The following is a 57,203-nucleotide window of genomic DNA, read 5'->3' as shown; positions in this document are numbered from 1 at the left end:
CTTGCTCCAATCATGCTTTTGATCTTTAGCCTTTACCAAGCTTTGCCTGCTGTCCCGGCCGGACGCAGAGTGGTAACAGCCAGCCTGGGCCCGGAAGTTCCCGCATGTGAAAGGTTTTTTTGGTGTGTTTCTTTATAAACATTAAACGCCCTCAACTATTGAGCTGAAGGCGTTTAATGTTTTTACCAATTCCTTTAGTTAACTAAGTATCTGGAAAGTTATGAATGCCATTATATAAGCCAGCCCGCTCATATATAGTAGCTGTGCCAATGGCCACATCCAGCTTTTGGTCTCGCGGCGAACTATAGCCAGTGTACTTATACACTGCATTGCAAACAAGTAGAAGATCATAAGCGAGAAGGAACGGGCTGGTGTGAAGTATGGATTACCATCTTTGTCCTTCTCCATCATTAGTTTACTTTTAATTGTGCTTACATTTTCTTCTTCGCCTATACTATAAATAGTAGACATGGTGCCAACAAATACTTCGCGGGCGGCAAAAGATGTAAGCAATGCTATACCTATTTTCCAGTTGTAGCCAAGAGGCGCAATGGCAGGCTCTATTGTTCGGCCTATCACACCTGCATAAGAAGCTTCTAACTGGTGAGAGTTGATCAGGTTTTGTAGCTCTACCTGTGACAAACTTTGTTGCTTGGCTTCAACTATAGCTTTTTGCTCAGCTACTTCAAAACTGTTGCCAGGCCCGTACGATGCCAGCACCCAAAGTATAACCGAGATGGCAACAATCACTTTACCTGCTTCAAACACAAAGGCTTTCGATTTCTCAACTATAGTTATACCTACGTTTTTCCAGCGGGGCATTTTATACACCGGGAACTCCATAATGAAATAGCTGCGTTCGCGGGCTTTCAGTATGGTCTTTAATAATAGAGCTGAGAAAATGGCAGCCAGAAAACCGATCAGGTATAAAGCCATCAGTACCAGGCCCTGCAGGTTCAGGAAACCGAAGTAATATTTTTCAGGAACTACCAGCGCGATCAGTACGGTGTAAACCGGAATACGGGCCGAGCAGCTCATAAGCGGTGTTACAAAGATGGTAATCATCCTGTCTTTCCAGTTCTCTATAGTACGGGCCGACATAACAGCAGGAACCGCACAGGCTACACCAGATATCAAAGGCACAACGCTTTTACCATTCAGGCCAAACTTACGCATGATCTTATCCATCATAAACGTAACCCGCGCCATGTAGCCAGTTTCTTCCAGTATAGCAATAAAGGCAAAGAGTATAGCAATCTGTGGCACAAACACCAGCACACCACCCAATCCGGCAATTATTCCTTCTGTTATCAGGTTTACCAGCGGGCCACTAAAGTTGTCCTGTATCACACCATTCAGGCTGGCAAAACCCTGATCTATCAGATCCATGGGGTAGCTGGCCCAAGTAAAGATGGCCTGGAACACCAGGAAAAGTATAGCCAGGAAGATCAGGTAGCCAAATACTTTATGAGTAAGTACCTGATCCAGACGGTTACTGAACTTTTCATCCTTCTCTACACGCTCTACCCGAACCACATCCAGCAGCAACTCATTTATATAAGTATAGCGGGCTATAGTTTCATCGGCTTGTGCAGCATTAGACTTAAACTCATGTGTCTGCACCAGGGCCTCTATCCAGCCTGCTTCTTCGGCGGTTAGGAATTTAAGGCTTTTATACTGATGTGCGTAATGCAGCGCCAGGTAATCATTCGCAAGACCAAAGCGGGCTTTTATACTTTCTGTTACCGGCTTAACCTCCTGCGGTATAGAATAAAACTGCACCGGCGTAGCTTCCAGTTGCTGCGACATCAGTATTTTAAGTGCAGCTACACCTATCCCTTTGCGGGCATTCATAGGTATAACCGGCACGCCTAAACCTTTATGCAGCGCTGGTATGTCAATCTTTACACCTTCCTTCTCTGCTACATCTACCATGTTAAGGGCAAGTATAGCTGGTATTTTCAGGTCGGCGAGTTGGGTAAACAACAGCAGGTTACGCTTCAGGTTAGAAGCATCCGCGGTAACTATAACAAGGTCTGGGTAATGTTGCGAAGCCGGATCGTAAAGCAGATCGATGATAACGCGCTCATCCAGTGACTTAGGGTATAGACTATAAGTACCCGGCAGGTCGATGATCTGTACTTTCTGGTGCGCACTGATCTGGCAGGTACCGGTTTTTTTATCAACTGTAACTCCCGGAAAATTACCTACCTTTTGGTTAAGGCCTGTAAGCTGATTAAATAGAGATGTTTTGCCTGAGTTAGGATTACCAACCAACGCTACCTTAGCAACAGCAGGCTTGGCTGCAACTGGTGGTGTTTCAATTATCTCAGGCTGGGCTACTACAGTCATGTAAAAGGTTGCTACTTCAGCATTATAGTTTCAGCTTCGTCCAGGCGCAGCGACAGAGTATAGTCATTCACGATAATTGTGATCGGATCTCCGAGAGGGGCACGGCTGTTCAGTTTTACCTGCGTGCCGGGAATACAACCCATTTCCAGGAGCTTAAGACCCATTTCCGGATCTTTGAGGCAGCAAATAACGCCATACTCTCCTATCTTAAGGTCGCGTACACTTTTTCTGTCTTTATGCTCTTCTACCCTTTTCTGCACCGTAAGCTGTTTTTATTTAGACTGTTTATAAACAACCGCAAGTTACAAGGTGTTCAACTTTAAAGCAAAAGTTTTAGCAATTCAAGATGAGAAGATTTGGAGATTTGAAAATTTGGAGATGGTTCGATATGTTACAACTACAGTAAACCATTAACTTTGAAGTTGAGAACTAACTTTACAAAGTGAAAATAACTTATTCTATTATTGCTCTTACTATTACTGGCGTAATCCTATCTATTACTCTCGCTACAGGAGGTATAAATTCAAAGAATTATAGCCGTCAAGAAAAGGAGCCATTTGCAGCTGATACAGTTATTAAAAAAGGGCCTTTGGTTATAGCTACTTTTGTTGTCAATGAAATAGGCAAAGTTGGTTCAATTAATATCAAAAAAGTAGAATGTGATTTCTGTAGCAAGAAAGTAAAAGCTGAATTGTCAGAAGCTGTAATTAAAGCGCTTAAAGAATCGCCAGACTGGCAACCAGGAATACAAAATGGGCAGCCTGTTAAAGTTCTGTATACTCTCCCTATCAGATTTATAGTTGAAGGAGATTCTCTAAAAATGCCTTCACTCAAAAGCAATTAGTTTCTACTCCGAAAAGAAAATGCGTTTTACACGGGAGCTTACGTTTGTGAGCAGTTCATATGGAATAGTACCGATACGACTGGCCATTTCGGTTAGTGTAAGTTTTGATCCGAAAACAATGGCTTCGTCGCCGGCTTTTACATCCAGGCCAGTTACATCTACCATGCACATATCCATGCATACATTTCCGATGATCGGACAGCGCTTGCCGTTGATGATGACCATACCGGCTCCGTTACTGAAGCGGCGGTCGTAACCGTCGGCATAACCGATGGCTATAGTTGCAATTATTTTATCAGAATCAGCAATGCCTTTGCGACTATAGCCTACGGTTTCTCCTTTAACTATAGATTTTACCTGAGAGACAGTGGTTTTTAATGTACTTACCGGCTTCAGGGCTTCCTGCTCTGAGCCAGTTGCTTCTACGCCGTACAAGCCAATGCCTAAACGAACCATATCCAGTTGGTGCTCCGGGAAACGAACGATGCCAGCCGAATTAAGCGCATGCTTTATCACTTTATAACCCAGCCTTACCTCTACTTCTGCAGCCATACTTTTGAAGTTCTGTATCTGCATAAGCGAAAAATCGTTATGCAACGCTTCATCGGCACCGGCCAGATGCGTAAAGGTACTTATTACCTGAATCTGCGGATGTTGCTGCAACAGCGGGAAAAGCGCATCGAAATCTTCAGAAGTAAATCCTAAGCGGTGCATGCCTGTATCCAGTTTCAGGTGGATGCGGTGACGTAATGTGTCAGATGGCAAATCTTTCAGGTATTGCTCCAGTAGCTCAAGCGAATAAATCTCAGGCTCCAGGTTATGCTGGCGCAGTTTGGCAAAGCTGTCCGGAGACGGATTCATGACCATAACCGGCAACGTGATCCCGTTTTCGCGCAGCATTACGCCTTCGTCGGCATAGGCTACGGCCAGGTAATCTACCCTATGGAACTGCAGTAAATTGGCTACCTCGAAACTGCCGCTACCATAAGCAAAGGCTTTTACCATCACCATCAGTTTGGTATCCGGGGCAAGTTTAGAGCGATAATAGTTTAAATTATGCACCAGCGCATCCAGGTTTACTTCCAGCACCGTTCCGTGTACTTTCTGCTGGAACGCGTGTACAATCCGCTCAAACTCAAATACACGTGCACCTTTCACAAGTATAAGTTCATTCCTGAAATCATCAGTTTTAAACTGTGCCAGAAAATCTGCGGTGCTGCTATAGAACACTGCTGCATCAGAAAACTTGGTTTTATGATGACTTATAGTTGGGCCGATACCAATAACTTTCTCTACCCCATGGTTTTTAATAAGTGCAGCCACCTGACCATATAAGGCTTCTTCCGGCAAGCCAGACTCCAACAGATCAGAAAGTATAATGGTGTGCCTTACACGTTGCGGCTGGTTGGCCAACAAATCCAATGCGATAGCCAGACCTGCCAGGTCATTATTATACGTATCGTCGATCAGGTAACAACCGTTAATGGCTTCTTTCATTTCGAGGCGCATGGCTACAGGGTGCAGCCGGTCCAGGCGGTCCTGTATTTCAGCGAAAGGCACATTACGGTAAAGCAGCGCAGCCAGGCAGTGCAGGGCGTTTTCTACAGATGCTTCGTCGGTAAAAGGTATAGCAAGGCGTTGTTTCTCGCCTTTGTAAGTATAAACAACTATGGTTTTATGTCCGGCTGTGGTGGTAGCAGTTACAGTTACATCAGCTTTATGCTGCCGGCTCCAGGTAAAGGTCTTTATAGGTTGTGCCTGTACTTCGTGGTGCAACAGTTCGTGGTCGGTGCAGTAAATAAGTACATCAACCTTAGTAAACAGCTTCAGTTTTTCCTGCACTTTCTGCTGGCGTGAGGTAAAGCCTTCGTCGTGGGCTGTGCCAATGTTGGTAAAAATACCTATAGTTGGCTGGATGATGGGCTGCAATTTTTCCATCTCGCCCGGCAGCGAAATGCCTGCTTCAAAAATTGCCAGTGTATGGTTACTATTAAGCTGCCACACCGACAATGGAACACCCAACTGTGAATTATAGCTGCGCGGGCTTTTAACTACCAACTCGTCAGGACTCAGCAACTGGGCCAGCCACTCTTTAACTATAGTTTTGCCGTTACTGCCGGTAATACCAATAACTGGTATGCTAAACTGTGCTCTGTGCCAGGCAGCCAGTTGCTGCAATGCGCCTAAGCAATCAGTAACCAGTAACAGGTTTGCATCAGGGTAGCACTCGCTATAGGTACGGCCGGTTTCATCCTGCTCTTTCTCAACTATAAACTGCCGCACGCCCTGCCCATACAACGCTGCTATATACTTATGCCCGTCGTTATACTTGCCCCTGATCGCAAAAAATACTGTACCTGCCGGCTGCGACAGCTTGCGGCTATCGGTGAGCAGGTGTATAATAGGAAGAGCCTGCACAAACTGCAGAACCTTACCGTGAGTTACAGAAGCTAGTTGCTGAAAAGTGAGCATAACAAAAATGTATTCGATCCAAAGATAGGAGAAAGAGTGGGAGAGTTAAAAAGTTAAGAAGTTAGAAGGTTAAAAAGTTAGCGAGTTGCTCTTAAAGCAGAGAGTTTACCTTGATGAACGCATAACACTACTATATAATGTTTAGCCAACAAACATTTATGTACCTTTGCACACTTTTTATACTTTACATGAAAACACTTAAAGCAAATCCTTATTACGCTGCAGGTATTGCGGCTTTCGTTATCTGGGGATTTATACCTTTTCCGTTAAAAGCGCTTGCTGATTATCCAAGTGGCCTGATCTTATACTTCCGGGTAGGCTTTTCAGTGAGCCTACTGCTGTTCATCTCGCTTTTCTTCAGAAGAGGCAACATACAGCAAACATTCAGGGTGCTAAAAAAATCGGCTGTTAAAGAAAAGCGGCAGTTTATAGTTTATACTTTGCTGGGCGGCATGCTGCTAACTATAAACTGGCTCACTTTTATCTACGTCATCAACCATATTGATATACAGACAGGCTCTTTCTCATATTTGCTCTGTCCTATACTTACAGCGATGCTGGGCTTTTTACTTTTAAAGGAAGAACTGCGACCTAACCAGTGGCTGGCAATCGGGCTAAGTATAATAAGCTGTGTGCTGATAGGAACCGGCGAATTAACCAGTTTATTATTCAGTTTGATGATTGCATTGAGCTATGCATTTTACCTGATCACACAGCGCATTTTGCGGGCGTATGATAAGATCGTGCTGCTCACGCTGCAGTTGCTGCTGGCTTTTATACTTATCGGGCCGTTCTATACTTACTTTAAAGGAGACTCTACTGTAGCGTTGGATGGAAATTTCTTTTTGAACATAAGTATACTCAGTGCTTTATTTACGGTGTTGCCGCTGTTCCTGAACCTGTATGCATTAAAAGAGCTTACTTCCGGCACTATCGGTATCCTGATGTACATCAACCCCATTATGAACTTTGTGATAGCCTTTGTATACTTTAACGAAGAAACAACACTTGTAAAAGTGCTGGCTTATGTGCTCATCTTTATTTCTGTGATCATCTACAACATAAACCTGAAGAAGCGGCGCAAAACTGCCAGTGGTATGCCTGTACCACCAACTACAGCAGCTACTGTCATAAAATAGAAAAGGCCCTGCAAGTATAGCAGGGCCTTTTCTATTTTATTTATATCTTAATTATGGTCTTGGTTTCTGCTGCTGCTGTTCCTTCTGTCTGTCCAGTTGTTCCAGTGCGCGGGCTGCAGAATCCTGGTTCGGATTCATGTCGCCAAATTGATCGGCCTGGTTAGCATTTACTGATGTATCGCCGATTGGGGCCGGACGCGGTTCGTTCAGGTTTGCGGCAGATGAGTCACCGGCTACAATGGCATCGGCAGTTCCGGTATCGCTTTCGGCTTCTGTTGTAGTTTCCTGGTTGTTGCCGCAACCAAACCCAACTATAGCTGCAAAAGCTACAGCCACACCTGTTTTAAATATAGATAGCTTCGTTTTCATTGTCATTTCCTTTAAAATCCTGACTTTTTTAACGGCTATGCTATCAATAAGTTATCCGGGTATAGTTGCGCTGCATCAGAAACCGAAGCCTATCAGCACTCCGGCACGGGCCTTCTCTCCTTCCTGGAACGATGTTACAAAATCGACCCTGAATACTTTTAAGATATGCTCTACACCTATTCCCAGCTCCAGGTAATTTCTTGATTGCTGCGTGTTCAGGTAATTCAGGCTGATTACTTCCTGCATTTTCAACTTACGGAACAGCGGTATTTTATTGAACAGGAATCCGTTGAAGTGATGTTCGTAGTGGGCTTCCAGGTAATTGTTGTTGGTGCTATACCTGTAGTAATCCAGTAGCTGGAAACCATCGTAGGCGCCTGCAAAAATGGTGCGGTTGCCCTTAAAGTGACGGTAATCCATCAGGGTCATATTTTCCTTGTTCCAGAAAACACCAGCCGCTGCGCTGTAGGTACTGCTACCAAACAACCCGAAACTGATTTCATCATTTATACCTATGGCTGCGGTGCTATACTTTATATCGCCGCCAAAGGCTTTTATACCTGTGCGGTAAGCCAGGCTAAAGGTAGGGTAATTGGAGCCAAGATTTATCTTACGGTCAGGTCGGGTAATGTACTCCTGCCCCGGTTTTATACTTACGCTAAAAGAGGCCATCAATACTTCATGCGGCTCGAAAGATGCATCGGCTAGCTCTGCGTTAACCGGCACGTTAGATGTAAAGCTGGTCCCGCCTTCCGGATCGCTGTCTTTAAAACTGAAGAAGGTTGTATTCTGCATCGGCATGCGGTGTGCGTACTCCAGGTTAGCCGTTAACTGCAGCCCGTTAGTCAATTCCCCGCGGTGCGCCAGGCGTATAAAGTCGCGCTGGTATAGTTTCATGTAGTTTTTTTCGGCCACCAACGTGTAGAGCGAGTTTACAAAAGGAGGAATAGGACTGTTGATGTTGATCTGCTCTACGTAGCGGCCACCCTCCAACTGCACAATGCTGTTGGTAGTGGTGTTGTAAACATAAGCTGTGCGAAGCTTCGCATTAAACTTCTCGTTTGAGAAACCATAGCGCACAGTAGGCTCAATTATGTAGCGGCGGCGGTCGTCGAAGCGGCGGCCATAGGTTACCTTTACATCGGCTACTACACCCTCTACCGTGTTATATTGCAGAATACTGGCATCTGTCGGGCTGATGATCGGGTCGAAGCGCAGGTAATTATCTTCGAAGCTGTTGTTATAAGTATAGCCACTTAAAAACAGGTTGCCAATCGTTGGCTTGTTACGGATGCGGTCCAGCGAGTCCTGGTAAGTTTTAGATTCTTTAATGGCCTCCAGCTTGTCCTTCTTCACATAATCCTTGGATTCTTCTTTGGTCAGCGGCGTCGGCCTGATCTTGTCCCAGTAAAGCGAATCGCGTTTATTGGCTTCTTTTTCTACCACCAATATTTCTTTGCTGAACAACTTGTCAGGGTGAATAGGCTTTTCTTTTGGATCTGCTTTTTCAGGTTCAATAACTTTAAAGCGTGGTTTAGGTGCTGGTTTTGTTTTTTGCGTGGAGGCAACTATAGCTTCTTGGGGTTCAGGTTCAATTTCTTCAATTACAGGTGGTTTTTTGTAAGCTGCCTGTACTTTATAGTTAGAATAAACGCCCGTAACATAGCCTCTGCCTTTAAAGCCAAGACCACCTGCTTCAAAAGTAAACTTCTGCGATACAGGCATCCAGACATGTTCCAGAACAGGGGCATACACCTGCCGCACACGGATAAAATCCACAAACTCAATACCTGCCCGCTTAGTTAGTTTCAGGTCGGTGCTGTGCAGGCGCCAGGCACCATCGCAGATATATATAGTACCTTCAAAAACAGGATCGTTGCGGCGGCGGGGAATTACTTTTATTTTATTGATGGTGCGACCATTCTCTTCAAATGCGCCCAGGTATTGATATCTGTAAAAGAACATGGCATTACTGGCCAGCGGCGACACAAAACCACGTTCGCTTAGTCCTTCTATCTTCAGCAGGTTTTCATAAAAGCTTACATTCATTTCCGAGGCCTGGTTAAAGCTGAAGCCTTTTTTCTGGCCGCTTACCCTGGAGGAAATCAGTTTCTCGTTTACCTTGTTTGGCCTTTTTACGTGCAGCTGCGATACCGACTCCGATAAGTAAACTATACCTGTATCTACATCCACTACACGCACACCCAGCACTTTGCTAGGTACTTTATCCATGCGGGCTACGCTTTTCATGTATACACGGGCGCTCCAGGCAAGGGCTTCGTTCAGGTGGTACTTGCGCAGCCGGATAGCATTGCGCATAATAGGATAAGCCGGATCTTCGTCGGAAGCATGCACTACCACCTCTTTCAGGTTAAGTACTTCGGGCAGCAGTTGCACATTAAGCTCCACAGGATGGCCATTTATCTTTACCACTTCGGTTTTAGACTTGTAGCCCACGTACTTAAATTCTAAAGTATAGGTGCCGGAGTCGAGCTGAAGCTGGTAAAAACCATTCTCGTTAGTGGCAGTACCGCTGCTCGTTTCTTTGATATAAATACTGGCGAAAGGCAGGCCCTGTCCGTTCTCGTCGGTAAGGCGACCGCGCAAGGTACCTCCAAAGCAGAAGAGTGGTATAAACAAAAGCAGAAATAAAAACCAGGTGAAGCGCATGTAGGGTTAGATTAGCTTTTGGCCTTATATGGAATAAATATAGCTAACGTTACATATTATACGCTTCTTTTATACTTTGTCTTGTTTTTATACTCAATTTATTTTTAAACCTGCTCTTGGGTGCCTGTTTTAGCCAGCTTATTTTTATACCTGATGTTCAGAATTACCCCTACCAATACCAGCGCCATACCTGCATAAGAACCAAATGTGAAGCTCTCGCCAAACATGAAAAAGCCCAACAGCAAAGCGTAAAAAATGCCGATATAATTAAGATTGGCTACTTTCGAGAGCTCTTCGGACTGGTACGACATGGTCATGTAATACTGTGCGAGCTGCGTAAAAAAACCTACCAGCAGAAGTATAAGCCAGTCCCAGCCGACAGGTTGAACCCACTCCAGCAAACAGTAAATACCGGAAATAGGCAGGGCTACCATCGGGAAGTAAAACACTATAACCAACGGATGCTCGCGGGTATTGAGTTTGCGAATAATGTTGTAGGAAATACCTGATATAAACGCTCCTGCCACACCTACTGTTAAGTAAAACGGCGAAATACGTACATCCACGCCTTCAATAACCAGTATACCAGCAAACGAAACCAGGAAGAACACCCATTGCCAGGCCTTTACTTTCTCCTTCACTATAAAAACACCGAGTATGGTTGTAAAGATTGGTGCCAGATACTGTATGGTTACGGCAGTGGCAAGTGGTATATTTTGTAAGGTGGTAAAGTATAAAATGAGCGCAATAGCACCCGTTATACCCCTTGTTATCAGTAGCCCTTTGTGCGTGCCCCACACTCTTACCTTTTGTTTTCTCAGCACTGCATAGCTCATCACCATCGAAATAACAGACCGGAAGAAGATGATCTCCCCGGCCGGAATATGCGGCACCAACTTTACGCACACGTTCATCAGCGCAAAAAACAGCGTCGATAGCAACATGTACTGCACTCCCTTCGAAAACATAGGCACGTTATAGTTTACCGCTGTAAAGGTACGCTTTGATTGGTGATTGTAAGTTGTTGATTGTTGAATTGTCAGAATCTAGATTTACAGGATTATAGGATAAACAGGATTCACAAACACCTAAACTCTTTAACTCCGTTAACTTTCTAACTTCTAAACTTTTTAACTTTCTAACTCTAGAGTATGTTTATATGTAAGAAAACGCATCTGTAGTTTGGAGAAGAAAAAACAGAAAACCTATACCCCGAAAGAGGCGCTCATTAAAGCTGCCGCCTACTGTGCCTACCAGGACCGCACCCAACAGGAGGTGCGTGACAAACTCTATAGTTATGGCCTGGAGCATGATGATGTGGAAGAACTGATTGTGAGGCTGAGCCAGGAAAAGATGATTGATGAGGAGCGCTATGCCCAGGCATATGTGCGCGGTAAGTATAGCCTGAAACGCTGGGGCCGTCGCAAAATTATGCAGGGCTTGAAAGCAAAAGGTATCTCTGATTACTGCATTAAGCAAGGCATGAAAGAGATTGACCCGGAAGTATATGAACAGAACCTGCTGCACCTATTGGAGAAAAAGAACTCCACCGAAAAAGAAAAGAACCCCTTTACCCGCCGCCAGAAACTCAACTACTACTTACTCAGCAAAGGTTATGAAAATGACCTTGTGCAGGATGCTATTAAGAGTTTGGAGAAGGAATAATGCAATGATGAACTTACTCGATAATAATTTATACATTAGCTTATTCATCTCTACTATCTATATATGAAAGCACTATTACAATATGCCCTTATCTTTTGCCTAATGTCTTGTTTTCATGCTAATGTAAATGCTCAAGATGCAGACACTTTATGGTATGACAAAAAATGGTAAGAAACTACTATTGTAGAATCAAGACACTTCTATAGGGTAATAAAACCCAATACTCCATCGATTGCGAAATATGAAGTCACTGATTATTACCCTAAAGGAAATGTACAGATGCGTGGTTACTTTTCATCATTGAAACCTGAAATAAGAGATGGAGAGTTTAAATATTATAATGATTCCGGTGCGCTAACTCGAAAGATGATTTGGGTAAACAATATAGTTGCTGAAACTTATGACTACGATGTTACAACAGGCAAACAACTGCAACATGTTATTCATCGTGAATATTTAGCTACTTTAACTAAAAAGGAAAAGTTTGAAAAACACGGCATTAAGGAAATAGATAAAAATCCTGAATTTCCAGGTGGTGATGCAGAGTTTACTAAGTTCTTGACAAAAAATATTATTTATCCTGAACAAGCTAAACAAAACAATATACAGGGATTGGTTATGGTATCGGCCACTATTGATGAGAAGGGAAATCTTAAAGATGTACGGATATCTAAATCTGCACATCCACTCTTAGATGAAGAAGCAATCAGAGTCGCCAAGTTATTACCAAAGAAAAAGTGGATCCCAGCTATGAATGAAGGGAAAAACATATCTGCAGACTTTAGCTTCCCTTTTCGCTTCAGCTTAAAATAAAGTCTTTAAACCCAACCCCATGCTAGAAACAACTTTACTTTTCATTGGCGGTATTGGCCTAATAGAAATGTTACTTATACTACTTATTTTAGGGATACCGGTAGGTTTATGGCTTTGGGCAATTATTGACCTTAACAGAAGCAATTTCGCAGACAGCGTTACCAAAGTGATCTGGTTGATAGTTGTTGCATTTATACCTATACTTGGCACTATACTTTACCTGCTCATCGGCCGTAGACAGAAAGTTAAACCTGTTTGCCGATGAATAAGAAAACGCCAATAGAAAACATCAGCCTTTCTTTTGCATGTGATAAAGATTGGGGTGCCATGCGACCTTGCTCTAGTGGCAGGTACTGCTCAGCTTGTGATAAAACAGTAATTGATTTCACGAGCAAGGGTATGAATGAACTGCATCAGGCACTGGAAAAAGAAGGGCAAGTATGCGGGTGTTTTCTTCCGTCTCAACTGTCTGACACTATAAGCCCAAAGTTTTTTAACTTCAACCGTGTTGCTGCCAGTTTGCTGTTAGCACTCGGGTTTAGTGCTTTTAGCAGAGATTTGCAGGCTCAAGCGGTTGATAACACCAATAGTAACCGCAGCCATGATAAAGCCCAGTCTGAACAGTTATTTGGTATAATACAGGCAACTCATCCTGTGTACAAACATGGAGGTGAACAGGGCATGCTTGACTTCATACAAAAGAATTTACAGTATCCTTTTGAAGAAAGTATAAATGGACTAGTGGTCACTTCTTTTGTTATTGATACAACCGGTACTGTAACCGAACCAAATATAGTGAAAGGCCTTTCGGAGGAAGCAGACAAGGAAGCACTCAGAGTAGTTAAACTCCTGGAGTTTTATCCTAGCATACAGGATGGAAAGAAAGTACCTGTGCGGTTTACTTTGCCTGTCAGGTTCTACGACGACAGAAGAAAGAAGAAATAGCCCCTTTTATCGGCTACAATTTACATCTACTAAGCCCACACAAACTCAACTGCCCTAAGCATTTTAACTTAGCTATAGTTTGCGGGGCATTTCCGGGTTCTGGATGCGGCGTTGCGGTATAAGCACCACGCGCTTACCCGTAATTTCTTCCAGCATCGGTTTCAGAATTTTTTCGGCGTTTACCTGCGTCTGGCGAAGTATACCGGAGTTAAGGGCGGCTCTTTTTACGTTTTGCTCAGCATATTTGTAGCTTTCTTCCACCAGTTCAGCATCCTGGAAATACGTGTTCTCTTTACTGAAAACTTTGGATTGACTATGGTCTACTTTATAGTAGCAAAGCTCGGGCTCGGGTAAGGCAATCTGAACGATAGAGTCGCCTTCAAATACAATATCGCCGGGCTCCAGTTTGGTAAAATCCACGCAGCCTACTGCTTCGCCGGCCACAATCAGTACTACTTTAGAGTTAGGTATATACCGCGACACCTCCTTTTCATACTCCACCACATCCTTAAAATTATAGCGCACCAGCTCCATTTTGCCCAGCTCTTCTACCGACGTAAGTATCGTATTATAGGTCACCGAAATAGCAGGCTCTTCTTCGTCTTTAAAAAGATCTTTAAAGCTGCGCCAGATAAACACACTAGCCACGATCACAAGTACCCAGGGGAGCAGTCGAATCAGAAGTCGGAGTAAGGGCATTGGTGCTTAGGTTAAGTTTTGTTACAAAAGTCTCCTGATGTTGTCATCCCCCTGCCCCCTTCAAAGGGGGACTTTTTCAGATAACGTAAAACTATAGTTTTAGAATTACGCACTGTGAGTGTCCCCCTTTGAAGGGGGCAGGGGGATGATTCACTTTTGAGAAGATTATCTTTCAGGATAAAAACTCTGCAAGTATACTTATAGTTACAAAAACTGTTTCTGGTAATGGCTATACTTTAATTCCTAACCGCTCCGCGAAACCGGCGTTGCCCTGCAAACCACCTGTATGCACGGCTACAATGCGTGTGCCTTTCGGGAAGTAACCTTTTGAGATCAGATCGAATATACCATAAAACATTTTACCGGTATACACCGGCTCCAGCGGAATCTGGTGCTGCTCCTGAAACTCCCGGATAAACTCTAACAATTCCGGCTTAATTTTAGCATAACCACCAAAATGATAATCGGTAATGAGTTGCCAGTTTTGATAATGCTGCCCGCTATAAGTATAAACCAGTTGCTCAATCTCTTCTTTCAGAAATGCGCCACCTTTTAGGGCCGGAAAGCCCAACACCTGCCTCTCTCCTGCCAAGCCTGCAATAATGCCGGCTATAGTTCCGCCCGTACCGCTTGCGCAGCAGATCACATCAAAATCTATAGGTATATCCTCTATAATTTCGGTGCAGCCTTTTACGGCCAGTTGGTTGGTACCACCTTCCGGAACAATGTAAGGCTGGTTATACTTGGTGGCCAGTTCAGTTAAAAATGCAGGTTCGTTCTTTTGGCGGTAAGCTTCGCGGGAAATGTACTGCAGCTCCATTCCTTGTTGTGTGGCAAATTGCAACGTAGGGTTCAGGGGCAAATGCTCTTCGCCCCGAATAATGCCTATGGTTTTAAAACCAAACTCTGCACCTGCGGCGGCTGTGGCTGCAATGTGGTTAGAGTAAGCTCCCCCGAACGTAAGTATAGTTTCTTTGACCTGTGCCTTTGCTTCCTGCAGGTTATACTTCAGCTTTCGCCACTTATTACCCGAAATATGCGGATGCAGCAGGTCTTCGCGCTTCACCCAAAGTGTAAGTTCGTGCTCCTGCAAAAGCGGATGTTGTAGCTGCTGTAAGGGTGCCTGCATAAAGTATAAGTACGCAAAAGCCCCGGCTTTTTTATAGTCGGGGCTTTTATAGTTTTAATATTCTCAAATGTCATTTCGACACAAGGAGAAACCTATTCAGAATTTAAGACAGATCTCTCACTCTGTTTGAGATGACAGCGTCTGAATTAAACTGCTATTGCTTCCTCTCTTTCCTTCTTCTTGAAACCATAGGCAATGGCACCTGCAATTACCAGTAACAGGATAATAGAAGAAACTAGCGAAACAGTGTTACCAATAGTATAAGTCTTTGGCTCGAAGCGGAACTCGATGGTATGTTTACCTGCCGGAACCTGCATGGCACGCAGAATATAGTTTGCACGTAAGTGGTCTACCGGTTTGCCATCTAAATAAGCCTGCCAGCCTGCTTCATAATATATTTCAGAGAATACCACAAAACCTGCATTCGCTGTCTGGTATTCATATTTCAGATAATCAGGCTCGTAAGTGGTAAGCTTTATAGTTGCATTGGCTGCAGTATACTTCTGCTCCTGTACTGGGAACTTAGTTACATCCACTACAGCAGTTGTTCCGGCATCAAAACCTGTTAAAGCTTCCAGTTCGGCATCCGGTGTGCTTACTTTCTGAATTTCCTGAATAAACCAGGCATTGCCAAGAGCTCCCGGCACACGCTGCACAGGCTGTCTTTCGTCACCGGTAATAGCATAGCGGGTGTTCAGCATACGCAGCACTTCCAGGTTATTTTGTGAAATATGACGGTCAATTACATCCTGGTAACGGCGCAGCTTTGCTCCGTGGTAACCACCTACATTTTTATGGAAGTATGATGCTCGTGCGCTGTTAAACGGATTGGTCATATCGATCACACGATAACTTAAACCTCTCTCCGGATTCTTATCTTCCAGAATCAGTTTATCGGCCGGTGTTGGTTTAAAATAGTTTGTAATTACCTGTGGCTTAAAATCATCGCTTTCGAGGTAACGCTTATCAACTGTCCAAAGGTCGACCAGCACTAACACACCTACACCCGCAATGGCTATAGTTGCAGACAATTTGTTTTTAACATAGAAGTATAAAATTGCCAGCGCCAGAAGTATAAATACAAGCGAGCGGAACGCGTCAGACTTCATCATACTTTCTCTGTCAGCACGAATAGCATCAACCGGAAACTGTGCCTGCAGCAGTTGTGCATCAACCGGCGATGAGAAACTGGCCATACCGCCCAGCAACCAAACCAGTAAACAGATACCGCCGGTAATGCCGCCAGCCATCAGTAGTTTTCTATCCAGTTCTTTAATGGTATCGCGGTCGCGGAAAAGTCTCCAAAGGGCCAGCATCGCCAGCAACGGGATGGTTATCTGCGCAATCACCAACGCCGACGAAACCGCCCTGAACTTATTGTAAGCCGGAAAGTAATCGAACATAAAATAGTTGAACGCAGAGAAGTTATGTCCCCAGGCCAGCATCAGCGAAAGTATAGTTCCAGCAACAAGCCAGCTTGTCCAGCGGCGGTCAACTATAAACAGGCCCAGCACAAATAGGAAGCAGATAATTGCACCTACATAAACAGGCCCGCTAACAAGTGGCTGATCGCCCCAGTAAGTTGGTATACCCTGGCCCATAATCTGCTCGGCCTGCACCGGCTGCGCACCCATACCCAAAAAGGCTTTGAATGTCTCGGAATCTTTATCTAAACTTTTATTAGAGCTGCTGCCACCGTAAAAATCAGGTATAAGCAGTGTCATAGTTTCAGAAACACCATAGCTCCAGTTAAAGGCATATTCTCTGTCAAGGCCGCTGCTGGTTTTGTCGCCGCTGTTTGGTACAGTTAATTCTGATTTACCCCGGATGCTATACTTGCTGTATTCGGCTGTGGTAGCTAGTCGGCCAAAGTTTACGCCTACAGCCAGTACAGCGGCCAGCAACAGCACCGAACCACGCTTCAGCAACTCAACTATAGTTCCGTTCTTAACTGCATAAATGATCTCTACTACTGCAAAAACAATCACCAGTAACAACATATAATAGGTCATCTGCAGATGGTTGAAGTGCAGGTTCAGTGTTAGGCCCAATGCAAACAGCGCGGCTCCCAACCACAGATTCTTACGCAAGGCATAGAATAATCCGGCCAAAACCATTGGTATGTAAGCTATAGTCAGGGATTTGGTATTATGGCCTGCCTCCAGGATGATGATATTATAAGACGTGAAGCCAAACGCAATGGCACCAACTATAGCCAGCCACGAGTTCATGCCCAGCACAACTAAAAGTATGTATCCGCAAAGCAGCGTTACAAATATGTTACCCGCCATAGCCGGCAGGTTAAGCGAAAGCACTGTATGAATCACGCCTGAAAGATCGCCGGGATAACGGGTATTGATCAGGTAAGAAGGCATTCCACCGAACATCGAGTTTGTCCAGAGGGCTTCCTCGCCGGTCTTTTCGCGGTGCTGCATTATTTCCTGGGCACCGCCCCTGAACTGCAGGATATCGTGCTGTGCCATGCCTTTGTCTTCGAACACGACCGGGGCAAAATACACTACTGTAAGTAATAAGAAAACAAGAACCGCGATCAGGTGAGGTAATACATCGCGCTTAAAGTTAATAGAAGCTGTCATATCTGTTTAGATGCGTCAATATAGAGCTTGAAAGATATGACATTTATTTTATTTCTGCATTATGAAGTTGTGCAGATGCAGCCTTTAAAACATCTAACTGAAGTATAAAAACAAAAGCGGCAGAAGCATTTATACCTGCTTCTGCCGCTTTTTATAGTTGGTAGTTTATAGTTTACCTCGATCTGCCACCACGGCCGCTGCCAAAGTTTGCCTGCAAGCCAATAGATGGAATAACAGTTATACCTGAGAACTCAAATTGCTTACCTTCCAGGAAATCGTAAGTACCATAGTTCTGGTAATACATGGTTAGCGATGGCAGCACATACACATATTTAAAGCCTATCTTACCATTCACGAAAAAGCCAAACGATGGGAAATTCTTCTTCGCATACACACCTTCTACGGGTACCTTTTCGCCACCAACATCTTTTACAATGCGGCTTGGCTCAAAGCCATACTTTATAAATGTGTGGTTATAAACCGGGCCAAACGAAATGTTACCGATCTCTTCTTCCGGGCCAAACGATTTACTGAACACCAACGGAATAACTATGTCGCGGCGCGTGGCTGAAAATTCGAAAATCGGAATCAGCTTGTTTATGTATAGTTTATCGAAAATATCTGAGCTTTGCCCTGAGTACTGTAAGCCTACACTGCCATACCAATCGCCTACGCCAGGGTTCTCGGGGGTGCCGGTTGGGCCCATAAACTGGTACATGGCATCGAAGACGTGCACACCAGTGGCATATTTATACCCAACATCTACACGCTCGGCCAAGCCATAGCGCAGGTAAAAATCGAACGTAGTACCTACGGGGTCCAGGGAATAAGCCACCAGCGCTTTAGAGGCTACATCAATTTGTTCGCTGTATTCTACTTCTTCGTCGTTGGCAATAGCATCTACAGCGGCTTCGGTAATGTCGTCGAGTTGAGCAATTGGTTCGCTGGCAATGTTACCGCCTATGTTAAATCCGGCTTTAAACTGGCCTTTTGGCGTAACCTTACCCGAATGGATAACAGAACGTGGCGCTGTACAACTTGCTACAGCTCCTGCCATTAAAACAGCAAAGAAATAGAGGTAGAGATGTTTCCGCATAAACTGCTTTTAATTAAGTATAAACTATTATTTCAGAGAAAAAGCAGCTCACAAGTATCGTGCCTGCGAAAACAATTACAAGTATAACTTAAGGCTTATTTTACTTCTTCATAATCTACATACTCACCACCGTTAAAATCTCTACGATCCGGCTGATTCGGTATATAGTCTATTTTGATATCCCCTTTTGCTCTGCCATTGCTGTTACTGTTTGGCTGCGGGCGCTGCTGCTGGTGCATGTTGGTAAAAAACGTACCGTTACGCATGCTCTTTTTAATGAACATCCCTAACAGAATACGGAACAGTACCGGCGCTACCAATCTGATAAACAGGATAACGAGAATGGTGATAATTATGAACTTGATCATTTATTTCTAAGTTATTAGCCTGGCTAACGTAAGGCTGTAAAGTATAGCAACTGTGCATTTATACTACACAACTACCTTACCAAAAGTTTAGCACCTGACAGTTTGCCAGCGATTTTCAGCAAAGGTAAAACATTTGTTTCATAAGGTCCACGACTTAAGCCTGCTGGCTGCACTTTATCTTTTTACCTTCCACATTATTCGTGTAAATAGGCTAATTTTGCAAGTTATTCCGGTAGTGTATAGTCTTACAAAGGCCGCTACCCCACTATCTGCTATTTAAATGTTAACAAGTATAAAAAAGAGCTGGCGGAATGTGCATATAGCACTTGCGATATACCTCGGTTTATCGATGCTGCTTTATACGATAGCCAGAATTTTGTTCTTTGTTTTTAACAGGGCATTGTTTGAAGCCACAAGTATAGCTGACTTTACTTACTTGTTGCTGGCCAGCCTGCGCTTCGACCTGTCAGCTGTGCTGTACACAAACATGCTGTTCATGGCGCTTATGCTGCTGCCGTTCCGGTTCAGGTATAACACTGGTTACCAAAAACTGCTGAAGTATATTTTTATAGTTACCAACAGCATTGCCCTGGCTGCTAACTTAATTGATATTGTTTATTACCGTTTTACGCTGCGCCGCACCACCTGGAGCGTATTACAGGAGTTTGCCAACGAGAATGGCAGTGTGCTGGCTTCCAGTTTTATAGTTGATTTCTGGTACATTCCGTTGCTATGGTTCCTGTTGCTGGGTTTTATGGTCTGGCTCTATAACAAGGTAAAGGTGCAGTCTCCTCCGCGCGTTTCGTCGTGGTTGTATTACCCGGGACATATGGCCCTGATGGGTTTAACTGTTTTTCTGGCTATTGCAGGTATGCGAGGCGGGTTTGCCCACAGTACACGCCCCATTACATTAAGCAATGCCGGCGAATACGTGAAACGGCCTAACGAGATGTACCTGGTGCTCAATACGCCTTTCTCCATGCTCCGAACTATAGGCAAAAACAACTATAGCAAAGTAAATTATTTTACTGAGCAGCAACTGGATGCTATTTATTCACCAATTCATATACCGGCTACAACAACTACCTTTCAAAAGAAGAACGTAGTAATTATAGTGCTGGAGAGCTTTGGCAAGGAAGCAATGGGCAGCTACAACCCAGGCAGGCTGGGCAAAAACGGCTATCAAACGTTCACTCCGTTTCTGGATAAGTTAATGCAGGATAGCAAAGTATACTGGCACTCCTTTGCGAATGGCAAAAAATCTATTGATGCGCTGCCATCTATACTTACCAGTATCCCGAGTATCCAGGAGCCTTTTGTGCTTACGCCCTACGCCAGCAATAATTTACCAAGCTTGCCTCGCACCTTACATGCTGAGGGATATCATACAGCTTTTTTCCATGGTGCCCCAAACGGCTCGATGGGTTTTAAAGCATTTATGAACCTGATAGGCGTGAAGGAATACTACGGCAAAGATGAGTATAACAACGATGCTGATTTTGATGGCATGTGGGGCATCTGGGATGAAGAGTTTCTGCAGTTCACAGCCGAAAAGCTGAACAAGTTTCCGGAACCGTTCATGGGCACTGTTTTTACGCTATCATCACATCACCCTTATAAAGTACCTGAACGCTATAAAGGAAAACTCGCGATAGGTCCGCTGCCATTATTCCAGGGCATTAACTATACGGATATGGCATTGCAGAAATTCTTTGAGAAGGCCAGCAAAATGCCATGGTATAACAACACGCTGTTCGTAATAACCGCCGACCATGCCGGCAGCCCGCGCCATTACCCGGAATATAATACCGATTGGGGTGCCTTTGCTGCTCCTATCCTGTTTTACGCTCCCGGAGATACTGCTTTTAAAGGCAGGGAACAACGCGTAGTGCAGCAACTAGACATTATGCCGACTATACTTAGTTACCTGAATTACAACAAGCCATTTTTCTCTTTCGGTAAAAGTATGCTGGATACCACAGCACAGGATTTTGCTGTAAGCTACAATGCCGGCGTGTACCAATGGATTGAAGGTAACCTGTTACTGCAGTTTGATGGCAACAAAACCATAGCGCTCTACAATTACCAGCAGGACCAAATGCTGAAACAGGATCTGAAAGATAAACTCCCTCAGAAGCGCCAGCAACTGGAAACCCGGGTAAAAGCTTTCATCCAGCAGTACAACAACCGTATGATCGAGAATAAGCTGCAGGTGGAGCGGAATTAGGTTTGAGGTTTGTTGAGGTTTCAGGGTTATTAATCTGATTCAGGATTTTCAGAATTTTTGACCTCATAGCGTGCGCAGCTCCTACGAGCGTCTTGCTACGAAGCGACTGCTAAACCATAGACGCTCCGAGGTGACAAGCACGCTCGGAGGTCTTTTGAGAAGCGGCTATAGGTTCTTTAACTGTTTTAACCCACCCCTTGCCCCTCCCGAGAGGGGACTTTCTGTATCTGTTTATATTTACAAGTATAATTCTATAGTCACCGTTTATCCAACCACCCCTAACCCCTCCTTATCTAAGGTGGGTAGTTTTGTACTACTATACTTAAAGTTGTAGTTTTATAGTTATTGTCTTAACACCCCTGTGAGCTCCGCTCGCAAGTTTCGAACTCCGTTCTCACTTGTCCTCAAGGGGACTCTTTCTTTTTTGCTAGAATTAGATTACAGTGTTATAGTTACACTCTACAGAAAAGGACAGGTCTTGACCTGTCCCTATGTAAATAATGTGTTGAGAAAAGCTAAGAACCTATACTCCTCCTCTAGCTATAAATAAACTATCGAACTAATTTCAGTCTTTGGGTTGAGCGCCTTTGATTTGTTGCGGTGGCGCAGCCAACACGAGCACAGCGAGGGGAGCTTCAAATCAGCAGCGCGATGCCCGAAGACGGGGCCCCGCGGCCGTGAGCGCACCACAGTTGGATATGAAACTATAGGTTTTTAGAGCTCCCAGGATTTCTAGTGGCTATGAAAGTATAGCTTGGTTCACGTAAGTATAAACTGCATCTATAGAACATATAAGATGTCTCGGCTGCGCTCGACATGACAAAAAAGAACTAGATTTCTCGACTACGCTCGAAATGACAGAAAGGAATACAAACGAAAAAGGCCTTTGCTGCAATAGCAAAGGCCTTTTATACTTACTGTACTTCCAGCTTACTTACTTAAGTATAGATTCCTCTCCGAATATACTTTCGTGAAGTAGTCATCCTGCAGGTCTTCAATAAAGTAAATGGCCTCGCCGGTAGATTTCATTTCAGGACCTAGTTCCTTGTTTACTTCCGGGAACTTGCTGTACGAGAACACCGGTACTTTAATTGCATATCCTTCTTTATGTGGGTTAAATGTAAAGTCTTTTACTTTAGCATGACCCAGCATGATTTTGGTTGCATAGTTAATGTACGGCTCACGGTATGCTTTGGCAATGAACGGGAACGTACGCGATGCACGTGGGTTAGCCTCAATAATGTATACCGTTTCATTTTTGATCGCGAACTGGATGTTAATCACACCAACTGTATTCAAAGCAACCGCAATCTTCTTAGTATGCTCTTCGATCTGGCGCATTACGTTTTCGCTCAGGTCAAACGGAGGCAACACAGCATAAGAGTCACCGGAGTGGATACCAGCAGGCTCGATGTGCTCCATCACCCCACAGATATGCACGTCCTCGCCATCACAGATGGCATCGGCTTCCGCTTCAATGGCATTATCCAGGAAGTGGTCTAACAATACTTTGTTACCCGGGTGGTCTTTCAGCAGGTCGATAACATGAGCTTCCAGTTCTTTCTCGTTGATCACGATCTTCATGTTCTGACCACCTAGCACGTAGCTTGGGCGCACCAATAGCGGGAATTTCAGCTCACGACATAGCTCCAATGCTTCTTCGGCAGTCTCAATAACCGCGAAAGGAGGATATGGTATGTTCAGGTCGCGCAGCAGTGAAGAGAACGAACCACGGTCTTCAGCAAGGTCAAGGGCTTTGTAGCTCGTGCCCAACACTTTTATACCATAGCGGTCTAATTTCTCAGCAAGCTTTAAAGCAGTTTGTCCGCCCAACTGAACTATAACACCTTCTGGTTTCTCGTGCAGGATAATGTCGTAAATATGCTCCCAGAAAACGGGTTCAAAATATAACTTATCTGAAATATCGAAGTCAGTACTTACTGTTTCAGGGTTGCAGTTGATCATGATAGTTTCGTAGCCGCACTCTTTGGCAGCCAGCACACCATGCACGCAACTATAGTCGAACTCAATGCCCTGCCCGATACGGTTCGGTCCTGAGCCTAGCACAACTACTTTTTTCTTTTCTGTAACTATACTTTCGTTCTCACCTTCAAAAGTGCTGTAGAAGTATGGTGTTTTTGCTTCGAACTCAGCCGCACAGGTATCTACCATTTTGTACACACGCTTAATTCCGAGTTCGTTGCGCACATTAAATACTTCGCTCTCTTTGCAACGCAGCAGGTGCGCCAGTTGGCGGTCAGCATAGCCTTTAACTTTTGCTTCGCGCAGCAGCTCAACCGGAATAGTGGCAAGTGTATACTTTTCGATTTCTTTCTCCAGTACATCCAGCTCCTCTATCTGTGCCAGGAACCATGGGTCAATTTTAGTCAGTTTCTGGATTGTGTTGGTAGGTATACCGATGCGCATAGCATCTTTTACACTGAACAGGCGGTTCCAGCTTGGGTTCTTCAGGCTGTCGATCAGGTAATTATAGTCGGTCTTTTCTTTACCATCAGCACCCAGCCCGTTACGCTTAATCTCCAAGCTCTGGCAAGCCTTCTGCAAGGCTTCCTGGAATGTGCGGCCGATACCCATTACCTCACCTACCGATTTCATCTGCAAGCCAAGCTTACGGTCAGCACCCGGGAACTTATCGAAATTCCAACGTGGTATTTTAACTATAACGTAGTCCAGGGCTGGCTCGAAGTAAGCCGATGTAGTTTTAGTGATAGCATTTTTCAGCTCATCCAGGTTATAGCCAATGGCCAGCTTAGCAGCAATTTTAGCGATAGGGTAACCGGTTGCTTTTGATGCCAGCGCTGACGAACGGGAAACACGCGGGTTGATCTCGATGGCAATGATCGTATCGTCATCAGGGTTAACAGAGAACTGTACGTTACAGCCACCGGCAAACTGCCCGATACCATTCATCATTTTAATAGCCAGGTCGCGCATACGCTGATACACGGTGTCTGGCAAGGTCATGGCTGGAGCTACAGTTATCGAGTCGCCGGTATGGATACCCATCGGGTCGAAGTTCTCGATAGAGCAGATGATGATGATGTTGCCCAGGTTATCGCGAAGCAATTCCAGCTCGTACTCTTTCCAGCCAAGTATACTTTGCTCTACCAGTACCTCGTGGGTTGGCGAAGCGTGCAGGCCACGGGTAAGAGCAGCATCAAATTCTTCAGGGGTGTTTACAAAGCCGCCTCCTGTACCGCCCAGCGTAAACGACGGACGAATAACCAGCGGGAAACCAATTTCCTGTGCAATCTCCTTGCCTTCCAGGAACGAAGTTGCTGTTTCGCCTTTACAAACATTAACCCCAAGCTCCAGCATTTTCAGGCGGAACTGCTCGCGGTCTTCAGTAGTTTCGATGGCTTTAATATCTACGCCTATAATGCGTACGCCATACTTCTGCCAGATACCGGCTTTCTCACATTCAATAGCTAAGTTTAAAGCAGTCTGGCCGCCCATGGTTGGCAGTACTGCATCAATCTTATGGTTCTTCAGTATCTCAACAATGTATTTCTTCTCCAGTGGCCTTAGATACACGTTATCTGCTGTAACCGGGTCCGTCATAATGGTGGCCGGGTTAGAGTTGATCAGTGTAACTTCTATTCCCTCTTCGCGGAGCGAACGAGCAGCTTGGGAGCCGGAATAATCGAATTCACAGGCCTGGCCAATAACTATAGGACCGGAGCCAATGATAAGAACTGATTTAATACTCGTGTCTTTTGGCATAGTGTGGTAGGTATAAATTGCCCAAAGTTAAGGCAAATTGTTGGGGCTGGCAAAGGAAACCCCGTAAACGTGAATTTTAATTTAAAGAATACTGCAGCCTTTACCTCGCTGTTCTGATTCAAACAAGCACTTAATCTTCATCTTCAAGTATAAAAAGCTCGTTTACGGTAACCCCGAATAAAGCAGACATCTTAAGTGACAGCAATGTGGATGGCAGGTACTTGTTTTTTTCTATAGCGTTAATGGTCTGGCGGCTAACACCAAGTGACTCAGCCAACTGCTCCTGTGTAATATTCTTTTTTGCCCGCTCCACTTTTATGTTATTCTTCATCTGTTTCCAGAGCCTTTCGTGTTATGTGCAGGTTATACTTAAAAGAGGCGTAGGTATACACCAGGAGTAACGTAAGTGCACCAAGCATACCACCAACATCAGGCATTTTTATACTTTTGCTCATCAGCAAAGTATAGATGTTGCTATAAAACGGCAGAAACAGGAGACCTATTGCCAGAAAATATACCCCACTCATAAACGACTTGTATCGCAGGTTCTGCACCATTTCGTCTTCCTGCTTCTCCTCAGAAAAGTTAAGCAATACCAGCCCGATGATAATCGGATAGTATACAATAGGATAATTCCATTCACTGAAGAAAGCCTTGGAATCAGGTATGATACCTGTTGAAATAAGTACGAAGACAATGGCAGCTGCTACCGGGAGCCCTGCAATTAGTACCCATATACCTGCCTTTTTATACTTATTAGGCAGCAACCTGATCTGAAGTATATTATCTTTCATGGTCTTTTCTTTAGCTGTACGTTTAAATTTACTAAAAGTAAAAAATATTATACATATAGTAAACAAATATTTACTTATCTTGAAATTTTTAATGCCCCATTTTACTTCTGATTAAGACTGAGAACAGGGATGTATGAGTTAATGCAGCAAATATTACAAACTATAATAAGCGGTAACGTACCTATAAGTGTACCAAACAACGATTACTATGGAAGCACCAAAAGAAGATGATATCATAACCAATGCCGATGAAAGTAAGCGCCTGCCTGATGAAAACCCCGAACCGGTAGAAGGAGTGAAAAAAGATGAAGTGGAAATTAAGTCTGCTAAAACTGAAGACATACTGGACGCTGAACCGGAAGGCAAAGAAGAAGGAGGCAATGTAGCAGCCAAAGACGAAAAAGATACCCGGGAACTAGACGGTAGCAACGCCAATAACTTACGAACAAAATAAATTTATTAAAGCCCTGCAACCAGCAAATGCCCTGTTGCAGGGCTTTTTTGTTTACCACACTATTACCGCCAGGTTAAATTTGTATTATTCTTTATTAAATCTACCAAAAGCCTTTTATTATCAATTAATTATAATTAATATTATAAAACCTTTAACGCCATGAAACATGGTATACTTCCAGACAGATTACCTTCAGGTAGAACATCACCATACAGGTAATGTACTAATAACCCAATGGTATGGCGGATGCAGCAGCCTGCAGTACAGGCAGGCACTGATCAACGTCATCCGGATTGCGCGGGAACTACAGGTACATTGTGTGGTATTGGACAGGCGTCTGTTAAAACCTGTATCGGAAGATGATCTGCATTGGACCTGCACCATTTATGCTAAGGCGTATGCCAAACTGCCTCTTAAAAAACTTGCTGTTATACATTCCTTCGACAATGAGACCGAGCGCCAGCAGCAGCAGCTCAACGCACACATAGGCACCTATATCGAAACCCGCTCTTTTGATGATCTTACTTCTGCTTACGACTGGGTAATTTCAGTTCCTGTTTAAATCTTTTGATTTCGGCTCACCAACCTGCAGCAACATATAGGCTGCTTCTACTTTCAGGCTACTGTACTTTCCGCAACTCCTCTCTTAAACTGACCACAAGTATACTATATCGTAGTTATCAGATATAAATTATTATCTTGGTCTTTACATTTCATTCCAAAATTCTGATGAAGGGATTACTCGTGTTGTTGATCTGTATGTTAACTGCTACCTCGGTTTTTGCAGGTAAGGCAGATACTGTAAAATTACGACAGCACCTGATTGCCATTACAGGCACATCCCAACCTCGCAACCACCAGCATACAGCAGCCCTCGATGAAGTAGCTACCTACATCAAAAAAGAGTTTGAGAAGTTGCAGGGGCAGGTACAGGAGCAGGTTTATACTGTTGCCGGCAAAGAATACCGCAATATTATACTTTCGATGGGGCCCGCAGATGCTCCAAGGCTGATTGTAGGAGCGCATTATGATGTGTGCGGAGACCAGCCCGGAGCCGACGATAACGCCAGCGGAGTAGCTGGCCTGCTGGAACTGGCAAGACTACTGCACAACCACAGGCTGCCTTTCCGGATTGATCTTGTAGCTTATACTTTAGAAGAACCGCCCTACTTCCGTACCGAGCATATGGGCAGTTATGTGCATGCCCGATCTCTGAAAGAGCAACAGGCAGAGGTAAAAGGTATGATCTCGCTGGAGATGATCGGTAACTTTAAAGATGAGAAAGGGACTCAACGCTACCCACTGGCCCCTATGAAACTGTTTTATGGCAGCCGGGGCAACTACATTGCCGTAGTGCAACGGTTTGGCAACGGGAGCTTTGGCCGGAGTTTCCTGCGCAACTATAAGAACAATGCTAACATACCTGTAAAATCATTAAGAGCACCCGCTTTTGTTACCGGAGTCGATTTTTCAGATCACCTCAACTACTGGCATTTTGGTTTTGATGCACTCATGATCACAGATACTTCTTTCTATCGCAACAGCAACTATCACCAACCAACTGATACGATCTATACTTTAGATTTTAGGCGCATGGCCCGGGTGGTGGATGCAGTTTATACCTCTATTCTGAATTTATAATATCATGCTTTATACTTTCCTGAAACTGCTTTACAAAACAGGACTCTGGTTCTTTTTCCGGAAACTGGAAGTACGCAATGCGCATCGTATGCCTGACGAAGGTCCTTTACTGGTAGTTTCCAATCACCCGAATACATTTATGGACCCGATTGTGGTGGCAGCGCAACTACAACAGCCGGTATTCTTTATTGCGAAGAGCACAGTATTTGGTTCTAAGTTTCAGAACTGGATGCTGCGCCAGATGCACCTGATACCGATACATCGAAAAGAAGATAACCCAAATGCTACTATCAGCAACGACGAAGCTTTTGCTGCCAGCTATAAAGCGCTGCACCAGAACAAGACCATCCTTATTTTCCCGGAAGGTAATAGCTTTAACCAGCGCCGCCTGCGCAAATTAAAAACCGGAACGGCACGCATTGCTTTAGGTGCCGCCTCAGAAAGCAACCAGAATGTACAGATATTACCAGTTGGCTTAAATTACTCCGATCCTACCCGTTTCCGGAGCGATGTATTTGTAAATGTAGGCAAACCTATAGCTGTTTCTGATTACCTGCCCCACTATCAACAGGATGGCCCTGCAGCTGTACTGACCTTAACTGAAGAGATACGGGTAAGGCTGGAGAAGCTCATTATACATACACCAACTGATGAAGAAGACGAACTGGCCCGGCAGGTAGCTGCTATTTACAAAGACCGCCTTGCTCCAACGGCACCGGCCACTGCACTCCCGCACGAACAGGATTTTATACTTACCAAAGGCATCATCAGAAGTATAAGCCACTTCAGCCAAACAGAGCCGGAGCGGGTAGCAACTATAAAGCAGGAGCTCAACAGCTATACAAAACAACTTCAGCGCCTTGGCCTCCAGGACCCTGTTCTGAGCAAAGAACGCCAGGATGTGCTAACGCAAAGTATAATCGGGCTACTATACCTGGTTATCGGTTTTCCGCTGTATTTGTACGGACTAATACACAACTACATCCCTTATATCATTCCTTCTAAAGTGGCACGTGCAGTAACCAAAGAACAAGAATGGTTTGCTCCTATTATGCTAACTACCGGCATCTTTACTTTCCCGATATTTTATGGCCTGGAAGTATGGGCTGCAGCTAAATGGGTAAGTATAGATGGTGTCAAGCTGATCTTATACTTCCTGAGTTTGCCGCTGAGCGGTTTCTTTACGCTGCATTACTGGAATACACTCCAAAGCACACAAAGCCATTGGCTGCTGTTAAGGTTATTTTATAGCCGGCAACACCTGGTAACAAAGCTTCGCCAGCAGCGCCAGCACATTATCAGCCTGCTCGAGAAAGCGCAGCAGGACTACCTGCAAAAGGTTAGTTAAGCTGCTTCCCCTGTTCAGGCTTATACTTTGTTAGCTTACTAAGTGCTTGTACTTACATATTTTAAGTATAACTAACCACATACGTACCTGCGTAAAACGTGAGATAACTTGCCTTCGGGCTGAACTTTAAATTGAGATGCTATGAAAAAGATAAAAATGAATTTGCTGGCTGTTGGTGTTGTAGCTGTAGGCCTCCTTGCTGCTTGTACTTCTGAGAACACAACTGGCGTAGAGGCCGGTGAAACCAATACAGAAAACCAGTCTGATATGTCTGGAGAAACAGGTACTGACATGGGAACTACTGGTACTGATACAGCAACAACCGGCACATCCGGAGACACATCAAACCAAAACCCGCCGACAGATGAAGGTACGGGAAACCAGAATGAGCAATAACAAAAAGCCCCGGCAACGCTGCAGTTGCCGGGGCCTTATTTTTGTAACCCTGTTATTTGGTAGCCTTCACGATGGCTCTTGCGGCCATTGCTGCTGCCAGCCCACCCAGCAAATATAATCCAACGGCCATAGCTTTAGTTTCGGTAGTACGTTCGCTAGGTGCTTCGCCTAGACCTAGTGGGCCAGGTAAAGTAATAGCCCCTATTCCGGCCAGTGCCCCTAGTAAGGTTCCGCGTAACCAGGCATTTTTGCCAGCACCTGCCAGGCTATAGTATAAGCCATTCGAGATTACATCGCCCACCATAGCCCAGTCGTGTAGTGTTTTATCATCGGGTGGTGTAGCCCCGCCTTTCTCCATCAGTTTGGCAATGGCGCGCATTCCCAGCACATCCATTCGCGGTGCTTCGGGCACTACTCTTCTTAAACTTTCGTGGGCAAGGGTTAAAACACAGGCACCTGCCAGGCCACCTGCTAATGCTTCCAGTATTTTCATAGCTTTAGTTTTAATTGTAGGTTGTTTTATACGGCACTTACAAGCTAGGTGCTGCTTAATCTATTTTAATAAGATCAGCGATAACACTGTGTTCTCCTACTTTACGGGCATCTCTGGGGCTGTCGAAAACCACCATCAGGTTACGCTCGTCATATACAGCCAGGCCTTCTGCTTTATCTTTTCCGCTTTCTGCGCCATGTCCGTGCGGCACTTCGCACAGGCGCTCTAAGTCTGCAGTATGCACCATTGATTCGCCTTTCTGTTTTAAAACATTGCGCCAGCGGTACACTGCAATTACTCCATCCAGGTCCATGGTAGGGCCAGCAAGTATATACATATCATTCCCCAGAATGCGCAGTTCGCGTATGCCTTTGCCCTTCAGGTGCAGGAAGTGTTTTTTGTATGGCCGTTCCGGCGTCAGCTGTTTCAGTTTCAGAAATCCTTCTTCAGCTTCTTCCAACTCAAGCTCCAATACTATAGCCCATCCACGCAGCACTGGTCCGCGCAAACCCAGGTATAATTTGTTGCCGCTTGTAGCTAAGCCTTCAATATCAAACCCATTATCCTTACCAGGTATAGTTAAAAACGGTGCGATGTGATCATCTTTCTTCAGCGCTTCCAGCAGATCGCTGCTACTCTCACCACCCTTTAACTGTGCAGCGCGCAATGCCTTCTTCGGGTTATCCGGGTCAGGGCATTCTTTGCAGAGGGTATAATCGCTAGTCTTCTCATCTTTAATAACAGGGATACGTGCCAGCAGGTATCGGTTCTGGTCTGATTTTACCTGTGCCAGCCGTTTCATCTGTTTGGCCACACTGTCGTCCTTTCGGGGCTTTTTGCGTTTTAAACTATGCGACCCTACCAGCCATAGGTAGTTATTCTCCATACCCATTCCCTCAATATCAATTTCGCTGTCGGTACTATCGGGTAGTTGCAGGTAATCAGAAAGGCAAAAAGATTTATGCGTACCAAAGGAGCCATCTTTCTGTTGGGTAAGGCGCTCTATAGTTGTCCGTTCGTCGCAGCTCAACCATAGGTTATCGCCGGTGTGCAGTACCGTAGAGAGGCCGTCACGCACATGTTTCTCTTCCTGGTTCAGGCTTAATTCCGGGTCGAAGTGCAGGGTAACTTTTTTTGCCATTCTGATTCAATTAAAAGTATAAGTCAGTTGCTTAAAGTCTATTAAATCTAAAACTATACTTTATTAAAGTAAACTACTAAACAAAAAGCCCGATGCAGGAGCACCAGGCTTTTTATTTTTAATCTATAGTTACGGTTAAGAAGATGATCTACCGAACTTGTTTGTTCTTGTTGTATTCAGGTTTGATCTGGTTTTGGTTTTGTTGCGCGAATTCATAGCTAACCAACCAGCACCAAGTGCAAGAAGCGAACCTCCAACCACTTTCTGAGTAGTACTTAGGCCATTAACTTTATTCATAGCTTGTGTACCAAGTTCCTGAAGTTTGCTTGTCATAGCGTTCATATCAAGACCGCCCATTTTTGAAGATGAGCTTGAGCTTGAACCAGAACGTGAGCTTTGGCTACCTACACTTGACCCTGTAGTAGAGGATGCAGAAGGCTGGCTGCTCTGAGAGCGACTGCTTTGCGAAGACTGGCTTGCGCTAGGCTGGTTGCTCTGTGATGACTGGTTTGAAAATGATTGATTGCTCTGCGAGCTATTCTGTCTGTTTTCCATGGTTTATTAGGTTTAAATTTCAATTATATATGACGTTTAACCCGGAACCTCAACTTCGTATTCCTTTGCTGTTTCCGGTATTGTCAGACTTATTTTATCGGTTTTCAGAGCATATAGTTACATCAATTGCTACATTTCTCCTTATTCATAATAACATCTCACTAGGTTTACAGGTTATTTTCGGGCTGCCGGCTGGTGTGCTTTCAGTCTTTCTAGTGCCTCTGTGGTCTTTAAATGATCTTCGTCCTGCTCCTGTTCTTTTTTTGGTTTCATGCTTTTATAAAAGCCCAGAATATTTTGCTGCAGCTCAGGTGTAAGGTATTTGTACTTGCTGTTATCCAGCTTTTGCAGCAGCGCTGTATAAGTTTCATCGGTAAGCGCATACTCCCCCGGCTCCGTTTTCTTTCCGGTATCGAGCTGCAGGTTCTCCATCGCAGATTCGCTGTTGCGCAACTGCTGTAACACGGCCGCATACTTACTTACTGTAGTGTTAAAACTTTTATAAAAAAGATGTTCTGCTTCCGGAGTTGGCATAGTAAAGCCCAATGAGCGGAGCGGCCCTACCTTCGGAAGAATTTTGATAACCCAGGCCATAATCCGGGTGAAGAAACCTGGTCGTTCGTAAGTTTCTCCCCAGTTGCTGTTATACTTGGCCCGGCTCATACGGTAAATAAATGTGCGACGGGTGGCACCCGGTTTTGCTGCTTTTATGTCATTCGCTTTTGCTTGCCAGGCAGCTTTGGTAAGGTCTGGCATCAGGTTCTTTATAGTATAGCGGTAGGTACCAACTGCCAGTGGCACATTTACAAATACATCTCCCAGCTCTAGTCCATAGGTTTTTAAAAAGGCCCGCTCCAGTGGCTCCTGGGCTACTTCAAAACCAATAAACTGCTGATACGATTCCGGGGCATAGTTCCCGCGGGCCACCTGCAATACATCAAAGCCAAACTCTGTTTTAACATGTGATACCGGATGATCGGCAAAGGTTACGGTGCTGCCAAACTCCTGCTCCAGTTTTGGATATACCAACGGTACTGCTTTGTTTGTACCCAGCGAGTGACCATAAACATCTGCATTATAATGAGCCAGCGTACCCAAGGCAAAAGCATATTCATTTACATTTTGGGCTTCGTGCAGCAGGTTTTGTACAAAATCACCACTACGCACATAGTGCAACAGGTCTGTAAAAAATTTGCTACCGAACGGAAAGTACCCCATATCCTGAAGTATAGCTCCGCCATAAGCAAAGGCATGTGCTTTTTTAAGTTCTTCTTCAGTGGCGTTGGGGTAACGTTTCTGTAAAAGCGGTTTAAGATCTTTGTCCCAGGAGGCATCAATGATAGCCTGATGCGAGAGCACTCCATATGCTGAAGCAGACTGAGTTGCAAATAACCAACAGGTAAGTATAAGGGCTAAGCCACAAAGGCCGCGTAAGTATTTCAGGTGCATGCATTTGCATACGATTGCGGTTTTAAAAAGTATAGTTAAACTTTAATAATGCTATACTTCTCTTCTTTTCCTTCTATACTGCATTACTTCTTCCAGGCTTACACCTACCAGCATCCAAAGCAGCCCCAGCAACATACCTGCCAGCACATCAGATAAGAAGTGTACACCAAGGTATATTCTACTGAAGCTTACCAGCAAAATAAGTATAGCTGTAGGCCAGGCAATAAGGGTGCGATAGGGGCCTGAGTTGTTGTGCCGGTAAAGGAAGTAAGCCAGCAACCCAAACAGCGCCATAGCTGTAGTAGCATGCCCACTCGGGAAAGAATAATGCTCTACTTCATAATACGCTACATCGGCAGGGCGGGCACGGCTGATAAATGTTTTGGCAAACCTCACCGAAAGCCCTACGCCACCCATAGCCAGCCAGAAAGCAATAATGGCCCAATATCGTTTCCGAAACAGGAAGATGAGTGTTGCTATGCCGCCTATGACAAATACAGCGAGTTGTTCGCCCAACTGGGTTAAGGCAAACATCGTTATGCTCAGCCAATCAGACCGCATACTGTAAAGCAGATCTGTAAATTTTTGGTCAGCTACTACCACCCACTCGGCATCCACTACACTTTCAGTTAGCTCAGAGAGTAGCATTACATTTACCCAGCCAACCAGTAACAGCAATGTAAGGGGCAACCCAACAAACATTCTGGTGCTAAACCTATCGCTTATAAAGTCCGAAACTTTGGGATGCTGAATTTGGAAGCGCTGCACAGCAGGTATACCTGTAAACCAATACCTGAATTGAGTGATGTAGTAAGTCAGCAGGTTTTTCATAGATGATAGCTTGAGCAAGTATACGGAACCTTAAACTTTTGTTTATACCTGCTACCGCACTTAAAAAAGGGGTAAAAGCACAACTATCCTGTTCTATATAAAGTACATAAACTTATGAAGGGCTCGGGAGATTTTGTGGATAAGGCCCTACTCGTGGTAGGCGTGTTGCTGCTTTTGGTATTTATGTGGAGTATACCTATAGATCCGGATCAGAACAAGCACCACTATGCCAGCTATAATACTTCCGGGACATCCGGTTCCTCAGCAACCAGTTGGAGCTATTTACGGCCATCTAAAGGCCTTTCGCCACAGGATGTGGTACAAATCCAGTTAAAAGCACTTCAGCAAAACGATGGCAGCGACAGCGGCATTATCACTGTCTTTAATTTTTCTTCGCCGGTTAGTAAGATAAGTATGGGGCCGATAGAACATTTCAGGCTGATGGTGCGCGACCCTGTTTATAAGCCAATGCTAAACTTTAAATCTTACAAAAAAGGCAACATGGTTATAACAGGCAAATCGGCTTACCAGCTGGTGGTGCTCACATCGCAGGACGATGAAAGAGCCACTTACCTGTTTATGCTAGCCCGCCAGACCAAAGGCTACTACAAAGGCTGCTGGATGACTGTAGGTGTGGTACGCGTTGAAGATAACAGGCCAGTTTATAGTACTTAATACCTATAGCTCGATCTCCATTTTTATATCGGCCCGCTCGTAAATGCTTGGTGGCATTGGTACTTCTACAAAACCTAATCGTTTGTATAAATTAAGGGCTGTTTCGAGTCTGCGGTTTGATACCAGGTATACTTTTAATGCGCCCGCTGCTCTTGCTTTTTTTATAGCGGCTTCGCCTAGTAGTTTACCAATCTTCAAACCCTGCGCTTTGGGAGTAACAGCCATTTTAGCAAGTTCATAGATACCATTACCATCGTTAATAAGGGCACAGGTTCCTACAATCTCGTTGTTATACTTTGCCATTAGAATATAGCCACCTTTATCCAGGATATAACCTTGCGGATCGCCCAATGATTTATGGTCAGCTTCTTCCATTACAAAGTAATGTGTTATCCATTCTTCGTTCAGCTCCCTGAATTTAGCAGCATGCTCGGGTTCAAAATCAAGTATGGTTACAGCAGCAGTTTCTGAGGTTTGCATAAAGTATAAGTATAAACTACAGGTGCAAATGTACATGCTTCGGTTATACTTAAAAAGAAAGGCTTTCCTCTTTTCAGAAGAAGGCCTTTTTGCTGTGGTAGAGTTTTATTAATCCTCTAACAGGTTACCGCGCAGCTCACCAGTAGGATAAGTTGTGCTGTGGATGTTGATGTACCAAAGCCCGGCTTTTAAATCTGCTTCCTGCTGTGCTGTAAGCGGTTCTGTTGAGTCTGTGAATGAACCTGTACTTTCAGTCGTAAAACCTTCTATGGGTTCCTGCACACCAGCACTTTCTGTTGGATCAGCGGGACCGTGAAAGTGCATACCTACTACTTCATCATCAGGATTGCCAAGTTCCCAGGTTACAGTATAAGTAAGCACGTTGGTTGCGTCATCGTACGTTCCATTAAAAGTACCTGTTCCATCACTTTCTACTTGTGGCACCTCGTTGTCACCACTTAGTTCAAGATCATCAAATTCCAGGTCATCCTGTACAGGAAGATTATCGTCGTCATCTTCGTCGCAGGCGACAGTAAAGGCAAGTAGCGATCCGCAGACAGCTAACATGCGTAACATTTGAATAGCGGTTCTCTTCATAGCTTTCTGATTTATATTTAAACATCATATATTCTACTAACCGCTTTTTTGTATAGTTGTAACGGGAACCTGTTATTCCGTGAGCATTATAACAGATGGTGTAGATGCATAAAACTATTATACAAATATACCCCTATGCTACATTAGTATTTTACAGGCTTTTATAGTTGCGCTATCGTTGCATCCGGCACTTTTACCTTATCGTTTTTAGACAGTCCTGATACAATTTCGATGTTGATGCCATCGGATATACCGGTTTTAACATTACGCTTTTCAAACTGCTGCGGGGCAGTCTCTACCTCTACGTACGGCTGGTCTTTCTCAAACTTCAGCATGCTTTCTTTTATGGCCAGTACCTTAGCGCGTTTGTCCAGTACAATATCGGCGTTGGCACTATAGCCGGCTCTTATAAAGTCTTTATCATCCAGCAACACTTTGGCACGTATCGGAAATTTGATGGCGCCTTCTTCCAGCAAACCTTTCGGGGCGATGTACTCCAACTTGGCATTAAAAACGCGGCCTTCTATAGCGCCAATGGTCAGCAGCAGATCCATGTTCTCTTTCAGTTTACCCACTTCCGATTCATCTATCTTGCCTTCGAACACCAGGCTCCGCATATCGGCAACGGCAGCTATAGTTGTACCTTCGTTAAAGTTGTTGCGCTCTATAATTGATGTTCCCACTTTTACAGGCACATCCAGCAGCATGCCATCTATAGTTGAGTACACCTGGTTTGAGGATACACCGCTTCTGCGCGAAGCACCTTCACGTACCAGTTGCAGGTTATTTTCAGCAGCTTGTAAGGCTTCGCGTTTCAGGTTATAGTCGGCTTTATACTTTCTGAACTCCTGCTCGGCTATCACTTTCTGGGCGTATAGTTGCTCGTAGCGTTTTAACTCCTGCTTTGCTTCATCAAAGTTAAGCTTGGCGGTTTGCAGTTGGGTTTGGGCATCGTTTACGCTTACCATGTTCGGCACAATCCTGATCTTGGCCAGCAGTTGCCCTTTCTTCACAATTTGCCCGGCCTCTACATAAAGCTCTTCCACAATACCCGACACCTGCGATTTTACCTGCACTTCTTTGCGTGGAACTATAGAACCTGTAGCTACCGTCTTCTTCACAATTTCTGTCTCGAAAGGTGCTTCTGTTTTATACACCACCGGATCCGTGTTCGACTTTTTGTAGAAGTAGTAGCCCAGCCAACCCGACAGGCCTAGGAAAACCACGATAAACAAGCCCAATAATACCTTTTTCATAATTCAGTTATATAGATAGGTTTCGTTAATTACTATGTAAATTATTCGTCGCGTAGCGCTACCACCGGGCTAACACGGGCAGCTTTGGTGGCAGGAATAAGGCCGGCCATAGCACCTGTAAAAACAAGCAGTATAGTTGCCGAAAGCGCAATACCTACATTCACTTCGGGTGCCCCGAAATAGCCAGCCTGCACATCAAACTTATTCATCAGGTACTCTATTAAAGCCACTAAGCCAGTGCCTGCCAGCAAACCAGTGTAGCCTGCCAGACCTGTAATAACTATAGCTTCCTGAATGATCAGGCTGATGATTGACCAGGGTGTTGCACCTAATGCTTTGCGAACACCAATCTCTTTAGTGCGCTCTTTTACTACTATCAGCATAATATTACTAACCCCAATAATACCCGCCAGAATGGTGCCTATACTTACCAGCCAACTGAAACCGGCTATACCCGTAAATAAGCCCTGCACATCCTGGAACTCCTTCTCCACGTTGGCCGATCCAAACGCTTTTACATCTGTGGGTGCTACATTATGGCGCTTCATCAGCAGGGTTTTTACTTTCTCTTCTATTACTTCGGCAGGCACACCGGGCTTTGGAGTGAGCGCAAAAAAACCGACCTGGTTTGGCTGATTGAAGGTTTGCTGCAGCGTGGTATTCGGTATAAATATCACGTTGGAGTCTTCCACAATATCTTCTCCGTTACCAATTGGCTCAAACGTACCCACTATTAAAAAGTAGCTTCCTTTTATGCTGATATACTTCCCAATTGGGCTTTCATCTTTCGCGAAAAGCTGCTCCAGTACTCGTGGCCCTACGACGGCTATTTTGCGGCGTTCTTCCAGGTCTTTCTGGTTTATAAAGCGGCCTTTCATTATTTTGGTTGGCTGCACGTGCAGCATATCAGGAGTTTCGCCATTCACGGTAAACGATGAGCTTTTGGTTTTATAGTTTACTGTAAAGTCGCCCTGTAACTGGTTACTGGGTGCAATTACTTCTACTTCGGGTACATTGGCGCGTATGGCAGCTACATCGTCGCTGGTCATTTGTATAAAGCGGCCCGCTTTCAAACCCATGTAAGGCACACTGGTGCGCTGCGTCCAGATAAACACTGCATTTTTGGCTACATCAAAATCCTTCATGATACCGTTTTCCAGACCTTTGCCGGCACCCAGTAGCACCACCAGCATAAATATGCCCCAGAACACGCCAAATGCCGTTAGCCCCGTACGAAGCTTGTGCTTCTTTACAGTATTATAGATCTCGGTCCATTTATCGATGTCAATCATGCCTTATTTAATTTTGAATAACTGAATTTTGAATGAGTGAATTAATTGCTGAATGGCTTAATTGGTGAGCTCATTTACAAACCAGCTGTATTCACACAATCACTCATTCGCTCATTCAGAATTTACACTTTAATCTGCCCTCAGGGCTTCTATGGGTTTAATGTTGGCGGCTTTCAGGGCGGGCATTAAGCCGGCTATGGCACCGCTTATTACCAAAACTATAGTTGCCGATAGAGCCACACTAAGGTCAACTTCGGGGTTGGCAAAAAAAGGCATCTCCGCTCCCGACGATACCATAGCATATTCCAGCAAAGCGAGCAATCCGGTGCCAGCCAGCAAACCCATGTATCCTGAAAAAGCCGTTATTACCACCGACTCCTGAAGTATCAGACTGACAATAGAAAATGGCGTTGCGCCCAATGCTTTTCGTACTCCAATCTCCCGGGTCCGCTCTTTTACAATGATGAGCATGATGTTACTTACACCAACTATACCTGCTATTAGCGTACCGATACCCACAATCCATACAAATGCCCGGATGCCACTAAATAAGCCCATTACTTTTTGGAATTCTGCTTCGGTATTTTCCACGCCTATAGCCATTTCGTCGTCGGCGGCAAATTTGTGCCGCTGGCCCAGCAACGATTTTAACTTATCTTCCACCTCTTTGGCGGGTACACCATTCTGCGCAGTCAGTACCATCATCTGCACCTGGTTCGGCTGGTTAAATGTACTTTGCAGTGTAGAGAAAGGAATGTAAGCCCGTTCTTCGCGACGAGCACCGTTGTTACCGCCCATTTTAAAAGTCCCTACCACTTTAAAGTACATGCCCCTGATGTTCACATACTCCCCGATCGGGTTCTGTTCTCCAAACAAAACTGTGGCTGCCTGCTCTCCAATTACCACTACTTTGCGCTTTTCCTTTTCGTCCAGTTCATTCAGCAAACGGCCGCGGTGGGCGCGCTCACCGTTCATTTCCATAAAAGCGGGTTCAGCGCCAAAAACCTGGTAAGAGCCGTTCTGCTTTTTATAGTTGATGGTGTACTCGCCCATCACGCGGTTGCGCGGAGCTATTTTATTAAGATTTGAGACTTCGTGGTTTATGGCGTTCAGATCTTCGTTGGTGAGTTTTATTTCGCGGCCGGGCTTCATGCCTTTGTGCGCTACGGCTGTTTTACCGCTCCACACAAAAATGCTGTTCTTGGCGCCACTCCCGAAACGGTTATACACCCCATTCTCCAGACCTTTGCCTGCACCCAATAGCAACACCAGCATAAATATGCCCCAGAATACCCCAAAAGCGGTCAGGAACGTGCGCAGTTTATTTTTCTGCATCGTGCCCAGTATCTCCTGCCATTTATCCAGATCGAACATCTTCAGAATTGCTGATTGTTATATTGCTAAATTGTTAATTCCTGAGCTATACTTATCCGGCAACTATAGTTGTGCCGGCGTCGGAAGGTTGGTGCAGGCTATAGTTCTCGTCTACTATAAGTCCGTCTTTTAGTCGTATTACGCGATGAGTCTGGTCGGCTATGTCGTTTTCATGGGTCACGATCACCACGGTCATTCCTTTACGATTCACGTCTTTAAAAATGTCCATCACTTCGTAGGATGTCTGCGTGTCGAGGGCTCCGGTTGGTTCGTCGGCAAGTATAAGTTTGGGCTGTGAAATAAGTGCCCGTGCAATTGCCACCCGCTGCCGTTGCCCACCCGACATTTCGTTTGGGGAGTGTTCTGCCCAGTCTTTCAGGCCCACCATATCCAGGTACTCCAGGGCCAGTTTGTTGCGTTGCTTTCGGCCCACTTTCTGGTAATAAAGCGGCAGAGCCACGTTTTCCATCGCATTTTTAAACGACAGCAGGTTAAACGATTGAAAAACAAAGCCCAGAAACTTGTTGCGGTAATAGGCAGCTTTTGTAGCCGAAAGATTTTTAATGGAAGTGCCCGCCAGCATATATTCACCGGCATCGTAATCATCCAGAATACCCAGAATATTAAGCAGCGTTGATTTGCCCGAACCCGACGAACCCATGATCGAAACAAGTTCGCCTTCCTGCACATGCATATCAATGCCTTTTAACACATGCAGTTTGTTGTGCCCGACAGCGTAATATTTATGGATGTTCTGTAAGCGTATCATAGTTTCAGGTATTAGGTCGTGGCATTCATTACTTTGCAATACAAGGTACTATATAAATCAATAAATCCAAAAGCTTATACTTATTTACCTTAAACTTCTACTTAGATAAACGATGCATTTACTAAAGTTGGGTCAATCGCGCATAAAATATTAAGTATAAAACCTTTATGGGAGTATAAAGCAAAGATGCGGACAGGATAGTTTAGGTTGCCTGAAGTACAGATTATACTTCCCGATATCCTGAAATACTAACAACAACGCAGCCCGTAAGTATAGCTATGCCTATCTTAAACTCAACACTTCAGCCTGCCATAGCCAATGCCGATCTGCCTGCACCTGTACTTTTCCATCCGCTAAAACACCATTTGGGATATATTAGAACATTTATCAGTAACCATGTTCGTAACCGGCAACAGGAGATTGCACCGGCGCTGCAAAGTATAGGCAGATCGCAGCTTGATTTTTATACCGGCCACCTGAGCCCTGCCAGCATCGCTTCAGAAGTTATTTTATACTTAGACCGGCATCAGTTGCTGCAACCTGATGCTTACCTGAGTTATTTGTCCGGAAGAGATAATCATTACCAAACCATTACTTTATCTGATGGCACGGATTGGGTTTTGCGCTGGGGCGTAATAACTGACAGATACGTACACCTGCACCCTGCCCGGTACGCCAGCCAAACTATAAGAGTAAAAGCTGTATCGCTTAAAACTGCCATTGCAGCAACTATAGCCGCACAGCAACTAAACACATCTATAGATCTGCAACTTGTAAACCACGTACGGGCACAGTGGCTATACTTACCGCCACTTACTGTATTAACGCCAACCGAAGGCGCCGGTAAACTAATAGTTTTACTTAACCAGCCTGAAAACAAAAACGCCACATAAAGTATGTGGCATTTTTAGCGTGTAAAAAGCTAAAGCTTCTTATTTACTTTTCTGCTGCAAATCCGACAGATCAACAGAGCGGTTACCTAGTTTGGTATACTTAAAGTCTGTGCTGCCATTAAAGCGGGTGCCTTTCAGATTGGCTGCGTCAGAGAACTCGGTATATTTAAAGTTTGCCAATCCGTTAAAAGTTGCCTGCTGCAGGTCTATACCTTTTTCAAACTTGGCATATTTAAAATCGGCATTTTCGTTAAACTGTGCTCCTTTAAAGTTTGGTACCACTGGGAATGTAACATATTTAAAGTTGGCCGCATCTCTGAATTCGGCTTTGCTAAAGTCGGCAGATTTCTCAAACTCGGTATACTTAAAAAGGGCCTCTTCGTCAAAACTGCTGCCTGCAAACGACACCTTTTCTTCAAACTCGCTATATTTAAAAGCGGTAGCTTCTTCAAAAGTGCAATTCTCAAAACGTACTTCCTTCTCGAAATTGGTATTGTATACTTCGTTGGTCTGGTTCACTATATTTATGCCGCTGTCCGGATTAAAATAAGCCAGCACATCGCCTTTAAAAGTACAGTTCTCGAAAGTGATCGGTGCAGTTACCGTACTGATATATTCTTTGGAGTCTTCATTGCCTTTCTCTTTTTTAAGCTTCATGTTTTTTAGCTTTGTCATGTCCAGATCGCCGGTAATTTCCGCGTTTTTATAGTTTACAGCTTCGCCGCGGTTTATTTTGGCAATGATCTCGGATGCATCTACTTTAGTTTGCGCCATAGTTAGCAATGGCAGCATGAAGAATGCCAACAGGAAGTATACTTTCTTTCTCATAGTTGTTTAGGTTAAATAGTTTTTGTCTGACTTTGACCTAATAGATGGAGGAAGTATAGCCGGGGTTGCCTGAAGGATAAAAATAATTCGGAATTAAATAAAAGCGCCACTCTTTGCAGAGTGGCGCTTTTATACTTTATACTTCTATACTTGCTTAAATGTGCAGCGCACGGTTTTCGGTAGCTGCTAAGCAGGCCTCTTTCATGGCTTCGGTATAAGTTGGGTGCGCGTGGCTCATGCGCGAGATATCCTCTGCCGAAGCACGGAACTCCATTGCCACAACCGCTTCTGCGATCATATCCGCAGCACGTGGCCCGATCATGTGCACGCCCAGAATCTCATCTGTATTTTCATCAGCCAATACCTTCACGAAACCGTCGGTATCCATAGACGCTTTGGCACGGCCAGACGCTTTGAACGGGAATGAACCAGCTTTGTAAGCGCGGCCCTGCTCCTTCAGCTGCTCTTCTGTGTAACCAACACCTGCCACTTCCGGCCAGGTATAAACTACACCCGGTATCAGATTATAGTTGATGTGCGGCTTCTGACCTACGATCTGCTCTGCTACCAACACGCCTTCTTCTTCAGCTTTGTGAGCAAGCATAGCGCCACGCACCACGTCACCAATTGCATAAATGCCCGGCACGTTAGTTTCCAGGTGGTCGTTTACGGTAATCATGCCGCGCTCGCCCATCTGCACACCAGCATTCTCTAAGCCTAAGCCTTCTGTGTATGGCTTACGACCAACAGATACCAGCACGTAGTCACCTTCAAAAGTAACTGTTTCGCCTTTAGGGTTCTCGGCAGTTACTTTTACAATTTCACCTTCGTTGGTAGCTCCAGTTACTTTGTGGTTAAAGAAGAACTCGAAGCCAAGTGTTTTCTTCAGTACACGCTGCAGTTCTTTACCTAAGGCACGGTCCATCGTCGGGATAATGGCATCCATATATTCCACCACGGTTACCTTAGCACCCAGACGTGCATATACAGAACCCAGCTCCAAGCCAATTACACCACCACCTATCACGATCATGTGCTTCGGAACTTCAGTAAGTGTTAAGGCTTCAGTAGAGGTAATAATACGCTTCTTGTCTAGTGGCAGGAACGGCAACGCCACCGGCTTAGAACCAGTTGCGATGATCGTTTTATCTGTCTCAATCTGCTGCTCGTTACCATCTATACCTGCAATCTTGATCGTGTTCTTGTTCACGAAAGAGCCCAGGCCATAGTAAGTATCGATCTTGTTTTTCTTCATCAGGAAAGCAATACCGTCGTTGTTTGACTTTACCACCTCGCCCTTACGCTTGATCATCTGCTGCATGTTCACCTGCAGGTTCTCTAAATCGATACCATGCGTTTTGAACGTGTGCGCCGCGTTATGGAAGTGCTCAGATGAGTCGAGCAATGCTTTTGAAGGGATACAACCTACGTTAAGGCAAGTGCCACCCAGCACATTATATTTCTCTATGATAGCAGTTTTCAGGCCCAGCTGCGCGCAACGGATCGCTGCCACATACCCACCAGGACCAGAACCGATAACAGTAACATCGTATTTCATCTTTTATACTTTAGGGAGAGCTTTGCCCTCATTTTTGTATTTGATTTTAAGCAAAAAAAGGAGGAGCAAACTACTTCGCTTACCCCTCCCTCCTTATCTAAAGAAATTATACACCAAGAAGCAATCTCATCGGATCTTCCAGCAGCTCCTTCACGCGTACCAGGAAGCTAACCGACTCACGGCCATCGATGATGCGGTGGTCGTAAGAAAGTGCCAGGTACATCATTGGGCGGATCTCAACCTGACCATTAATGGCAACCGGGCGCTGCACGATGTTGTGCATACCAAGTATAGCCGACTGCGGCGCGTTGATGATCGGAGTAGACATCATAGAACCAAACACACCACCATTTGTGATTGTGAATGTACCGCCAGTCATCTCCTCAATGCTCAACTTGTTCTCACGCGCTTTCTTAGCCAGACGGATAACTTCTTTCTCAATGCCATCCAGCGATAATTGCTCAGCATTACGAATTACCGGAACTACAAGACCTTTAGGTGCTGATACAGCGATAGAGATGTCGCAGAAGTCGTTGTACACGATCTCGTTTCCATCGATCTGGGCGTTAACCGCAGGCCACTCTTGTAAAGCAACTGTTACAGCCTTCGTGAAGAAGGACATAAAGCCTAAGCCTACTTCGTGCTTCTCCTTAAACTTATCTTTATACTTGGCGCGGATGTCCATGATCGGCTTCATATCCACCTCGTTGAAGGTAGTAAGCATAGCCGTTTCATTTTTAACCTGAACAAGGCGACGGGCAACTGTTTTGCGCAGGTTGCTCATCTTCTCACGACGCGAGTTACGCTCACCTGTTGCGGCAGGGGCTGCAGCTTCTTGCTTGGCAGCCGGAGCCGCTGGCTGAGCAGCAGGTCTTGCCTGAGCACCCATTGCATCTTCTTTGGTAATACGGCCATCACGACCTGTACCCTGTACATCGGCAGCATTGATACCGCGTTCTGCCAGAATTTTACCTGCAGCCGGAGATGGCGTACCTGATGCATAGGTTTGAGCACCTGACGGCGCAGCAGCAGCCTGTGCGGCTACCTGTTGTGTAGCAGCTTCCTGCTTGGCATTAGCTGCAGCATTTGCCTGTACATTACCAGTTGCACCTGGCGTAATAATGCAAAGCAAACCACCAATTTCTACTGAGTCGCCTTGCTGTGCTACAATTTGTAAAGTACCTGTAGCTTCTGCCGGTAATTCAAACGTTGCCTTATCCGACTCAAGCTCAGCAATAACTTCGTCCATTTGCACAAAGTCACCATCTTTCTTCAGCCAGTTAGCTATCGTTACTTCGGTAATTGATTCGCCTACGGTTGGTACTTTCATCTCTACTGCTTGTCCGGCAACTTCTGTAGCCGGTGCAGCTTGTTGTACTGGTGAAGCGGCTTGTGCCGGAGCGGCAGCTTCTTTTACAGGAGCAGGAGCTGATGCAGCAGCACCATCCTGCTCAATATTGCAGATAACGCCACCAACTTCAATAGTATCGCCTTCCTGTGCAACTATGCGTAAAATGCCTGCGGCTTCGGCTGGCAGTTCGAATGTAGCTTTGTCAGATTCCAGCTCCGCAATCACTTCATCCATCTCCACACGGTCACCGTCATTTTTCAGCCACTTGGCTATGGTTACCTCAGTGATCGACTCACCTACGGCAGGCACTTTAACTTCTAAGCTCATATTTTTATCAATTATGAATTACGAATTTTGAATTACGAATGAAGTATAACTAACGGCTCAAATCAAATTAACTATTTCGTTCCGTTAGCTATACTTCTGATATTAAATTGAGAATGCTCTTGCGATCAGATCCTGCTGCTCTTTGGCATGAACTTTCAGGTAACCGGTTGCCGGAGATGCACTTGGTTTACGAGCCACTACATCTGCTACACTGTTACGCATAATACGCAGGATGTACGTCCAGGCACCCATGTTCTCAGGCTCTTCCTGTACCCAGTATACTTTCGCATTTTTATACTTGCTAAGCTCAGCCTCCAACTGCACTTTCGGGAACGGTGCCAGCTGCTCCATACGGATAATGGCAACATCATTTCTACCATTCTTCTGCTGCTCTTCCAGCAGGTCGAAGTATACTTTACCCCAGCAAAGCAGCACTTTCTTCACTGATTTAGGCGCAGCAAAGTTATCACCGATCACTTCTCTGAAACCACCTGATGTAAACTCTTCGATTGGAGAAACTACAGCCGGATGACGCAGCAACGATTTAGGCGACATGTTTACAGCTGGCTTACGGAACGGCAATGCCAACTGGCGACGCATAAAGTGGAACAGGTTAGCAGGAGTTGTAATGTAAGTAACAAACATGTTGTTCTCAGCTGCCAGCTGCAGGAATCTTTCAGGGCGAGCATTTGAGTGCTCTGGTCCCTGGCCTTCGTAACCGTGCGGCAACAACATTACCAAGCCGTTCATACGCTGCCACTTCGATTCAGTAGAAGAGATGAACTGGTCGATCATTACCTGTGCACCGTTAGCAAAGTCACCGAACTGGGCTTCCCAGATTACCAGTGCATTCGGGTTAGCCATCGCATAACCGAACTCAAAACCTAACACACCATACTCTGAAAGCAGCGAGTTATAGATCTCAAACGATGCCTGATTATCCGCAATGTAGTTCAGGTTGTTGTAAGGTGCGCTTGTTACGGCATCGTGCAATACGGCATGGCGGTGCGAGAACGTACCACGCTGCACATCCTGGCCAGAGAAACGAACTACCTTACCATCTAAAAGTATAGAGCCATACGCTAGCAACTCACCAGCAGCCCAGTTAAGCTGTCTGGTCTCAAAGAACATGTCTTTACGCTCTTTTATAAGCTTCTCGATCTGCTTCAGTGGCTTAAAACCTTGTGGCAGGTTTGTCAGCGCTTTACCAACTGCTTCAATAGCTTCTACAGAAATACCTGTCACCGGAGACTGATTGAAATCTTCTGGCTTAGAACGACGCAGTTCCTGCCACTCTTTCTCCATTACCTGGTAGTTGTATGGCAACGGCTTCTGCTTTACCATATCCAGGCGATCTTGTAGCAGCTGGCGGAATTCTTTATCCATGTTCTGCGCCAGTTCCGCATCTACCTCACCACGACCTATCAGCATCTTGTTGTATACTTCGCGTGGGTTAGCATGCTTCGAGATAAGGTTGTATAGTTGCGGCTGCGTGAACTTAGGTTCATCAGACTCGTTGTGGCCATGACGACGGTAGCACACCATATCAATAAAGATATCATTGTTCACCTTCTGGCGATATTCCATTGCAAAACGCATGGCAAATACCACCGCTTCCGGGTCGTCGCCGTTTACATGCAGCACCGGCGCATCTATAATCTTGGCAACATCTGTTGAGTAGATCGCTGAGCGGGCATCTTCGAAATCAGTTGTGAAACCTACCTGGTTGTTGATCACGAAATGGATAGTACCACCTGTGTTGTAACCCGCCAGGTTTGCCATCTGCGTTACTTCATAAACTATACCTTGACCTGCCACAGCGGCATCACCATGTATAAGTATAGGTAAGATCTTATCCGCGTCTTTGCCATACAGCGAGTCGATCTTGGCACGCACAAAGCCTTCTACTACCGGGTTCACCGCCTCTAAGTGCGATGGGTTTGGTGCCAGCTTCAGGTTTACCTTGTTACCAGACGGAGTTACCACTTCAGATGAGTATCCCATGTGGTATTTCACGTCACCGTCACCCATTGTCAGGTCCGGAACGGCTGTACCTTCAAACTCAGAGAAGATCTGCTCATAGGTTTTGCCCATGATGTTTGCTAGCACATTCAGTCGGCCACGGTGCGCCATACCTATTACCACTTCCTGTACGCCAAGCTCAGAAGCCTTATCAATTACAGCATCAAGGGCAGGTATAGTTGTTTCGCCACCCTCCAGAGAGAAGCGTTTCTGGCCTAAGAACTTCGTGTGCAGGAAGTTCTCGAACACCACCGCCTCATTCAGCTTAGAAAGGATGCGCTTTTTATAGTTGATTCCCGGGTTAAAGTTCAGGAACTCACGCTCTACCTTCTGCTTGAACCACTCCAGTACTTCCGGATCGCGGATGTACATGTACTCAAAGCCGATAGAACCTTCATATATTTTCTTCAGGGCAGCTTCAATGTCGCGAAGTGTAGCCGGACCAATACCGATGATTTCACCAACTTTAAAAACCGTATCCAAGTCTTTTTCAGACAGGCCAAAGTCAGCTAAATCAAGGTGTGCTCTGCGGTCTTTGCGCGGACGAACCGGGTTTGTTTTAGCACGCAGGTGCCCACGTGTGCGGTAAGCATGTATCAGGTTACGAACAGCTACTTCTTTTTCAGACTCGCCGGCAACAACAGCACCTTTAACAGGCGCAGCTACTGTACCTTCTGCAGTTTCGTGTCCGTTTTCTGTATAAGTAGATGAGAACTCAAAACCCTCAAAAAATTTGCGCCATCCAAAATCAACCGACTCAGGATCTTGCTGATAAGCTTTGTACAGCTCATCTATGTAATCGCCGTGCGCATTAGCGATGTAAGTATATTTATCCATAGGAATTACTGCTTTGTATAAAGGCAAAGTTATAAGTATTATTCAGAAATCAAATTACGTATACTCGCATAAGCAAATACTTCTATTACACAGCCACATACAGAAATACTATACTTGCTAATATTGGACATTTACCAACAGGTATTACCTGTTTACTTGTAATGAAGTTTAAGCAGTGCCAGCAAAGCATAATTTTTACTTTATAGTTAAAACTACTTTATACTTCCTGTACAGCTCCTGCCAGAACCTCCTAAGGGCTTATAGTTAGCATTTTATGCACTACAGGTTGTTAAATGCATTTACACTTAGCAATTGATAGCAAAATGTTACTTTCTGCTATTTTTTATCACAGATCAAATCAGCCTATTCCTTTTTAATGCACCCTTTCAGCAAGATATAACTATAAAATAGCCACAGAAACAGGTGTTACTTTTTGAGGTTATGTTTCCTGTTAGTTAGTAAATAGTATAGGTAGCTTTATTCAAGTACTTTAAGAAAATACTTATCTGTAAGTGTATTCTAAATGATATCAGCCATGAACAATATTATGCTTGAAGAAGTATCGAAAGCAATCGGGGCAAGGCTGTTTGTGCAGTTTGTTTATAGCGGCCAGACTTATCTGGTAGAGCCTCACTTGATAGGCCAGAACCAGAGAAAACAAGATTGCTTGTGCGGTTGGAGTGCTGACAAAAAAGACCTGCCCGAGTATAGGGTGGGGTGGCATTGCTTCTTACTGGACGATATAAAAGATCTGAAAGTAACGGATAAAAGATTCTTTAAAACACGCCCTGAGTACGATCCATATGATAGTAACATGAGCCGCATTTACTACAGAGCTTAATTATACTTTATACTTACAGCCCTTTTCAGTTCATACAACTACACTAAATATCCTCAATCAGTCAGATACAGAGAGATATTTCATTGCCATAAGATTCAATTCACCTTAATCATTATGTACAATGGAAACCGAATTGGTACCCCACACTTCCGATGAGCAGAAAATTTCTTCGAAAAGAAATGCTGATGTCAGAACATTAATTGGCCTTACAATATTAATCTGCCTCATGCTCTTGTATTCACAGCTATGCAGCGCACAGGTAATCAGGTCTGCAGCTTCCGGACCATGGAATAGTGCATCAACCTGGGCAGGCGGCACAATACCACAGGCAAGTAGTTCGGTGCAGTTATTAGATGGCCATGTGGTAACTATATCTAATTCTGTAAGCTGTAACAGCATCGAAGTGGTTCCGCCACCCAATAACGACAAGAACTTTACTAAAACAGAGCTTGTACTGGCAAGTGGTGCATCGTTAACTGCTTCAACACTGCACCTTAACTCAAAAAACGACCGCCGCTACACCAGCCTAATAAACAATGGAGCTACAATAACGGTGACTTCGCTAACTATAGGTAATGGTAGTGTAGTAGAAAATATAGCCGGCAAAATTGCCGTAACAGGTAATACAACAAATGATGGCAATTTAGTATTCAATACCTCAGTGCTTGAAATTGGTGGCACCTACAGTGGCACAGGCATATTCACGAAAGGTACTGGTACCGTTAAATACACAGGCTCTACTGTAAGCGGGCAAAGTATAGCTCCGCTTGCTTACCATCATTTACAGTTAGCTGGTAATAACACAAAAACCGCTGCAGGGGCCTTTACAGTTTCCGGTAACCTGCAAGTAGAGCCAAATACAACTCTAAGAGCAGGCCTCTACAACCATAGTATAACAGGAGATATACTTAATAATGGAACACTTGCTTCTGAAACTGCACAGGCTACAAGTATAACTATAGGGGGCGATATGGTTAACACCGGAACAACATCTGCTGGTGCTGCTACATACTACGTTTCAGGCGACTGGGCCAATGCAGGCACTTTGCAGGCAGGTACTTCAACTATAGTTTTACAAGGTAATACACTGCAGCAGATTTCCGGGAACAATACGTTTTATAACCTGCAGTTTACAGGAACAGCGCAGGCACAAATGCTGCAGGATATAACTATAACAAACGGAATCAGTGTTACTCAGAGCCATTTAGTTACTGGCACAAACACTTTATGGCTCGGCAACAATGCTGCGTTAGTTACTCCTGAAACAGATGCTGCCCATATTATAGGCACCGTGCAAACCAGCCGCACACTGGCCCCGGCAATAACCGAAGATTTTGGTAAAATTGGCTTAACCTTATCAAGAAACAACGTGGATCCAGGTGTAATAACTGTAGAGCGCCTTACAGGTGTAACTACCACAATTACCGATGGTACTGAAAGCGTGACACGCCAGTATAATATCAGCAGATCAGATACAAATGACATAACCGCCCTTGCTATGAATATGGAGATGACATTTTTGCCTAATGAACTCAAATCAAAGCCATTGAATGAGTACAAACTATACAATAAAGGGCAGAACCAGGAAGCGATGCCAGTACAGAGTACGGCAGTAAGCACAAATACCATGCGCCATACGAACTCTAACAGGTTTGGTACTTTTACACTTGCCCCACCTATAATGCCGATGCCTGTTGAGCTGGTATGGTTTAAAGCCCACCGTCAGGACCGCGTTATAACTTTACAATGGAAGACAGCATCGGAACAAGACAATAAAGGATTTGAAGTACAGGTATCGGCAGATGGCTATACTTACAACACCATAGGTTTTGTGCCCAGCAAATCTCCAGACAGTAAAGTAGCCCAGGGTTATTCTTTTACTCACAATAACCCTATTAGTAATCGCATAAACTACTACCGCCTGAAACAGCTGGATTACTCAGGTGAGGTCAGCTATTCCAGAACTAATATGGTAGATGCCGCTTCTGCTACTTTTACATTTCAGGTATCACCGAATCCGTTTAAAGATTATGTACTGTTTGCATCAGATGCCACAACTGTACAAGTAACCATGACTGATTTAAATGGCAAGCCCGTTTTAAGTCAAAATTTATCAGTGCAGGATATTACAGCTGAAGGTTATTTTAAACTTAATACCGGTAATTTGGCAACAAGCGGTTTATACTTCCTAACTATACAAACTCCTGAGCAGGTATACAGAACAAAGCTGCTGAAACAGTAATTTATAGTATAGCTGCACCATCTGTATTAAACGGTTGCACCTAATTTACCTTACACCGTACAAATGGTCAGGCTATAGTTTATACTATATAGCCTGACCTTTTTTTTAGAAACAACACATCGCTATACTATGAGAAACACAATCATTATGGCTATACTTCTGGGAGGTTTAGCTTTTAGTTGCAATGAGAATGCCCGCCAGGTTGCCGAAGATGAATCAGCAGAAACAGCTGCCGTTTCAGATACTACCCATCTTGCTACTGCCCTTAAAAGTATAAACACCACCGACATCCTGAACCATACAAAAGTGCTGGCCTCAGATGCTTTTGAAGGACGGGGTCCGGGCACTGCAGGCGAAGATTCTACGGTAAATTACCTGACCCGGCAGTTCAAGAAAATGGGTCTTAAACCAGGTAATCCTAATGGCTCTTATGTGCAGCAAGTACCAATGTTTGGCTTTACAGCCCAACCTACTGCTTCCTTCACTGCTGGTTCTAAAAAGATCAGCCTGAACTTCCCGAACGATTATGTTGCCGTATCGCGCAGGTTTGTGCCAACTATAGATGTTAAAAACTCTGATATGGTGTTTGTGGGCTATGGTATAGTTGCTCCTGAGTACGGATGGGATGACTACAAAGGTCTGGATGTAAAAGGCAAAACTATAGTCATGCTAATAAATGATCCGCCTGTACCTTCTGCCGCAGATGCTACTAAACTAGACAGTACCATGTTTGGGGGCAAAGCCATGACCTACTATGGCCGCTGGACCTATAAGTATGAGATTGCTGCAGAAAAAGGAGCTGCAGCCGCTATTATCATTCACGAAACCGATCCGGCTGGATACCCTTATGAAGTAGTATCGGGAAGTTGGAGCCGTGAGAACTTTGACATTAGCAGTAAAAATAAAAATATGGACAAAGCTGCTGTAGAAGCCTGGATAACTACCGATAAAGCGAAAGAGCTTTTTTCGGCCACCGGTAAAAATTTTGAGCAACTTAAAGCAGCTGCTGTTAAAAAAGACTTCAGGCCTGTAGCTCTTGGTGCCAAAGCTAATTTTAATATCAAGAATAAGCTCCGCGAGATAAAATCCAATAATGTGGTAGCAAAGCTGGAAGGCAGCGATCCAAAATTGAAGAACGAATACATTGTGTATTCTGCTCATTGGGACCACCTAGGGAAAGACCCTAACTTAAAAGGCGATCAGATTTATAATGGTGCTTTGGATAACGCGACAGGCACAGCTGGTCTATTAGAACTTGCCGAAGCCTATAGCAAGCTTCAGAACAAACCTAAACGATCTGTACTTTTCTTGGCTGTAACCGCAGAAGAGAAAGGTTTATTAGGTTCTAAATACTACGCTGAGCATCCGTTATACCCGCTCAATACAACACTGGCAAATATTAATATGGACGTACTGAATGCTTATGGCCCTACAGAAGATGTAATAGTTGTTGGATATGGTAACTCTGAACTAGAAGATATACTTGCCCAGGAAGCAAAAGCACAGAACCGCCAGATCGTACCTGAAACAAGTCCTGAAAAAGGCTCTTACTATAGATCCGATCATTTTGAGTTTGCAAAGCAGGGAGTACCTGCACTGTATGCTAAATCAGGAGTGAAAGCAGAAGGACAGCCAACAGATTATGTGCAGAAATGGCAGGATAAGTATACAGCCGAAGATTACCACAAATTAACGGATGAGGTCCGAAACAACTGGAACCTGAATGGTGCGGTAGAAGATCTTCAGTTGTTTTTTAGAGTAGGCTACAGGATTGCTAACGGAACAGATTATCCAGAATGGAAGCAGGGATCTGAGTTTAAAGAACGGCGTGATAAAATGATTTCTCAACCGCAGGATACTTCCAGAGCACAGGCTGTCGAAATGTAACTTAATTAAATGTAGGCTCTTGAAAAGAAGTATAAATAATCAGGAATTAATTTTAAACCTTAAAATATGGTGCCTTACTAATAATATATAGCCATTTACGAGATTATTTTACCGCTGTCATTAAAATATGGTTGTTTACTTATGATTTAAGCCTATTGCCTTTAAAAAAGGCAATTTCACATAGCAATTAGGGTTACTTCTTGAGCACTTCCGTATAAATATGTACAAAATTGGTTGTTTAACTAATAATGTTATTTATGAAAAAGATATGGAAATCAGCCTTTGTTGTTTTTGCTCTTGCAGCTTTTACAGCATGTGGCGGCGGTGAAAATACAACAGAAACAGAAACTACTGAGCAAGTTGAATCCGATATGGAAACTGAAACTGAAACGGAAATGGAAACTGACACCACTACCGTTCAGGATACAACTGTTAATGATGGTGTAGCAGATGATATGCAGGAAGAACAACCTCCTGTTCAGTAATAATTATTTTATAATCTTAATTTCCAAAAGTCTCTGTCTTTAATAGGCAGAGACTTTTGTTTTATCAAAAATTGAGAATATCTATACAGAAATCCTATTAAAACATTCCCTTTTTGTGGTGCACAAAGTATAATACTTGTTAAATTTAGGGAATGGAATTCACGACCTTATCAAATAATAACATTACAATTAAACTGGTTAGCACTACAGACGAGTTGCGGAATGCAGTCTCTGATTTGAGCGCAAGCCAGGAACTAGCTCTTGACCTGGAGTTTGATCAGAATCGTTTTACTTATGGATTTAATCTGTGCCTGATACAAGTTACAGCAGGCAACGGAGTTTGTTATATCATTGATCCTTTTGAAATACCTGACCTGCAACCTTTCTTCAGTTTAATGGAGAACGAAGCTATCGTTAAGATCATACATCACTCCAATAACGATATCCTTCTTCTTGATAAAATGGGTTGCCGGATCCGGAATGTAATGGATACAGATGTTGCTGCTAAAATATTGAACTATGAGCGCTCATCGCTGGCAACGGTGTTGAAAGAAGAGTTTGAAATTGAAATTGATAAATCACAGCAGTCCAGTAACTGGAATAAAAGGCCTTTAACAGAGCAGCAACTACAATATGCAGCTATAGATGTGGTTTACCTACATCAGGTAAAAGATAAATTGTTAGCTGAGATTGAACGTGTAGGCCGTATGCATTGGCTTGCAGAAGAAAATGCACTTTTAGAAAACTTACGATACACCGAATCTGAGAATCCTCACTTAAGGCTTCGTAATGCATCAAGGCTTACTTTTTACGACCAGTTTATACTTAAGGCTCTTTATCAGTTTCGTGAAAATCTGGGCAAAAATTTAAACAAACCGGCGCCTTACATTATACCCAACGATGCATTGGTAGAACTTGCGTCGCAGCCTGATGTAGATATACACGAGTGGCTGAATCATACGAAAGGTATACATGGCAGGTTAAAAAGTCCGAAGTATGAGAGCAAATTGTCAGAGGCTATTGTGAAGGTAAAGAAAGCTGCAGTAGAGCAACAAATTTCTCATGATTATCCTACTAATCAGTTTAGACGCCCTTACAGAACTCCTGAAACGGAAAGCCGCAAGGAAGAGCTAACTAAGGTACAGGCTGAGATTGTGAAGCAGTATGGCGAGTTTGCCGGCCGCCTCATTATAAATCAAAGTCTTATTAATGAATACAGTTATACAGGCAAGTTGCGCTGCACCAAGAAATATGCAACAACTATAGTTCTAGAAACAGCAGCATCTTTAGGTATAGCATTACCACAGCCTGAAACCGGAGGTTCAGCGGCTTGATCTTTATAAGTAAGTATAATATTGATACAACACATAATGAGTACTTTTAGAAAAGAACATGATTTCTTAGGTGAAAAAGATATACCAAACGAAGTATATTATGGTATTCAAACTTTAAGAGCCCTAGAAAATTTTAATATTACTGGTATTCCTATTTCAAAAGAGCCTCTGCTTATCCAGGCTTTTGGATATGTAAAAAAGGCCGCTGCTATGGCAAACAAGGAGTGTGGTGTATTAGCGCCTAACATTGCTGATGCTATATGCCAGGCAAGTGATAAGCTTATACTTGGGGAGTACATAGATCAGTTTGTGACAGACATGATCCAGGGCGGTGCAGGTACTTCAGTGAACATGAATGTAAATGAAGTAATTGCTAACATTGGGCTTGAGCTGTTAGGTCATAAAAAAGGTGATTATGACTATTTACACCCCAACAACCACGTAAACTTCTCACAATCAACTAACGATGCCTATCCTACAGCTTTTAGATTAGCACTTTATATTAAGATAGGTATTTTCATTGAAGCTCTTAATAAGCTTCAGCTGGCATTTGCACAAAAAGCCGAAGAGTTCAAGGATGTTCTTAAGATGGGTAGAACCCAATTACAAGATGCTGTTCCGATGACATTAGGGGCAGAGTTCCATGGATTCTCTACCACTATAAAGGAAGACATCCTTCGATTAGAAGAAGCCCGGTTATTAATTTGTGAGATAAACATGGGGGCTACTGCAATAGGTACTTCTATTAACGCACCAGAAGGATATCCTGAAATTGTAACTAAGCACCTTCGTGATATTACAGGTATACCAGTTGTTCTTGCTGAAGACCTTATTGAAGCAACTTGCGATACTGGTGCTTATGTTCAGATTTCAGGGGTACTTAAAAGATGTGCTGTAAAGATTTCCAAGATATGCAATGACCTTCGTCTTCTATCATCAGGCCCTAGAGCAGGTTTAAATGAAATCAATTTACCTAGATTACAACCTGGGTCTTCTATTATGCCTGGTAAAGTTAATCCTGTTATACCTGAAGTAGTAAACCAGACAGCTTATTATGTAATAGGTTCAGACATAACTATAACAATGGCAGCCGAAGCAGGTCAGTTACAATTAAATGTAATGGAGCCGGTAATAGCATTTAGCTTGTTTACTTCCTTAGCTTATATAACCAATGCTTGCCATACACTTACAGATAAGTGTATAGTTGGTATAACAGCTAATGAGGAGATATGCAAAAATATGGTAATGAACAGCATTGGTATAGTTACCTCACTTAATCCTATACTTGGTTATGAAACTGTTTCTTCTATTGCTAAAGAAGCTCTACTGACCGGTAAATCCGTTCATCAGATTACGGTGCAGGAGCGGGGGCTGATTGCGCAGTCTAAATGGGACGAGGTGTTCTCGATCGAGAACCTGCTGCACCCTAAGTTCATCAGCAATTAGAGCTTGTGATGGTTCGGAGGGGTCTTTATGGATTTATTTGTTCCTAATAATAAGCCTAAGCCGTTGTGATAATAAAAGGACATGTGACTTATTAAGCTAAAAGCCCCACCTGTTTTGGCAGGTGGGGCTTTTTTTAACTATTATAAAGTAACATTTATGAATCCTCTGTATCTTATCACTACTTCTGGTTACGGTTTTAGTAAACCTCCCACTCCCCAGCCATGCCTTCCCATCTGTCCATCTTTCTTCGTCTTTAAAATCTTTCTAGCTGATCATCACGACAGCTACCTATCGTCTATAAGCATATACCCGCTATGATCGGTGCCGCCCCATCCTCTCGCTACCACTGGCCGCCCTGGAGCCGAGAGTGAACAGGCTTTAAACGCAAAACACCCCGCTCTATTGCTAAAGCGGGGTGTTGCAAGATAGGGTTGGCGGCCACCTACTCTCCCGGGTGTGACCCCAGTACCATCGGCGC

49 protein-coding genes are annotated in these 57,203 nt (G+C 44.3%); 20 read left to right on the top strand and 29 right to left on the bottom strand.

The features are described from left to right. Positions 1–198: 198 nt before the first annotated feature. Both feoB and MJ612_RS18250 read right to left on the bottom strand, forming a co-directional pair. Complete coding sequence (feoB, locus tag MJ612_RS18255; RefSeq protein WP_187034061.1) at positions 199–2,352, bottom strand: ferrous iron transport protein B; 2,154 nt, start codon at positions 2,350–2,352, stop codon at positions 199–201. Between the two features lie 11 nt (positions 2,353–2,363). Beyond that, the gene (locus tag MJ612_RS18250) at positions 2,364–2,612 is read right to left on the bottom strand and encodes a FeoA family protein (protein WP_187034062.1); all 249 of its coding nucleotides are present in this window, start codon (positions 2,610–2,612) and stop codon (positions 2,364–2,366) included. Between the two features lie 182 nt (positions 2,613–2,794). Between MJ612_RS18250 and MJ612_RS18430 the strand changes: the two genes are divergently transcribed. Further along, positions 2,795–3,196: an energy transducer TonB gene (locus MJ612_RS18430; protein WP_187034063.1), complete on the top strand. Its 402-nt coding sequence runs from the start codon at positions 2,795–2,797 to the stop codon at positions 3,194–3,196. 3 nt (positions 3,197–3,199) lie between these two features. On the opposite strand, the gene MJ612_RS18240 is transcribed toward MJ612_RS18430, so the two are convergent. Further along, positions 3,200–5,668: a bifunctional UDP-N-acetylmuramoyl-tripeptide:D-alanyl-D-alanine ligase/alanine racemase gene (locus MJ612_RS18240; protein WP_187034064.1), complete on the bottom strand. Its 2,469-nt coding sequence runs from the start codon at positions 5,666–5,668 to the stop codon at positions 3,200–3,202. A gap of 188 nt (positions 5,669–5,856) precedes the next feature. Between MJ612_RS18240 and MJ612_RS18235 the strand changes: the two genes are divergently transcribed. Further along, complete coding sequence (locus MJ612_RS18235) at positions 5,857–6,807, top strand: EamA family transporter (protein ID WP_187034065.1); 951 nt, start codon at positions 5,857–5,859, stop codon at positions 6,805–6,807. A 51-nt stretch (positions 6,808–6,858) separates the two neighbouring features. Here MJ612_RS18235 and MJ612_RS18230 read toward each other — a convergent pair whose 3' ends face one another. The 3 genes from MJ612_RS18230 to MJ612_RS18220 form a co-directional block, all read right to left on the bottom strand. Further along, entirely contained in the window at positions 6,859–7,176 is a 318-nt protein-coding gene (locus MJ612_RS18230) for a hypothetical protein (protein ID WP_187034066.1), read from the bottom strand. Between the two features lie 75 nt (positions 7,177–7,251). After that, positions 7,252–9,846, bottom strand: a complete 2,595-nt coding sequence (locus tag MJ612_RS18225; RefSeq protein ID WP_187034067.1) for a DUF5686 and carboxypeptidase regulatory-like domain-containing protein — start codon at positions 9,844–9,846, stop codon at positions 7,252–7,254. Between the two features lie 104 nt (positions 9,847–9,950). Then, the gene (locus MJ612_RS18220) at positions 9,951–10,814 is read right to left on the bottom strand and encodes a DMT family transporter (RefSeq protein WP_187034068.1); all 864 of its coding nucleotides are present in this window, start codon (positions 10,812–10,814) and stop codon (positions 9,951–9,953) included. Positions 10,815–11,028: 214 nt separating this feature from the next. Between MJ612_RS18220 and MJ612_RS18215 the strand changes: the two genes are divergently transcribed. From MJ612_RS18215 to MJ612_RS18200, 4 genes are all read left to right on the top strand, one after another. After that, on the top strand, positions 11,029–11,511 hold the full coding sequence (locus MJ612_RS18215; protein ID WP_187034069.1) for a regulatory protein RecX: 483 nt from the start codon (positions 11,029–11,031) through the stop codon (positions 11,509–11,511). A gap of 300 nt (positions 11,512–11,811) precedes the next feature. Then, complete coding sequence (locus MJ612_RS18210; protein ID WP_187034070.1) at positions 11,812–12,324, top strand: energy transducer TonB; 513 nt, start codon at positions 11,812–11,814, stop codon at positions 12,322–12,324. A gap of 19 nt (positions 12,325–12,343) precedes the next feature. After that, positions 12,344–12,589: a PLD nuclease N-terminal domain-containing protein gene (locus MJ612_RS18205; RefSeq protein ID WP_187034071.1), complete on the top strand. Its 246-nt coding sequence runs from the start codon at positions 12,344–12,346 to the stop codon at positions 12,587–12,589. After that, positions 12,586–13,269, top strand: coding sequence for an energy transducer TonB (locus tag MJ612_RS18200; protein WP_187034072.1), 684 nt, complete (start codon positions 12,586–12,588; stop codon positions 13,267–13,269). The genes MJ612_RS18205 and MJ612_RS18200 overlap by 4 nt, the downstream gene beginning before the upstream one ends. 72 nt (positions 13,270–13,341) lie before the next feature. Here MJ612_RS18200 and MJ612_RS18195 read toward each other — a convergent pair whose 3' ends face one another. The 5 genes from MJ612_RS18195 to MJ612_RS18175 all read right to left on the bottom strand — a co-directional run bounded on the left by MJ612_RS18195 (position 13,342) and on the right by MJ612_RS18175 (position 19,158). Then, positions 13,342–13,968, bottom strand: a complete 627-nt coding sequence (locus MJ612_RS18195) for a DUF4230 domain-containing protein (RefSeq protein WP_187034073.1) — start codon at positions 13,966–13,968, stop codon at positions 13,342–13,344. 229 nt (positions 13,969–14,197) lie between these two features. After that, positions 14,198–15,097 (bottom strand): 1-aminocyclopropane-1-carboxylate deaminase/D-cysteine desulfhydrase, encoded by a 900-nt coding sequence (locus MJ612_RS18190; protein WP_187034074.1) that lies wholly within the window; start codon positions 15,095–15,097, stop codon positions 14,198–14,200. Between the two features lie 146 nt (positions 15,098–15,243). After that, positions 15,244–17,694, bottom strand: coding sequence for a YfhO family protein (locus MJ612_RS18185; protein WP_187034075.1), 2,451 nt, complete (start codon positions 17,692–17,694; stop codon positions 15,244–15,246). A gap of 172 nt (positions 17,695–17,866) precedes the next feature. Then, positions 17,867–18,790 carry a hypothetical protein gene (locus MJ612_RS18180; protein WP_187034076.1) on the bottom strand — a complete coding sequence of 308 codons (924 nt, stop codon included), beginning with the start codon at positions 18,788–18,790 and terminating at the stop codon, positions 17,867–17,869. Positions 18,791–18,885: 95 nt separating this feature from the next. Beyond that, positions 18,886–19,158 carry a DUF4834 family protein gene (locus MJ612_RS18175; RefSeq protein WP_187034077.1) on the bottom strand — a complete coding sequence of 91 codons (273 nt, stop codon included), beginning with the start codon at positions 19,156–19,158 and terminating at the stop codon, positions 18,886–18,888. Positions 19,159–19,507: 349 nt separating this feature from the next. Between MJ612_RS18175 and MJ612_RS18170 the strand changes: the two genes are divergently transcribed. Then, positions 19,508–21,385: an LTA synthase family protein gene (locus MJ612_RS18170; protein ID WP_222619852.1), complete on the top strand. Its 1,878-nt coding sequence runs from the start codon at positions 19,508–19,510 to the stop codon at positions 21,383–21,385. A 930-nt stretch (positions 21,386–22,315) separates the two neighbouring features. Here MJ612_RS18170 and carB read toward each other — a convergent pair. From carB to MJ612_RS18155, 3 genes are all read right to left on the bottom strand, one after another. Continuing rightward, a complete protein-coding gene (carB, locus tag MJ612_RS18165) occupies positions 22,316–25,129 on the bottom strand; it encodes a carbamoyl-phosphate synthase large subunit (protein ID WP_187034079.1) in 2,814 nt (937 codons plus the stop codon). A gap of 130 nt (positions 25,130–25,259) precedes the next feature. Next, on the bottom strand, positions 25,260–25,460 hold the full coding sequence (locus tag MJ612_RS18160) for a helix-turn-helix transcriptional regulator (RefSeq protein WP_187034080.1): 201 nt from the start codon (positions 25,458–25,460) through the stop codon (positions 25,260–25,262). Continuing rightward, entirely contained in the window at positions 25,450–25,923 is a 474-nt protein-coding gene (locus MJ612_RS18155; protein WP_187034081.1) for a hypothetical protein, read from the bottom strand. Before MJ612_RS18155 ends, MJ612_RS18160 begins: the two co-directional genes overlap by 11 nt. A 208-nt stretch (positions 25,924–26,131) precedes the next feature. Between MJ612_RS18155 and MJ612_RS18150 the strand changes: the two genes are divergently transcribed. The 5 genes from MJ612_RS18150 (at position 26,132) to MJ612_RS18130 (ending at position 29,762) form a co-directional block, all read left to right on the top strand. Further along, positions 26,132–26,377 carry a hypothetical protein gene (locus tag MJ612_RS18150; RefSeq protein ID WP_187034082.1) on the top strand — a complete coding sequence of 82 codons (246 nt, stop codon included), beginning with the start codon at positions 26,132–26,134 and terminating at the stop codon, positions 26,375–26,377. 166 nt (positions 26,378–26,543) lie between these two features. Further along, positions 26,544–26,939 (top strand): hypothetical protein, encoded by a 396-nt coding sequence (locus MJ612_RS18145; protein ID WP_187034083.1) that lies wholly within the window; start codon positions 26,544–26,546, stop codon positions 26,937–26,939. Positions 26,940–27,106: 167 nt separating this feature from the next. Next, complete coding sequence (locus MJ612_RS18140; RefSeq protein WP_187034084.1) at positions 27,107–28,018, top strand: M28 family peptidase; 912 nt, start codon at positions 27,107–27,109, stop codon at positions 28,016–28,018. 4 nt (positions 28,019–28,022) lie between these two features. Continuing rightward, positions 28,023–29,366 carry a lysophospholipid acyltransferase family protein gene (locus tag MJ612_RS18135; RefSeq protein WP_187034085.1) on the top strand — a complete coding sequence of 448 codons (1,344 nt, stop codon included), beginning with the start codon at positions 28,023–28,025 and terminating at the stop codon, positions 29,364–29,366. Between the two features lie 141 nt (positions 29,367–29,507). Next, a complete protein-coding gene (locus tag MJ612_RS18130) occupies positions 29,508–29,762 on the top strand; it encodes a hypothetical protein (RefSeq protein ID WP_187034086.1) in 255 nt (84 codons plus the stop codon). A gap of 52 nt (positions 29,763–29,814) precedes the next feature. Here the strand turns inward: MJ612_RS18130 and MJ612_RS18125 are convergent, their stop codons facing one another. The 5 genes from MJ612_RS18125 to MJ612_RS18105 all read right to left on the bottom strand — a co-directional run bounded on the left by MJ612_RS18125 (position 29,815) and on the right by MJ612_RS18105 (position 34,231). Then, positions 29,815–30,255 (bottom strand): hypothetical protein, encoded by a 441-nt coding sequence (locus MJ612_RS18125; RefSeq protein WP_187034087.1) that lies wholly within the window; start codon positions 30,253–30,255, stop codon positions 29,815–29,817. Positions 30,256–30,310: 55 nt separating this feature from the next. Continuing rightward, complete coding sequence (locus tag MJ612_RS18120; RefSeq protein WP_187034088.1) at positions 30,311–31,396, bottom strand: DUF3616 domain-containing protein; 1,086 nt, start codon at positions 31,394–31,396, stop codon at positions 30,311–30,313. Positions 31,397–31,531: 135 nt separating this feature from the next. Further along, positions 31,532–31,951, bottom strand: coding sequence for a hypothetical protein (locus MJ612_RS18115; protein WP_187034089.1), 420 nt, complete (start codon positions 31,949–31,951; stop codon positions 31,532–31,534). A gap of 174 nt (positions 31,952–32,125) precedes the next feature. Beyond that, positions 32,126–33,400: a zinc dependent phospholipase C family protein gene (locus MJ612_RS18110; protein ID WP_187034090.1), complete on the bottom strand. Its 1,275-nt coding sequence runs from the start codon at positions 33,398–33,400 to the stop codon at positions 32,126–32,128. 51 nt (positions 33,401–33,451) lie between these two features. Next, positions 33,452–34,231: a phosphatase PAP2 family protein gene (locus tag MJ612_RS18105; protein ID WP_187034091.1), complete on the bottom strand. Its 780-nt coding sequence runs from the start codon at positions 34,229–34,231 to the stop codon at positions 33,452–33,454. 114 nt (positions 34,232–34,345) lie between these two features. On the opposite strand from MJ612_RS18105, the gene MJ612_RS18100 reads away from it, so the two are divergent. Continuing rightward, positions 34,346–34,906, top strand: a complete 561-nt coding sequence (locus tag MJ612_RS18100) for a DUF4864 domain-containing protein (RefSeq protein WP_187034092.1) — start codon at positions 34,346–34,348, stop codon at positions 34,904–34,906. A gap of 3 nt (positions 34,907–34,909) precedes the next feature. Here the strand turns inward: MJ612_RS18100 and MJ612_RS18095 are convergent, their stop codons facing one another. The 6 genes from MJ612_RS18095 to MJ612_RS18070 all read right to left on the bottom strand — a co-directional run bounded on the left by MJ612_RS18095 (position 34,910) and on the right by MJ612_RS18070 (position 40,674). Further along, positions 34,910–35,386, bottom strand: coding sequence for a GNAT family N-acetyltransferase (locus tag MJ612_RS18095; protein ID WP_187034093.1), 477 nt, complete (start codon positions 35,384–35,386; stop codon positions 34,910–34,912). Positions 35,387–35,494: 108 nt separating this feature from the next. Continuing rightward, positions 35,495–35,983: a CHRD domain-containing protein gene (locus tag MJ612_RS18090; protein WP_187034094.1), complete on the bottom strand. Its 489-nt coding sequence runs from the start codon at positions 35,981–35,983 to the stop codon at positions 35,495–35,497. A gap of 161 nt (positions 35,984–36,144) precedes the next feature. Continuing rightward, positions 36,145–37,239, bottom strand: a complete 1,095-nt coding sequence (locus MJ612_RS18085; protein WP_187034095.1) for an efflux RND transporter periplasmic adaptor subunit — start codon at positions 37,237–37,239, stop codon at positions 36,145–36,147. Between the two features lie 41 nt (positions 37,240–37,280). Beyond that, positions 37,281–38,531, bottom strand: a complete 1,251-nt coding sequence (locus MJ612_RS18080) for an ABC transporter permease (protein WP_187034096.1) — start codon at positions 38,529–38,531, stop codon at positions 37,281–37,283. A 129-nt stretch (positions 38,532–38,660) separates the two neighbouring features. After that, positions 38,661–39,905, bottom strand: a complete 1,245-nt coding sequence (locus tag MJ612_RS18075) for an ABC transporter permease (protein WP_187034097.1) — start codon at positions 39,903–39,905, stop codon at positions 38,661–38,663. 52 nt (positions 39,906–39,957) lie between these two features. Continuing rightward, on the bottom strand, positions 39,958–40,674 hold the full coding sequence (locus MJ612_RS18070) for an ABC transporter ATP-binding protein (protein WP_187034098.1): 717 nt from the start codon (positions 40,672–40,674) through the stop codon (positions 39,958–39,960). 278 nt (positions 40,675–40,952) lie between these two features. On the opposite strand from MJ612_RS18070, the gene MJ612_RS18065 reads away from it, so the two are divergent. Then, positions 40,953–41,567 carry a hypothetical protein gene (locus MJ612_RS18065; protein ID WP_187034099.1) on the top strand — a complete coding sequence of 205 codons (615 nt, stop codon included), beginning with the start codon at positions 40,953–40,955 and terminating at the stop codon, positions 41,565–41,567. Positions 41,568–41,606: 39 nt separating this feature from the next. On the opposite strand, the gene MJ612_RS18060 is transcribed toward MJ612_RS18065, so the two are convergent. From MJ612_RS18060 to MJ612_RS18045, 4 genes are all read right to left on the bottom strand, one after another. After that, on the bottom strand, positions 41,607–42,395 hold the full coding sequence (locus MJ612_RS18060; RefSeq protein WP_187034100.1) for a pentapeptide repeat-containing protein: 789 nt from the start codon (positions 42,393–42,395) through the stop codon (positions 41,607–41,609). A gap of 154 nt (positions 42,396–42,549) precedes the next feature. Continuing rightward, positions 42,550–43,953 (bottom strand): dihydrolipoyl dehydrogenase, encoded by a 1,404-nt coding sequence (gene lpdA / locus MJ612_RS18055; protein ID WP_187034101.1) that lies wholly within the window; start codon positions 43,951–43,953, stop codon positions 42,550–42,552. Positions 43,954–44,059: 106 nt separating this feature from the next. Continuing rightward, positions 44,060–45,631 carry a 2-oxoglutarate dehydrogenase complex dihydrolipoyllysine-residue succinyltransferase gene (gene odhB / locus MJ612_RS18050; RefSeq protein ID WP_187034102.1) on the bottom strand — a complete coding sequence of 524 codons (1,572 nt, stop codon included), beginning with the start codon at positions 45,629–45,631 and terminating at the stop codon, positions 44,060–44,062. A gap of 102 nt (positions 45,632–45,733) precedes the next feature. Continuing rightward, on the bottom strand, positions 45,734–48,490 hold the full coding sequence (locus MJ612_RS18045) for a 2-oxoglutarate dehydrogenase E1 component (protein ID WP_187034103.1): 2,757 nt from the start codon (positions 48,488–48,490) through the stop codon (positions 45,734–45,736). A gap of 535 nt (positions 48,491–49,025) precedes the next feature. Between MJ612_RS18045 and MJ612_RS18040 the strand changes: the two genes are divergently transcribed. From MJ612_RS18040 to aspA, 6 genes are all read left to right on the top strand, one after another. Beyond that, the gene (locus MJ612_RS18040; RefSeq protein WP_187034104.1) at positions 49,026–49,331 is read left to right on the top strand and encodes a hypothetical protein; all 306 of its coding nucleotides are present in this window, start codon (positions 49,026–49,028) and stop codon (positions 49,329–49,331) included. 121 nt (positions 49,332–49,452) lie between these two features. Beyond that, on the top strand, positions 49,453–51,573 hold the full coding sequence (locus MJ612_RS18035; protein ID WP_187034105.1) for a T9SS type A sorting domain-containing protein: 2,121 nt from the start codon (positions 49,453–49,455) through the stop codon (positions 51,571–51,573). Positions 51,574–51,702: 129 nt separating this feature from the next. After that, a complete protein-coding gene (locus MJ612_RS18030) occupies positions 51,703–53,460 on the top strand; it encodes a M28 family metallopeptidase (protein ID WP_187034106.1) in 1,758 nt (585 codons plus the stop codon). 257 nt (positions 53,461–53,717) lie between these two features. After that, on the top strand, positions 53,718–53,945 hold the full coding sequence (locus MJ612_RS18025) for a hypothetical protein (protein WP_187034107.1): 228 nt from the start codon (positions 53,718–53,720) through the stop codon (positions 53,943–53,945). A gap of 152 nt (positions 53,946–54,097) precedes the next feature. Then, positions 54,098–55,279: a ribonuclease D gene (locus MJ612_RS18020; protein ID WP_187034108.1), complete on the top strand. Its 1,182-nt coding sequence runs from the start codon at positions 54,098–54,100 to the stop codon at positions 55,277–55,279. 36 nt (positions 55,280–55,315) lie between these two features. Continuing rightward, a complete protein-coding gene (gene aspA, locus MJ612_RS18015) occupies positions 55,316–56,725 on the top strand; it encodes an aspartate ammonia-lyase (RefSeq protein ID WP_187034109.1) in 1,410 nt (469 codons plus the stop codon). Positions 56,726–57,203 lie beyond the last annotated feature (478 nt).

The organism is Pontibacter deserti, from assembly GCF_023630255.1.
In the GTDB taxonomy this organism is placed as follows: domain Bacteria; phylum Bacteroidota; class Bacteroidia; order Cytophagales; family Hymenobacteraceae; genus Pontibacter; species Pontibacter deserti.
Note: the sequence above shows the minus strand (reverse complement) of the source record. Positions and strands in the feature narration are given on the sequence as shown.

Coding starts and splice junctions, on each gene's coding strand:
- MJ612_RS18190 (WP_187034074.1), bottom strand. CDS start 15,097: ATGCAGGCACCCTTACAGCAGCTACAACATCCGCTTTTGCAGGAGCAC.
- feoB (WP_187034061.1), bottom strand. CDS start 2,352: ATGACTGTAGTAGCCCAGCCTGAGATAATTGAAACACCACCAGTTGCA.
- aspA (WP_187034109.1), top strand. CDS start 55,316: ATGAGTACTTTTAGAAAAGAACATGATTTCTTAGGTGAAAAAGATATA.
- MJ612_RS18185 (WP_187034075.1), bottom strand. CDS start 17,694: ATGACAGCTTCTATTAACTTTAAGCGCGATGTATTACCTCACCTGATC.
- MJ612_RS18180 (WP_187034076.1), bottom strand. CDS start 18,790: ATGCGGAAACATCTCTACCTCTATTTCTTTGCTGTTTTAATGGCAGGA.
- MJ612_RS18140 (WP_187034084.1), top strand. CDS start 27,107: ATGAAGGGATTACTCGTGTTGTTGATCTGTATGTTAACTGCTACCTCG.
- MJ612_RS18030 (WP_187034106.1), top strand. CDS start 51,703: ATGAGAAACACAATCATTATGGCTATACTTCTGGGAGGTTTAGCTTTT.
- MJ612_RS18225 (WP_187034067.1), bottom strand. CDS start 9,846: ATGCGCTTCACCTGGTTTTTATTTCTGCTTTTGTTTATACCACTCTTC.
- MJ612_RS18020 (WP_187034108.1), top strand. CDS start 54,098: ATGGAATTCACGACCTTATCAAATAATAACATTACAATTAAACTGGTT.
- MJ612_RS18145 (WP_187034083.1), top strand. CDS start 26,544: ATGGTATACTTCCAGACAGATTACCTTCAGGTAGAACATCACCATACA.
- MJ612_RS18130 (WP_187034086.1), top strand. CDS start 29,508: ATGAAAAAGATAAAAATGAATTTGCTGGCTGTTGGTGTTGTAGCTGTA.
- MJ612_RS18235 (WP_187034065.1), top strand. CDS start 5,857: ATGAAAACACTTAAAGCAAATCCTTATTACGCTGCAGGTATTGCGGCT.
- MJ612_RS18120 (WP_187034088.1), bottom strand. CDS start 31,396: ATGGCAAAAAAAGTTACCCTGCACTTCGACCCGGAATTAAGCCTGAAC.
- MJ612_RS18045 (WP_187034103.1), bottom strand. CDS start 48,490: ATGGATAAATATACTTACATCGCTAATGCGCACGGCGATTACATAGAT.
- MJ612_RS18240 (WP_187034064.1), bottom strand. CDS start 5,668: ATGCTCACTTTTCAGCAACTAGCTTCTGTAACTCACGGTAAGGTTCTG.
- MJ612_RS18035 (WP_187034105.1), top strand. CDS start 49,453: ATGGAAACCGAATTGGTACCCCACACTTCCGATGAGCAGAAAATTTCT.
- MJ612_RS18060 (WP_187034100.1), bottom strand. CDS start 42,395: ATGAGAAAGAAAGTATACTTCCTGTTGGCATTCTTCATGCTGCCATTG.
- MJ612_RS18040 (WP_187034104.1), top strand. CDS start 49,026: ATGAACAATATTATGCTTGAAGAAGTATCGAAAGCAATCGGGGCAAGG.
- MJ612_RS18100 (WP_187034092.1), top strand. CDS start 34,346: ATGAAGGGCTCGGGAGATTTTGTGGATAAGGCCCTACTCGTGGTAGGC.
- MJ612_RS18200 (WP_187034072.1), top strand. CDS start 12,586: ATGAATAAGAAAACGCCAATAGAAAACATCAGCCTTTCTTTTGCATGT.
- MJ612_RS18095 (WP_187034093.1), bottom strand. CDS start 35,386: ATGCAAACCTCAGAAACTGCTGCTGTAACCATACTTGATTTTGAACCC.
- MJ612_RS18110 (WP_187034090.1), bottom strand. CDS start 33,400: ATGCACCTGAAATACTTACGCGGCCTTTGTGGCTTAGCCCTTATACTT.
- MJ612_RS18070 (WP_187034098.1), bottom strand. CDS start 40,674: ATGATACGCTTACAGAACATCCATAAATATTACGCTGTCGGGCACAAC.
- MJ612_RS18085 (WP_187034095.1), bottom strand. CDS start 37,239: ATGAAAAAGGTATTATTGGGCTTGTTTATCGTGGTTTTCCTAGGCCTG.
- MJ612_RS18115 (WP_187034089.1), bottom strand. CDS start 31,951: ATGGAAAACAGACAGAATAGCTCGCAGAGCAATCAATCATTTTCAAAC.
- MJ612_RS18195 (WP_187034073.1), bottom strand. CDS start 13,968: ATGCCCTTACTCCGACTTCTGATTCGACTGCTCCCCTGGGTACTTGTG.
- MJ612_RS18220 (WP_187034068.1), bottom strand. CDS start 10,814: ATGTTTTCGAAGGGAGTGCAGTACATGTTGCTATCGACGCTGTTTTTT.
- MJ612_RS18090 (WP_187034094.1), bottom strand. CDS start 35,983: ATGAAGAGAACCGCTATTCAAATGTTACGCATGTTAGCTGTCTGCGGA.
- MJ612_RS18025 (WP_187034107.1), top strand. CDS start 53,718: ATGAAAAAGATATGGAAATCAGCCTTTGTTGTTTTTGCTCTTGCAGCT.
- MJ612_RS18155 (WP_187034081.1), bottom strand. CDS start 25,923: ATGAAAGATAATATACTTCAGATCAGGTTGCTGCCTAATAAGTATAAA.
- lpdA (WP_187034101.1), bottom strand. CDS start 43,953: ATGAAATACGATGTTACTGTTATCGGTTCTGGTCCTGGTGGGTATGTG.
- MJ612_RS18065 (WP_187034099.1), top strand. CDS start 40,953: ATGCCTATCTTAAACTCAACACTTCAGCCTGCCATAGCCAATGCCGAT.
- MJ612_RS18105 (WP_187034091.1), bottom strand. CDS start 34,231: ATGAAAAACCTGCTGACTTACTACATCACTCAATTCAGGTATTGGTTT.
- MJ612_RS18075 (WP_187034097.1), bottom strand. CDS start 39,905: ATGTTCGATCTGGATAAATGGCAGGAGATACTGGGCACGATGCAGAAA.
- MJ612_RS18205 (WP_187034071.1), top strand. CDS start 12,344: ATGCTAGAAACAACTTTACTTTTCATTGGCGGTATTGGCCTAATAGAA.
- MJ612_RS18080 (WP_187034096.1), bottom strand. CDS start 38,531: ATGATTGACATCGATAAATGGACCGAGATCTATAATACTGTAAAGAAG.
- MJ612_RS18230 (WP_187034066.1), bottom strand. CDS start 7,176: ATGAAAACGAAGCTATCTATATTTAAAACAGGTGTGGCTGTAGCTTTT.
- MJ612_RS18135 (WP_187034085.1), top strand. CDS start 28,023: ATGCTTTATACTTTCCTGAAACTGCTTTACAAAACAGGACTCTGGTTC.
- MJ612_RS18150 (WP_187034082.1), top strand. CDS start 26,132: ATGGAAGCACCAAAAGAAGATGATATCATAACCAATGCCGATGAAAGT.
- odhB (WP_187034102.1), bottom strand. CDS start 45,631: ATGAGCTTAGAAGTTAAAGTGCCTGCCGTAGGTGAGTCGATCACTGAG.
- MJ612_RS18125 (WP_187034087.1), bottom strand. CDS start 30,255: ATGAAAATACTGGAAGCATTAGCAGGTGGCCTGGCAGGTGCCTGTGTT.
- carB (WP_187034079.1), bottom strand. CDS start 25,129: ATGCCAAAAGACACGAGTATTAAATCAGTTCTTATCATTGGCTCCGGT.
- MJ612_RS18170 (WP_222619852.1), top strand. CDS start 19,508: ATGCTGCTTTATACGATAGCCAGAATTTTGTTCTTTGTTTTTAACAGG.
- MJ612_RS18175 (WP_187034077.1), bottom strand. CDS start 19,158: ATGATCAAGTTCATAATTATCACCATTCTCGTTATCCTGTTTATCAGA.
- MJ612_RS18160 (WP_187034080.1), bottom strand. CDS start 25,460: ATGAAGAATAACATAAAAGTGGAGCGGGCAAAAAAGAATATTACACAG.